Raw genomic sequence first — 55,293 nt, forward strand, 5'->3', positions numbered from 1 at the left:
GGATCGCCCGGTGTCTGCAGGCGGTGCTGCCCGGGACGTGGCTGGCCTTCTCGGTCGACGACCTGGTCGAAGCGATGCCCGCCGCCATGCGAGCGTCGGAGGAAGGGATCGACTTCGCTCCTGACGGCGGGGTGGTCGTGGGGCCGGAGTTCCAGGCGGTGGACGCGGCGTGGGCGGCGGGGATCGCCGCCATGGCCAGGGCGGGCGGCCGGGTCGTCGTGGACGACGTGTTCCTGGGCGGGGCGGCCTCCCAGCGGCGGTGGCGGGAGGCTCTCGCCGGGCTGGACGTGCTGTGGGTGGGCGTACGGTGCGACAGCGCGGTCGCCGCCGGTCGCGAGATCGCCCGGGGTGACCGCGTCGGCGGGATGGCTGCCCTCCAGGCGGAGGTGGTGCACGAGGGCGTGGTCTACGACCTGGTGGTGGACACCACGCACACCGAGTCGCTGGCGTGTGCGCGGGTCATCGCCGAGCACGTGCGCCGCTAGGCCGCCGTCACGACTCGTCGTCCGTCTCGGGCTGCTGGGCGCCCAGGGCGTACGAGAGGGCGACGCCCAGGCAGATGGCCAGCGACGTGCCGAGGAGGAGGTTGTGGAGGGTGACGCCGAGGCCCATGCCGATCGCGACGCCGGTGGCCAGGCCGAGCTTCCAGTTGGGGGTGTGCTGCTTGTCCGTCATGGCTCAATCTTCTGGCAGGAGGGCCGGGGCGGCGTAGAGGCGACAGTCATCGGTGTCATGTGACAGATGTCAACGGCCGGGACGTGGTGGATGTCAGCGCAGGGTGATGCGCTGGTCGGCGGAGTCGGTGTAGGCGCCGTACAGGATGAACGCGGTCGGCGGGCGGGTGCCGCCGAACTCCTTGCCGATCGACAGGGCCATGCCGGTGGGGACGTTGACCAGGCGGGGGACGCCGTCGCTGAAGCCGGGCCGGCTCCAGCGCTGGGCGGGGGCGGTCGAGCACGGTCTGAGCAGGACCGTGCGGATGCCGCCGCCGTTGAAGGAGGTCGTGTCGTACCGGTCGCCCGCTGTCAGGCAGTGGCCGGTGGCGACGTGGACGAGCTGGAACCGGTGGGTTTCGCCCTTGGTGCGCCAGGCGGTCCGCGGGTCGGTGCAGCGCAGGGCCGTGACCCGGCTGCCTGACGCGCCGACGCACCGGCCCGCGTGGGCGATGCGGGTGCCGGCGATCGTCGTGGGAGTGGGTTCACGGGTCTTCGTGGGCGTGGGAGTGGGTTCACGGGTCTTCGTGGGGGTGGGAGTGGGTTCACGGGTCTTCGTGGGCGTGGGGGTGGGTTCACGGGTCTTCGTGGGGGTGGGCGAAGGCGTCCGGGTGCGGGTGGGCGAGGGTGAGAGGGAGGTGGGGGCGGCGGCCTGAGGGGATGGCGGTGGGGGTGTGGGGGCCGGGGGGAGGGTGAGGACGATCGCGGCGGTGGCGGCGATCACGGTTCCGGCCGTCGCCGGGATCGCCCAGGTGAGGAGCCCGGCGGAGGCGCTCTTCGACGCGGCGGCCTTGCCCAGTCCGTCCAGGGCGAACGGCAGGAGCGCGATCGGCAGCGCAGCCCGCAGGGTCGCGTTCAGGTCGAGCAGCTGACCGTGGGCGCGGGCGCAGTTCGGGCAGGAGTCGAGGTGCGCGCGCAGGGCCCTGGGCAGGCGGTGGCTCTTCTTGCGTACGGCGGCCGCGAGCGGCTCGGCGTACTCGCGGCAGTCGGGCGAGGCGCCCGCGACGTGCGCGGCCAAGTACGCCTTGCGCAGTCCTTCGCGGGCGCGGAAGGCGAGCACGCCCACGTTGCCGGGGGTGGTGCCGAGGATCTCCGCGACCTGTTCCGGCTTGTCGTCCTCGATCACGGTGTGCCACAGCACGGTCTGCCAGCGCGGCGGCAGCGAGCGGTACGCGCGGGTCACCAGGTCGTCGGGCGGCTCGGGTCCGGCGACCGTCAGCTCGTCGTCGCGGAACTCGGCGGTGAGCACCCGCCGGTGCTCGGTCCGCGCCCACTCGGCCGCCGTGTTGCGGGCGACCGCGTACAGGTAGGGGCGCCAGCCGCCGGAGGGGCCCGCGCCCGCGCGGACGGTGCGCAGCGTGCGCGCGAACGCCTCGCTGGCCAGGTCCTCGGCGGTGTGCGGGTCCGCGCACAGGCGGCGGGCGAAGGCGAGGACGGCGGCGTGGTGCCGCTCGTACAGCTCGGCCACGGCACGGCTGTCCCCGGCCCTGACCAGGCTGGTCAGGGCCGCGTCCTCGCGTGTCGAATGTTCCACTTACCTGATCATGAACGTGAGCGACCTGCCGGGCTGCGCGGCCTTGGCGTGGACGGCGGCGCGGTGGCCGACGAGCCGGGTGGTCCGCGTGGTGGCGAGCCTCAGGGTAACGGTGCCGTCCCGCCGCGGTTCGGCCAGCCACTGCTGCTTGGCACTCGTCCTGGCGCAGCGGGTGAGGACGACCGTGCGGGACGGGCCGAGGGTCATGCAGCGGCCCTGGCTGCGCACCTGCACCGCCGCGCCGGTGGTGGGGACCAGCCGCCAGTTCGCCGCCCGGCAGGAGCCCAGGCGCACCCGGCCGCGGGTGGAGGTCAGGCAGGTGCCGTACGTGCTCTTGATGCGGACATTTCGTGAGACGGGAAGCGTGGGGGTCTCAGCCGGGACCGGGGTGCTCGTCCGCGTGGGCGTGGGCGTGGGCGTCGCCGTCCTGGTGGGAGCAGGGGTGGGGGCAGGGGTCGAGCCGGTGACGTACTCGGCCACCATCGCGGTGCCGCCGCCGCGCACGACCTTCGCGCCGGCGCCGTCCTTCACCCCCGGGACGGTGAGCTTCGCGCCCGTCTTGCCGCCGGACCGGTTGAAGAAGTTCGTCTTGTCCTGGTCGGCGTCCGGCACCCACTGCTGCGACTTCTGCTTCGCCACGCACGGCGCGGTGATCACCGGGACGGCTTCCTTGTCCTTGGCGGTCAGCTGGAGGCACCGGCCGGTGCCGACGTTGCGGATCGTCACGTAGCCCTGGCTGTCGATGCTCCGCCGCCAGACCTGCGCGTCACCGCCGGAGCACGCCGCCTGCGTCACCTGCTCGGATCCGCCGTCGAGGCACTGCTTGCTCTCGACCACGCGCAGCCGGAAGTCCGCTGCCGGGGAGGGCTGATCGGTGATCAGGTACGGGCTGAACGCGACGTTCCTGTTCTTGGCCAGCGCCTCGCCGGCCGGCTGTGACGCCTTGGTCGGCTCGAAGTAGCGGAACTTGTCCGTACGGCACGAGTCCAGGTGGTAGTTGGACGCGGTGTCGGCGGTGCATTCGGGCTTGCCGCCCATGTTGCGGCAGACGGGGTCGTCGCCGTTCCCCTCGGACGTGCCGCCCACCGTGCAGTGGCCGAGCCCGAAGCCGTGGATCATCTCGTGCGTGAACCCGGCCTCGCTCCAGCACCAGCGCGGCAGGATGACGCCGCCGTTGCTGAGGCCGGCGTCCGCCCCGCCGCCGGTGCACGAGTCGGTGATCTCGTTGTCCCGGACGAAGAACATCAGCTTCACCCGGTTGGTCGCCACGAGCTCGCGGACCCGCGCCGGCTGGGCGGCCATGTTCTCCTGGAGCGCCTTGCCCATCTCGGCCCGGTTGCGGCCCTTGGTGAACGCCAGCTTCGCGACCACCGGACGGCACTGGTCGTCCTGCACGAACCTGATCCGCCGGGACTCCCCGAACCGCCGGGCGCTCGCCTCGAACGTCTGGTCCGTCTCCCACGCCGTCCGCGTGACCGAGTCCACCTCGGTGGCGGACGAATCCTGGCCGGGCTGGTGCACGTAGACCGGCAGCACCCAGCCCTTCTCCGGGGTGTCGGTCTTGTCGCAGGCGAACGCCGGCGTGCTCGGCGCCGCCGCCACGGCAGCGGCCGGCGCCGGTCCGGCCAGCAGGCTCGCGGCCACTGTCACCATGAGTGACAGCGCGAGCGTCATCTTCCCCTTGCTCATGCGAGCTCCTCTCGTTCACTAGAGAGGAGTGGGCACGCTTCCGGGGATTACGCGGGTCTGAGAACTTTCTCGCCCGCGGCGGGGTCAGCCGTCGCCCAGGCGTTGGCAGAGCCACGACAGCGCGAGCGGGTAACGGTACTCGATGGCCATGTGACCGGCGTCGAACAGCTCGAAGTAGACCCGCTCGTCCGGCACCTTCGCCGCCGTCACCGCCTCGCGGAAGGCCGTCGCGCCCAGGTCGAGATGCCACTCGTCGCGGGTGCCGGCGTCGATCCAGACGGCCCGCATCGAGCGCAGCGCCTCGGCGTGTTCGGGGCGGCGGGCCATCCGGACCGGGTCCCAGGCCAGCCAGCGCTCCCACACCTCGGGGATCAGCTCGCCGTTGGCGTCGAACGGGAGGCGGACGGTGCCGTCGGCGTCGGCCGAGTACGCGCTCGCGTACGCGTAGGTCTCCATGAGGGACATGTCGTTGTCGCGGGTGCCGGCGACCCGGCCGCGGATGTCGGCGAGGAAACGGTCGTACGAGCCCTCGTACCGGTCGCGCAGGTCACGGGCGCGGGCCGGGAACTCCGGCTGGTAGCAGGCCTCGAACAGGGCGTCGCCCGCGTGGGTGGCGATCGCGCCGAACACGTCGGGCCGCAGCATGGCGTTGACCATGGCGCCGTAGCCGCCGCTCGACTTGCCGGTGAGGGCCCGCGCGTCGCGGTCGGGGACGGTGCGGTAGCGGGCGTCGACCCAGGCGACCACCTCCTCGCACAGGTAGGTGTGGTAGCGGCCGGTGCCGGGCGAGTCGAGGAACTGGCTGCCGCCGACGGCCGTCCACGCGTCCACGTACACGACGATCGCGGGCGGCGCCTCGCCGCGCGCGAACATGGCGTCGGCCAGCTCGGGGAACGGCTGGCGGAACGGCGTGCGGTTGGCCCACATCGCGAGGTGCCCGGTGAAGCCCTGGATCACGTAGACGGCGGGGTAGCGCCGGGCGATGTCCTCGTCGTATCCAGGCGGGAGGTAGACCCAGATCGGCCGTTCGTGCGGGTCGCCCAGCGGGTTGCCGCGCAGCGCCGCGCTGTCGATGACGTGGTGGTCCATCCGACCGGCGAAATCGGCCGACCAAGGCAGCATGGGGGTCCTTCCGTCGTTCCGTCAGATCCGCGGCGCGGCTCCGGCCGTGCTGGAGCGGGTGAGAAGGGTGGTGGGCAGCTCGACCAGGGCGGGGGAGCCGCCCGACAGCAGCGTCGTCAGGGCGGTGGCGCCCAGGTCGGGCCAGGGCTGGCGGACGGTGGTGAGGGCGGGGGTGACGCCGGCGGCCACCGGCGCGTCGTCGAAGCCGACCACGCTCACGTCGCCGGGGATGCTCAGCCCGCGCTCCGCCAGCGCCTCGTAGACCCCGACCGCCATCGCGTCGGAGCAGGCGAAGATCGCCGTCGGCGGCTCGGGCAGGCGGTTGAGCAGGTCGAGCGTGGCCCGGCGGGCGAGGCCGGTCTGGAAGTAGCCGCAGGCCGACCAGGTGGGCAGCCCGGCCTCGGCCATGGCGTCGCGGTATCCGGCCAGCCGGTCGACCCCGCAGGGCACGCCGGGGCGGCCGGTGATGACGGCGACGCGCTCGTGGCCGAGCCCGATCAGGTGGGCGACGGCGGCCTTGGCGCCCGCGCGGTTGGCGGAGACGACGACGGGGACCTCGGGCGGCGGTTTGCGGCGCGGGTCGACGAACACGGCGGGGATGCCGCGTCCGGCCAGCCAGGCCCACGCGTCGGCGGTGGGCGAGGTGCGCAGGAGCAGCACGCCGGCGGTGTCGTGGCCGCCGACGCGGTCGAGCCAGCCGTGGCCGGCCCGGTCGCCGGCGGCGGACAGGACGAGGTCGACGCCGAGCCGCCAGGCGGCGTCCTCGACCCCGCCCAGGATGGCCAGCGCGTACGGGGAGACCGGGCCTTGCATGACCACGTCCACCAGCGCGTTGCGGCGGGGTTTGCGGGAGCCGCGGCGCTCGGCCAGGTCGGCGACGAGGCCCCGGTCGCGGGTGGGCCCACCGGTGAGGACGGACGCGATCGGCCCGCCGGCGATCACCGGCTGCGGCAGCGGTGGCCGGGGATGGTCGGGCGTCACCCTCTCACTTTCTCCCGATGAACGCCGGGGAAACCGCTCGCGCCGCAGATTCTTCGCGATCGGCCGGGGAGGCGGGCCTCCGCAGGCGCGACGGCCTGGTGGTCAAGACTGCATAAGTCGGGAAATGTGCCTCTGGCCTGCGATTTCTTTGGGAGTACCAGGACGCGAACCCCGCTCGCGGAGCCCTGTGACGTGCCAGAATGTCGGCACTGTGATCTCCTCCCCGTCATTCCCCGTCGAGATCGTCGGCCTCTCCAATGGCGACGTGCTGATGCTGCCCGCGGTCTGGCCCGTGCGCCTCACCCCGGACCAGCAGCGTCAGCTCGTCACGCGCCTCCAGGAGACCGCCGACGACGCCGGTGTGCCCCGTGTCGAGGCCTGAAACACCGGTCGCCCCCTACTCCAGCTCCCCGGGAGAAGACACCGGGGAGCTGGAGCCCGTTCATGCGGCGGCTAGCCGTAATGCCCTTTTGACGCCTCTCATCCCATAAAGGTTCACAGGCCACAGAAGAATCGGCCGGAATTCAGGCCACGCCGGTGAGACCGGCGTGCCGGTCTGCCTCCATTTGCGCCTGCAGGATCTCCTGGCGCTCTGCGCTGATGCGCCGGCAAAGGATCATGTACGCGTTGAGCACCTGGCAGTAGGAGCGCCGGGCCTGCTCCAGTTGCGCGGTCAGCTCCGGCACCCGCTCGGCGTCGCCGTCGCGCTCCGCCTCGGCGAGCAGCGTGCGCGCCTCGTCCACGATCTCTTCGGCCCGCTGCCGGGTGTGGCGGAGCAGCGCCGAACATTCGTGGAGCTCCGCCAGTCGTGCTGAGGAGACGATGAACTCAGCTGTGTGCACGATCGACCCCTTGCCTGCCATCCGCCTGCGCAGATCCGATCCCATCCCCGCCACCTCCACGTCAAGATTGCCTCACTGTAGACGCGCGCTCGGGCCTCGCCGATCAACGGCGAAGACCTGGGGGTACGGCACTGCTCCCCTGGGGAGGTTCTCTCCTCCTGCGGGGGATAACTGCGTCCCTGAAGCCGATTCGGTGTGGGTTAAATGCCGTAATCGGTGACCTTACCTGCACAATTCTCAGAATGTGGCGTAATGAACGCACGCTGCAAAAGGAAGGCATGAAAGACCTCCGATCCAGCCACCCGCGCCGCGCACTCGTCACATACTGAGGTCGGTCGTAAGCGCAGAGTGGCGATGGGTGGAGGGTTGGCATGGTGGCCGACGACGGAGATCCGGTCGACGTCAGCATCGTGATCCCCGCCCACGACTGCCGGCCCTATCTCGACCGGTGCCTCACCTCGGCGCTCGTGCAACGGGTCGCCAAGGAGATCGTGGTCGTCGACGACGGCTCCACCGACGGCACCGCCGAACTCCTCGGCCTCTACGCCGCCCATCACCGGGGCGTGGTCAAGGTGCTCCGGGTGGAGGGCTCCGGCGGCGCCGGCCGGCCGCGCAACGTCGGCCTCGACCACGCGACCGGCCGCTACGTGTTCTTCTGCGACGCCGACGACTATCTCGGGCCCGATGCGCTGGAGCACATGCTGGCCGCGGCCGACAGGAACGACGCCGACATCGTGCTCGGCAAGATCGTCGGGCACGGCAGGCGGGCCCCCGAGTCGATGTTCCACCGCAACGCCGACCGGGCGGAGCTGGGCGACAGCGCCGTCTACAACAGCCTGAGCTGCTTCAAGCTGTTCCGCCGCGACATGCTGGAGCGGCACCGCGTCCGGTTCCGCGAGGGCGTGCTCGTGGGGGAGGACATCTACTTCACCGTGCACGCCTACTGCCACGCCCGGACGATCTCGGTCGTCGCCGACCGCGACTGCTACCACCTGGTCGCCAGGCCCGACGGCAGCAGTGTCATGCAGCGGCCCGAGAGCCGCGACCCGCTCGCCTGGCTCACCATGATCCGCGAGCCGATCCGGCTCATGACCGAGCACGTCCCGCCCGGGCAGCTCCGCGACCACCTGCTGGTCCGCCACTTCAAGCTCGACGTCCTCGCCCAGCTCGGCGCGCCTTTCCTGGCGGCCGACGAGGTGCGGCGCAAGGACGTCGCCCAGGCGGTGGCCGCCCTGTGCGACCGGTGGCTCACGCCCGGCGTCCGCGACCGGCTCGGCAGCGCCGACCGGCAGCGGCTGGCCGCGCTCGGCGACGTGGACCGGCTGGCGACGCTGGCCGTGATCGAGGCGGCGCCCGTGGAGCGCCGGCTGACCGGGCTGTGCTGGGACGGCCGGACGCTGGTCGTGGCGGGCGAGGCCGCGCTGGCGGGCTGCGCCGAGCCCGACCGGGTCGCGGTGGTGCTGCGCACCCGCCACGAACCCCGGCGGGAGCTGGTCGTGCCGGCCGGGCGGTCCGGCGGCCGGTTCGTCGCCAGGATCGATCCCGGGCTGCTGGCCTCGGGCATCTGGGACCTGCGGGTGTCGGTGGAGCTGGCCGGGGTGACCCGCTCGGCCAGGCTGGGCGCCGACCGCGACACCGCCCTGGCCCGCCCGCCGGCCCGGCTGGTCGGCGAGGTGGCCGTGCTGCCGTACTTCACCCGCGACAACGGCAATCTCAGCCTCGACGTCGGCGGGCACGCGGTCGGCGTGCCCGGCAGCGCGCGCCTAGTCGGGACCCGCTGGTCGGCCGGGCGGCGGCTGGTGCTCGACGGCGAGGTCGTGGTCGCGGGGGCCGCGCCGCCGCCGGAGGCCGTGCGGCGGCTGGTGTGGCGCGAGCGCGGCAGCGGGAGCGAGCGGGCCGACCGGGTGGTCGGGCTGGCCGGGGGCGGCTTCGTGGCCAGGCCCGCGGTGGGGCGGTTCGGCCCCGGGGTGTGGGACGCCTATCTGGAGCTCGACCTGGGCGGCCCGCCCGCGCGGTTCAGGGTCGAGGCGGGCGCCGACCCGGTCGCCGGGCCGCGCCGCTGGCTGCTCGGCACCGGGCCGTGCGTCGCGCGCCCGTACGCGACCTCGAACCGGGGGCGGCTCAGCGCGGTGGTCCGGCGGCTTTCCGCGCGGGCCTTCTTCCAAAGAATCATGCGCTAATGCCATCTATGTGCAACTGCATAGCGATGCTCTACAGTAGGGACGATTTGTCGTACTTTTGGAGGATCGTCGTGCACGTCCCCGATGGCTTCTTCACCGCGGCAGTGTCCGTCTCCGCCGGCGCCGTCGCCGCTGCCGGAGTGGCGGTCTGCCTGCGGGGGGCCCGCCGCGAACTGGACGACCGGACCGCGCCGATGGCCGGGCTGGTCGCCGCCTTCGTGTTCGCCGTCCAGATGCTGAACTTCCCCGTCGCCGCCGGGACCAGCGGGCACCTGCTGGGCGGGGCCTTGGCGGCCATACTCGTGGGGCCCTATACAGGGGTGCTGGCCATAGCCGTGGTCTTGGTGGTGCAGGCGCTGTTCTTCGCCGACGGCGGGCTGACCGCGCTGGGCGTGAACGTCACGCTGATGGCTCTGGTCACGGTGCTGGCAGGGTGGGCCGTGTTCCGGCTGATCACCCGGGTGGTGCCGGGCCGGGGCGGCGTGACGGCCGCGTCGTTCGTGGCCGCCCTGGTGTCGGTGCCCGCCTCCGCGCTGGTGTTCACGCTGCTGTTCTGGCTCGGCGGCACCGCGCCCGTCGAGATCGGGACCGTGGCCGCCGCGATGACCGGCGTGCACGTGCTGATCGGCATCGGCGAGGGCCTGATCACCGCGCTGACCGTGAGCGCGGTGCTGGCCGTCCGCCCCGACCTGGTGTACGGGGCGCGCGAGCTGGCCAGGCCGCTGATTCTGCGCGGCGCCGACGGGACCACCACGGTCACCCAGGAGGCGCCCGAGCGCGCCCCCGCCCGGACCGGCCGGCCGTTCGTGCTCGGCGGGATCGCGGTGTCGCTCCTGCTGGCCGGGATCGTGTCGTTCTTCGCCTCGCCGGACCCGGACGGGCTGGAGTCGGTCGCCGAGGAGCAGGGCTTCCTGAGCCAGGCGACCGACCACCTGTTCGGCGGCTCGCCGCTGGGCGACTACGGCGAGGTCGGCGGCATCCCCGTGGGGATCGCCGGGATCATCGGCGTCGCGCTGACCCTGCTCGCCACCGCCGCCATCGCCCACGCCGCACGCGGGCGCGGGCGGACCAAGGTCTGAGCGGACGCCGATGAGCTCGGGGGATCGGCTCTATCGGCCCGGCGGCTCGCCGGTCCACCGGCTGCCGGCGCAGTGCAAGCTGCTCGCCGTGCTGGCGTTCGCCGTCGTGGTGGTGGCCACGCCGCGCGAGTGGTTCTGGGCCTTCGGGCTGTACGCGGTCATGCTGGCGGCCGTCGCGGCCGTGGCGCGGATCGGGCCGGGCCACATCCTGCGGCGCATGGTGATCGAGGTGCCGTTCGTGCTGTTCGCGATCCTCATCCCGGTCATCGGGACGGGGGAGCGGACGGAGGTGCTCGGTCTGTCGCTGAGCGTCCCCGGCCTCTGGGCGGCCTGGAACATCCTGGCCAAGGCGACGCTCGGCGTCACGGCCTCGATCCTGCTGGCCTCCACCACCGAGCCGCGTGACGTGCTGGTCGGGGCGCAGCGGCTGCGGGTGCCCGACCTGCTGGTGCAGATCGCCATGTTCATGCTCCGCTACCTCGACGTGATCATGGACGAGATGCGGCGGATGCGCGTCGCCCGGGAGTCGCGGGGCTTCCAGGCGCGTGACGTCCGGCACATCCCGGTGATCGCCCGCTCGGCCGGTGCGCTGTTCATCCGCTCGTACGAGCGCGGCGAGCGGGTGCACCTGGCGATGCTCAGCCGCGGCTACGCGGGCCGGATGCCGATGGTCCACGCGGGGGCGGCGACGGCGGGACAATGGGGGACAGCGCTCGCGCTGCCGCTCGCGGCCCTGGCCGTGCTCCTGTTGGGGGTCACCGCATGACAGAGAACTCGCTCGAGGTCAGCAGCCTCGCCTACGCCTACCCTGACGGCACGCAGGCGTTGTTCGGCGTCGACCTGACCATCCGGCGCGGCGAGCGGGTGGCCCTGCTCGGCCCCAACGGCGCGGGTAAGACCACGCTCGTCATGCACCTCAACGGCATTCTCACGGCCGGCCACGGCACCGTGAAGGTGGCCGGCACCCCGGTGCGCCGCGACACGCTCAAGGAGATCAGGCAGCGCGTCGGCCTGGTCTTCCAGGATCCCGACGACCAGCTCTTCATGCCCACGGTCCGCGACGACGTGGCGTTCGGCCCGGCCAACGCGGGCCTGCGCGGCGCGGAGCTGACGGCCGTGGTCGAGAGCGCGCTGGAGCGGGTCGGCATGCTCGACGCCGCCGACCGCCCGCCGCACCATCTGTCGTTCGGCCAGCGCCGCCGGGTGGCCGTGGCGACCGTGCTGGCCATGGAGCCGGAGATCCTGGTGCTCGACGAGCCCTCGTCCAACCTGGATCCGGCGGCCCGCAGGGAGCTGGCCGAGATCCTGCGCTCCCTGGACGTGACGGTGCTCATGGTCACGCACGACCTGCCGTACGCGCTGGAGCTGTGCGAGCGCTCGCTGATCCTGTCGGACGGGGTGATCGCGGCCGACGGGCCGACCCGGGAGCTGCTGGCCGACACCGCGCTGCTCGCCGGGCACCGGCTGGAGCTGCCCTACGGGTTCGCTATTCCTGCTGCCGCGGAACGTGGATGACCACCAGCGTGTCGCCCTCGCGCAGCTCGGCGGCGCGCGGGTCGGCGTAGGTGAACATGCGGCCGTCCCTGACGACCGCGACCGGCAGCTCGTCCCCCTTGATCGGCGGGCCGCCCACCTCCTCCGGACGGACGCGGCGCTCGCGCAGGTCGACGCCCCTGCCGTAGGTGAGCAGGTCCTGGATCAGGGCGCTGACGGCGGGGCTCTGCGTGGCCACGCCCATCATCCGGCCGGCCGCCTCGGCCGAGGTGATGACCACGTCGGCGCCGCTCTGGCGGACCAGCGGGTCGTTCTCCGCCTCGCGGACCGCCGCCACGATCGTGGCCCGCGGGTTGAGGCTGCGCGCGGTCAGCGTGACCAGGGCGGTGGTGTCGTCGCGCCGGGTGGCGATGATGATCTGGCCCGCCGTACGGATCCTGGCGCGGCCCAGGACGTGGCTGCGGCTGCCATCGCCGAGCACGCCCGCGAAGCCGTCGGACGCGGCCTCCTCCACCACCGCCGGGTCCGGGTCGACGACCACGACGGACTCCTTGGCGGTGCCGTTGTCGAGCAGCGTGCGGGCGGCGGCCCGGCCCTTGGTGCCGTAGCCGACGATCACGGTGTGGTCCTGCAACCTGCCCCTCCAGCGTTCGATCAGGATGGCGTCCCTGGTGCGCCGGGTGAGCACCTCCAGCGTGGTGCCCACGAGCACGACCAGGAAGGCGATGCGCAGCGGCGTGACGGCCACGATGTTGACGATCCTGGCCGCGGTGCTGACCGGCGTGATGTCGCCGTACCCGGTGGTGGAGATGGACACGGTCACGTAGTAGAGCGCGTCGAGCGGTGAGACCGTGCCGTCGGTGGTGTCGCGGTAGCCGTCGAGGTCCAGGACGACCAGCACGAACATGGCCAGCAGCATCGCGAGCGCGATCGCCATCCGGCGCAGCACCGCGCGCAGCGGGCTCAGTCGGGCGGACGGCAGGCGGATGCCCGCTGCCGTCTCGTCCTCATTCATACAGCTGATCGTAGTTTGTGGATGCCGTGTATCCGGGCAAGTCGAAGTACAGTGGCTCATCGAGGAGGGGCCCATGAAGCTGCGGCTTGCGCGACACTCCCTCGGTGACGCCGTGGTGGTGGCCGTTGCGGGAGAGCTCGATCTGTTCACCGCACCCGTCCTCCGCGACGAGGTGCGCGACGCGATCAAGCAAGACGGCGCCCGCCTCGTCCTCGACCTCCAGCAGTTGTCGTTCATGGACTCCAGCGGCCTGTCCGTGCTGATCGAGGCCTGGCGGCTGGCCACCGGCGAAGGCGGCGGGGTGTCGCTGGCGGCGCCCCAGGCCCCGGTGGCGCGCATCCTGCGGACCACCGGTCTCGACCGGCGCATCAAGGTCTATTCGGACGTCGACAGTGCCGTGGGCGGAATTTGACCCCCCTCCGAGTAGAACTTCATTCGGTTCAGAGCTAGGGTCCGTGCTATGGACGTGAACGGATCCGCAGTAATCATTTCGGGCGGTGCCAGCGGTCTCGGTGAGGCCACGGCCCGCGAGCTTGCCCGCGCCGGCGCCACCGTGGTCATCGCCGACCTCAACGAGGAGCGCGGCAAGACCGTCGCCGACGAGCTCGGCGGCGTCTTCGTCAAGACGGACGTCTCCGACGACGGCCAGGTGCAGGCCGCCGTGGACGCCGCCGTCGCCACCGGCAAGCCGCTCCGGGTGGTCGTCAACAGCGCCGGCATCGGCTGGGCCGAGCGCACCGTCAACCGCAACGGCGAGCCGCACAACCCGGCCTCCTACCGCAAGGTCATCGAGGTCAACCTGATCGGCACGTTCAACCTCATGCGCATCGGGGCGGCGGCCATCTCCAAGACCGAGCCGGTCGACGCCGACGGGCAGCGCGGCGTGGTGATCAACACCGCGTCCGTGGCCGCGCTGGAGGGCCAGACCGGTCAGCTCGCCTACAGCGCCTCCAAGGGCGGCATCGTGGGCATGACGATCCCGGCCGCCCGCGACCTGGCCGCCATCGGCGTGCGGGTCAACACCATCTGCCCGGGCATCATCGACACCCCCATCTACGGCTTCTCGGCCAACGCCGACGAGTTCAAGGCCAAGCTGGTGGCGCCGGTGGTGTTCCCCAAGCGGATGGGCCGGGCCGACGAGTTCGCCCATCTGGTGCACTCCCTGGTCCAGAACGACTACATGAACGCCGAAGTCATCCGCTTCGACGGCGGCATCCGCTTCCAGCCCAAGTAAGTGAGGTCCCGTGTCTGACGAAGTGCTCGTCGAGGAGTCCGACGGCGTCGCCGTGATCACCATCAACCGTCCCAAGGCCCGCAACGCGGTCAACGGGGCGGTGGCCAGGGGAGTCGCCGAGGCGCTGGACGCGCTCGACGCCCGGCCCGAGGTCTCCGCCTACGTGCTGACCGGCGCCGGCGGCACGTTCTGCGCGGGCATGGACCTCAAGGGGTTCCTGTCCGGCGACTTCCCGGTGGTGGAAGGACGCGGGTTCGGCGGCATGACCGAATCGCCGCCGAAGAAGCCGATCGTGGCCGCCGTCGAGGGGTACGCGCTCGCGGGCGGCTTCGAGCTGGCCCTGTCCTGCGACCTCATCGTGGCCTCGTCGGAGTCCAAGTTCGGCCTGCCGGAGCCCAAGCGGGGCCTGGTGGCCGGCGCGGGCGGGGTCATGCGGCTGCCGCGGCGCATCCCGTACCACGTGGCCATGGAGATCGCGCTGACCGGTGACCACTACCCGGCCGCACGCCTGTACGAGCTGGGGCTGGTCAACCGGGTCGCCGAGCCGGGACAGGCGCTGGAAGGAGCGATCGAGCTGGCCCGCAAGATCGCCGCCAACGCGCCGCTCGCGCTCGCCGCGACCAAGCGAGTGATCATCGAGTCGCAGGACTGGTCGCGCGAGGAGATGTTCCGCAAGCAAGGGGAGATCATCCAGCCGGTGTTCGGCTCCAAGGACGCCATGGAGGGCGCCGCGGCATTCGCCGAGAAGCGCGCCCCCCAGTGGAAGGGCGAGTAACTCCGGCTCCGCACCCCCTCCCGGACACCGGGAGGGGGTTCTTTATGCGCGCTTGCGGTAGTTCCTGCGTACGGTTGTAGGGACGACGTCACCTGGGAGAGGGCATGAGCGACTACTCGCGGCCGCGCTTCGAGTCAGCCAAGAGCGGGCTGGCCTCGCTGCTCTCGGGCGCCCTGGCATCACTGCTGACGATGCTCGCGATCCTGGCGATCATGTGGGCGGTAGAGATCTTCGACTACCTGACCCCGGGCAGCCCTGACTACGCCTACGGCATCCGGGGATGGGAGGCCGACGGGCTGGTCGGCATCTTCACCGCGCCGTTCCTGCACGGCAGCTTCGGGCACCTGATGGCCAACTCGCTGCCGCTGCTCGTGCTCGGGTTCCTGGCGGGGTTGCGCGGCATCGGCCGGTTCCTGGCGGCGAGCCTGCTGATCATCGTCATCGGTGGCGTCGGCACGTGGTTCACCAGTCCGGGCTTCTACACGGTGGGCGCCAGCGGGCTGGTGTTCGGCTACTTCGGGTATGTCGTGGCGCGCGGGTTGTTCGACCGGCGGGCGCTCGACGTCGTGCTGGGCATCGGCGTGGCCATCGCGTACTGGTCGATCCTGGCGGGCGTGCTGCCGGGCGAGCCGGGCATCTCGTGGCAGGGCCACCTGTTCGGGCTCGTCGGCGGCGTGGTGGCCGCGTGGGTGCTGCGCAGGCCCACCGGGGCCATCCGCTAGCGGACGGCCCCGGGGAGCGGGGTCAGAGGCGCTCGACCACGTGGTCGACGCAGGCGGTCAGCGCCTCGACGTCGGCCGGGTCGATGGCCGGGAACATCGCGATGCGCAGCTGGTTGCGGCCCAGCTTGCGGTAGGGCTCGGTGTCGACGATGCCGTTGGCGCGCAGCACCTTGGCCACCGCGGCCGCGTCGACGTCGTCGGAGAAGTCGATGGTGCCGACCACCTGGGAGCGGAACTCCGGCGCGGCGAACGGGGTGGCGAAGGACGACTTCTCCGCCCAGGTGTAGAGGCGCTGGGCCGAGTCGGCCGTGCGGGCGGTGGTCCAGGCCAGGCCGCCGTTGCCGTTCATCCAGTCGAGCTGGTCGGCCAGCAGGAACAGCGTGGACACCGCCGGGGTGTTGTAGGTCTGGTCCTTGGCCGAGTTGTCGATCGCCACCGGCAGGCTGAAGAACTCCGGCACGAACCGGCCGCTCGCCGCGATCTCCTCGACGCGGGCCAGGGCGCGCGGCGACATCAGCGCGATCCACAGGCCGCCGTCGGAGGCGAAGCTCTTCTGCGGGGCGAAGTAGTAGACGTCGGTCTCCGAGACGTCGACGGGCAGGCCACCGGCCCCGGACGTGGCGTCGACCAGCACCAGCGCGTCGTCGCCGCCGACCCGCTCGATCGGCATGGCCACGCCGGTCGAGGTCTCGTTGTGGGTGAGGGCGTAGACGTCGACGCCGTCCTCGGCGACCGCCTCAGGGTGGGTGCCGACCTCCGACTTGATCACCGACGGGTCGGAGAGCCACGGCGCCTTCTTGGCGACCGTCGCGAACTTCGAGGAGAACTCGCCGAACGAGAGGTGCTGGGACCGGTCGCGGATGAGCCCGAAGGCGGCGATGTCCCAGAACGCGGTGGTGCCGCCGTTGCCGAGCACGACCTGGTAGCCCTCGGGCAGCGAGAACAGGTCGGCCAGACCGGAGCGGACGCGGCCGACCAGGTTCTTGACCGGCTTCTGGCGGTGGGAGGTGCCCATGACGCTCGCGCCGGACGCGGCGAGCGCGGCCAGCTGCTCGGTGCGAACCTTCGAAGGCCCGCAGCCGAAACGGCCGTCGGCGGGCTTGATGTCTGCGGGAATCTCGATGTCAGCCACCTCACCAGGTTACTGACGTGCGACGACTGCCTCGGCACCGGTCCGGGATCTGAGACGGCGTGTCGGCCGAGGTTCACGCCGAAGGTGACCCGTTGTCATTATTTCTCTTGACGTGGCCCGTTTCGAGTACCACCCTCACGGCAGGTTCCCGTCTGCAGAGAAGCGAGATGGGCCATGGCGGAGAACGGCGTCCTTCTGACTGGCAGGGAGCTGGCGGTCCTCTCCTTGATCGCCTCTGGCCACCCGGCGCAGGAGATCGCGGCCGTGCTGCGGATCGCGCTCTGCTCGGTCGAGAACCACAAGCGGCACATCTACCGCAAGCTGGGCGTGGGCAACCAGGCGGAGGCGGTCGCCAGGGCGCACGCGCTCGGCCTGTTCGACGTCGTCGGGAGCGGCGTTCGACGGCCCGGGGAACGCCTGGCGTCGCACCTGTCCGATCTGGTGGTGGTGCACGCGCGGGCCCGCGGGCTGCTGGAGCCGGTGGTCGTGGCCCTGGTCGGCTGCGGGCGGCCGTTCGCGGTGGTGGCCAGGCCGGAAGTGGGCGACGACGACCACCTGCTCGCCTGGCACCGCGGCGGGTTCCTCGCCGTGCTGGTCGACCCGGGGGCGGGCGCCTGGCGGCTGGCGGTGCGGCTGCGCGCGCTGACCGTCGTGGTGCCGACCGCGTCGCCGGAGCGGGGCAGCGCGATGGAGGCGATCTCGCACGGCGCGCACGCGGTGGTGTGGCTGGACGACGTGCCCGAGCATCTGGGCCAGGTGCTGGCCACGCTGCCCACCGGGTATTTCGTGATGAGCTCCGCCTGCCCCGACCAGGGCAGGCCGCCCGCGCTCACCGCCCGCGAGCGCGACGTGCTGGCCGCGATCGCGGGCGGGCACACGATCCGGCAGACGGGCCGGGTGCTCGGCATCTCGGGGAAGACGGTGGAGAACACCCGGGCCCGCCTGTTCAGCAAGCTCGGCGCGCGCAACCGGTCGGAGGCGCTCACCAACGCCTACCGCTGGGGGCTGCTCACTGACCGCGACTCGCCGGATCGACCTTCGCGAACGTGAGCAGGTCCACCATGGTGAAGTTCCCGGTGGAGCCGTTCGCCCGGGGCAGGGTCGGCCGCCAGGAAGGCTGGGCGGCCAGGTAGGCGGCCGGGTCGAGCTGCAGCAGGCCGATGAAGACCTCGCCGACGATCCGGGCGCCCACCCCGGCCAGCCGCCTGCCACCGGCCAGCACCTCGGCCTCCTTGAGCACGTAGTACCAGAGCGGCGTGCTGCTCGGCAGCCCGTGCCCGAACTGCTGCAGCTCGGGGAAGTGCTGCGCGAAGAGCGGCGGGATGCCGCACACCACGGCCAGGAGCTGTCCCGACGGGATCGACCAGGTGATGTGCCGCAGCAGGTTGCGCTGCGGCAGCACCGTCGGCTGGTCGCCGGAGGAGATGGCCGACAGCGGCAGGTTGAACAGCGGCGTGGAGATCTTGGTGTCGATGCGCTTGTTGCGCCGCATCTCGCCGTCGCCGAAGTCGAAGAACGTCTGCCAGCCGATGAACCGGCGGCGGGCCCGGCGGCCTCCCCGCAGGTCCACCGGGTCCGCCTGCCTCTCGCCCGCCGGGTCGAAGACGAAGCCGAAGAAGGCCGAGCCGTCCTGGTTGCCGCGCAGGTTCGCCCGGTAGGACGGGCGCACCATGCTGTGCCCGAACCGGTAGGCCGCGCCCTGGAACTCGACCGGGATGAACTGCTGGCCGCGCGCCGGACGGTAGAAGCGCCGCCCGTTGCGTAGCAGGTCGTCGATCACACCCTGGCCGATGACCTGCGGCAGGAACTCGTGCACGATGATCCACTGGTAGTGCCAGGTGACCAGCCGCCGGGCGTTGGCGAACAGGTCGCGCGTCTGGCCCGAGGCGCGCAGGCGGTCCACGACCGCGTTGTGGAACTTCAGGAAGGCGGCGTGCAGCCCGCTGATCATGAGGTTCTCGTCGTTGCGCGGGTCGCCGAGCACGGCCGTGCCGTCCGAGCGGCGCGGCACGTCCTCGAACAGCCCGCCGCTCTCCACCCGCAGCTTCGCCCGGTCGTTGGGGTCGTAGAGCTGCGGGTCGGCCGACGGGCCGCGGCCGTAGACGGAGTCGAGGTCGAGCGCCGGGGTGCGGGCGTTCGGCGTCCTCTCGGGGTCGACCGGGCGGCCGAGCGGCGAGGTCTGGTCGAACGTCATGTCATGGTCGAGGAACTGGCCGAAGAACGTGGTGCCGGCGGTGTGGTTGTCGTTGTCGAGGTTGTTCGGGCTCAGCTCGGGGTTGGTGATGAGCCGTACCGGCCCCTCCTGCAGCGGGTCGCGCGCGTCCATGACGCCGCCGGGCCCGCCCATCGCGATCAGCGCGGCGGGCAGGGAGCTCGCGTTGAGGTCGGCGAAGGCCGGCAGGGCGAAGATGCGCCCGAACCTGTCGGGCGAGGTGGCGAACCCGCCGGACCGGGCGGTGACGACCTCGGCGAGCGCCTGGGCTGGAGTCAGCGTCAGCGCTCCGACGGTGCCTCCCAGGCCCGCGAGAAAGCCTCGCCGGCCGACGGTCAGGGGTTGTCCGCCGCTGGGCTGGTCAGTGGGCACGGCGACCTCCGGGTGCTTCCGACTGGGAAGATGTGCCGGAAGTATGCGACCCGGTCAGTAAGTGAACAATGACAACAAACCCTTAGGGGAAAACGGGCCGTACCACACGAGAACGGCCCGCCGGGAGCCGGCGGGCCGTGTCACGTGATCAGGTCAGATCGTGCCGACGACCTCGTCGGCGCCCGGGACGTCCGCCAGCGGGCGGGACGTCGGGCCGGTGTAGTTGGCGCTCGGGCGGACCAGCCTGCCGGTGCGCTTCTGCTCCAGGATGTGCGCGGCCCAGCCGGCCGTGCGCGCGCAGGTGAACATCGAGGTGAACATGTGGGACGGCACCTCGGCGAAGTCCAGCACGACCGCGGCCCAGTACTCGACGTTGGTAGCGAGCACCCGGTCGGGCTTGCGGGCGTGCAGCTCCTCCAGGGCGGCCTTCTCCAGCGCCGCCGCGACCTCGTACCGCGGCGCGTCGAGCTCCTTGGCCGTGCGGCGCAGCACCCGGGCGCGCGGGTCCTCCGCGCGGTAGACGCGGTGGCCGAAGCCCATCAGGCGCTGGCCCTTGTCGAGCTCGCTCTGCACGTACTTCTTGGCGTCGCCCATCTGCTCGACGCCCTCGATCATGTGGAGCACCCGGGCCGGGGCGCCGCCGTGCAGCGGGCCCGACATGGCGCCCACCGCGCCGGAGAGCGCGGCCGCCACGTCGGCGCCGGTGGAGGCGATGACGCGGGCGGTGAACGTGGACGCGTTCATGCCGTGCTCGGCGGCGGAGGTCCAGTAAGCGTCGATGGCCTTGACGTGCTTCGGGTCGGGCTCACCGCGCCAGCGGATCATGAACCGCTCGACGATGGTCTTGGCCTCGTCGACGCGCTTCTGCGGCACCATCGGCAGGCCGAGGCCGCGCGCCGACTGGGCCACGAAGGACAGCGCCATCACCGAGGCGCGGGCGAGCTGGTCGCGCGCCTCCTCGTCGCCGATGTCGAGCAGCGGCTTGAAGCCGTAGGCGGGGGCCAGCATGGCCAGCGCGCTCTGCACGTCGACGCGGATGTCGCCGGAGTGAACGGGAATGGGGTACGGCTCCGCCGGGGGGAGGCCCGGCTGGAACTTGTTGTCGACCAGCAGGCCCCAAACGTGCCCGAAGGGGACACGGCCGACCAGCTCCTCGATGTCGACGCCCCGGTATCGAAGGGCGCCCCCTTCTTTGTCCGGTTCCGCGATCTCGGTCTCGAAAGCTACTACGCCTTCAAGGCCGGGTTTGAAGTCGGACACGTTGGCCGCCTCCCTTTCCTGCCATGGTGTCGGCAATGGTCTGCCACTGGTCGCGGCCGCGTCGGGACACGTTGGCCTGTCCCGAGCTCCTCCGCTATGTTGATGTCGAGATACCGGCGGGTCAATTTAACCCCCTCCCTTCCCGTGCCCGGTCGCCGGACCCGCCGATAGACCGAAACCGCAGGTAGGGGGCCTAGTATGGGCTTCTCCACCGAGCGCGCAAGAATACCTTCTCGTGGATGCCACCTCGCGCCCGCCCTCGCTGGCGGGGCTTCGCCGCTCGTACGTGGGCGAACCGCTGCTCGAATCCGCCGTCGCGGCCGATCCGATCGTCCAGTTCACCACGTGGTTCCAGGAGGCGCTCGACGCGGGCCTGCCCGAGCCGAACGCCATGGTGGTGGCCACCGCCTCCGCCGGCGGCCGGCCGAGCGCCCGGACCGTCCTGCTCAAGGGGTACGACGAGCGAGGGTTCGTCTTCTACACCAACTACGACTCGCGCAAGGGCCGTGACCTGGCCGAGAACCCGCGGGCGTCGCTGCTGTTCCCCTGGCACCCGATCCGCCGCCAGGTGCGGGTCGAGGGCACGGTGACGCGGCTGTCGCACGAGGAGTCGGCCGCCTACTTCGCCTCCAGGCCGTACGGGTCGCGCATCGGGGCGTGGGCCTCGCGCCAGTCCGCGGTCGTGCGGTCGCGGGAGGACCTGGAGGCGCGCTACCAGGAGCTCGCCGAACGCTGGCCGGAGGAGCCGCCGGTGCCCGACTTCTGGGGCGGTTTCCTGGTGGCGCCGCGCGAGATGGAGTTCTGGCAGGGGCGGATGGACCGGATGCACGACCGGCTCCGGTACCGCCTGGGCCGGGGCGGATGGGTTCTAGACAGGCTTGCCCCCTAATCTGACCGTTTGTGTCATTCGGGGAGTTCGTCAAGCGTCATCTGGTCGACACGCGGCCGCTGGCGGTGCCCGCCTACCGGCGGCTCTGGGTCGGGCAGGCGGTGTCGCACGTCGGGCTCGCCGTCACCGTCGTCGCGGTCAGCCAGCAGGTCTACGAGCTGACGGGCTCGTCGTTCTGGGTCGGCATGCTCGGCCTGGCCAACCTCATCCCGCTGGTGGTGTTCGGCCTGTGGGGCGGGGCCGTGGCCGACGCGATGGACCGGCGCAAGCTGCTCGTCGCCGGGTCGCTGGTGGCCTGGGCGGGCACGGTGCTCATCCTGGTGCAGTCGATCGTCGGCGTGCCCAGCGTCCAGCTGCTGCTCGCCACCGTGGGGCTGAGCGCGGCCGGGTTCGCGGTCAGCTCCTCCACCCGGGGCGCGATCATCCCCAGGCTGCTGCCCCCCGAACTGGTGCCCTCGGCCAACGCGCTCAACTCGCTCGTCTACAGCCTGGGCGCGGTCGGCGGGCCCATGGTCGGCGGCGTGGTGCTGCAGCAGGGCGGGTTCGCGGCCGCGTACGCGGTGGACGCCGTGCTCTTCACGGCCAGCCTGTACGCGGCCTTCCGGCTGCCCGCGCTGGCCCCGCTCGGCGAGGTGTCCCGGCCGGGCTGGCGGTCGGTGGCGGAAGGGCTGCGGTTCATCGTCACCAGCCCGATCCTGTGGATGTCGTTCGCCGTGGACATCATCGCCATGGTGTTCGCGCTGCCCAGGGCGCTCTTCCCGGAGATGGCCGACCAGCGCTTCGGCGGATCGCTGATCGCGCTGGCGTGGCTCAACTCCTCGATGGCCATCGGGGCGGTGCTCGGCGGGCTGTTCTCCGGCTGGGTCACCCGGGTCAGGCGGCAGGGGCTGGCGCTGGTCTTCGTCATCGCGCTGTGGGGGCTGGCCGTGGCGGCGGCGGGGCTGGCCGACCAGCTCTGGCTGGTGATCGTGTTCATGGCCGTCGGGGGAGCGGCCGACGTGGTCTCGTCGGTGTGGCGGCAGTCGATCCTGCAGCTCTACGCGCCCGACGAGATGCGCGGGCGGCTGCAGGGCGTGTTCATGGTGGTGGTCGCGGGCGGACCGCGCCTGGGCGACGTGCGCGCCGGCGTCACCGCGACCACGTTCGGGCTGACGACGGCGTGGGTCGGCGGCGGGCTCGCGTGCGCGATCGCCGTCCTGGCCGTGGGCCTGTCGGTGGCGAGCTTCAGGAACTACCGGGCGCGCTGAGCGGAGTCACTCGGCGGGGCGGGTGTCCGCCGCGACCCGCAGGTCCGCGAGGAATCCCGCGTACGCGGCGTCCCGGTCGGGGGCGCGCAGCACGGCCGACGGGTGGATGGTGGCCACCGCGAGCGCGTCGCCCATCGGCACCGGCTCGCCACGCTGCTTGGTGACCCGGAACTCCCGCCCCAGCAGCGCACGCGCGGCCGTGGCGCCCATCACCACGACGATCTCGGGCCGCACCGCCGCCAGCTCCGCGCTCAGCCACGGCCGGCAGGCGTCGATCTCGGCCGCCGTCGGCTTCTGGTGGATCCGGCGCTTGCCCTTGTTGGTGAAGGAGAAGTGCTTGACCGCGTTCGTGACGTACACCTCGTCGCGGTCGATCCCGGCCTCCTCCAGGCCCTGGTCCAGGATGCGCCCGGCGGGGCCGACGAACGGATGGCCCTGCCGGTCCTCCTGGTCGCCCGGCTGCTCGCCGACGAGCATGTAGCGGGCCCGCTCCGGGCCCTCGCCGAACACCGTCTGGGTGGCGTCCCGGTAAAGATCACACCCCTCGCAGCAGGCCGCGGCGTTACGCAAAGAGCTCAGATCGTGACGGTCGGGAAGGAAAGGAGACGCAGAGTTGTTGCCGTTCTTTGTCATCGCCGGTCGTTCTCCCCATAGGCTTTGACCTGATCCTGTGCCCGCAGCGGAAGGGCTCAGTCCCGAGACGACCGGCTAGCATGGCATGAGGGAGGAGCCTTGACCGCACACGGCCTGATCGACACCACGGAGATGTATCTCCGGACGATTTACGAGCTCGAGGAGGAGGGCATCGTCCCCCTCCGCGCCCGCATCGCCGAGCGCCTGCAGCAGAGCGGTCCGACCGTCAGCCAGACCGTCGGCCGGATGGAGCGTGACGGCCTGGTCCGCGTCGAGGGCGACCGCCACCTGGCCATGACCGACCTCGGCCGCGCCCTGGCCACCCGGGTGATGCGCAAGCACCGCCTCGCCGAGTGCCTGCTGATCGACGTGATCGGCATGCCCTGGGAGGAGGTGCACATCGAGGCCTGCCGCTGGGAGCACGTGATGTCCGAGTCGGTGGAGCAGCGCCTGGTCAAGCTGCTGGGCAACCCCACGTCCTGCCCCCACGGCAACCCCATCCCCGGCCTGGCCGAACTGGGCGCCGAGGAGGCCGCCGAGGTGGCGGAGTCCCAGCTCACCCCCATGGCCGACCTCGCCGGTTCCCACGCGGTGCCCGTGACCGTGCGCCGAATTAGCGAACAAGTGCAAAGCGATCCCGCTCTGATGCTTAAACTCAAGCAAGTTGGGATACAACCCGGACGCGAGGTGACGCTCGCGGCGAGCGACGACGGTGTGCGGGTGACAGGTGACGGTGACGCAAACGACTCTCTCGCGGAGATCCCGCGCGACGTCGCGGCACACGTCTTCGTGTCCAGGCGCTGATCCCATCCGGGAGACCCTCCACTCCCCCCCGGCCAAGACTGTTGCAGGAGCGCCCGTGGTCCTTTCCCGCACGCTTCCCCGAGGAGTGGTCTACGGATGACGCGCTGGGGGGATCTGTCCCACGACGCGGCTGATCATCTGGCCGCCGCGTCCGTCCTCGACCATGCCGAGATGGCCGTGGTGGTGACGGACCGGTTCAGCAATCTCCTCTACTGGAACCCGTTCGCCGAGAAGCTCTTCGGCCGGCCGGGCAAGTCGGCGCGCGACTCGTCGGTGCTCTCGTTCGGCATCATGGAGAAGGACCAGCCGCAGGCCATCGAGCTGGCCAAACACGTGCTCAAGGGCAACGTCTGGGAGGGCACGTTCGACGTCCGGCGCAGCGACGGCGCCATCGTCTACGTCCGCGTCCAGGCGGTGCCGCTGCGCCATCCGTCCGGCTCGGTGACCGGCATCGTCATCACCGCCCGCGAGGCGCTGCGCAGCAACGAGCGCGAGAAGGACCGGTTCGGCCTGCTGGAGCGCATCGGCGAGCGGCTGGCCGGCTCGCTGTACGTGGAGGAGACGCTCAAGCGGGTGGCCGAGATGCTCGTCCCGCAGTTCGCCGACCACTGCTTCATCGAGCTGATGGAGGGCGACCGGCTGGTGCGCCGGGTCTCCCAGCACGTGCACGGGTGGGAGCCGCCGGTCGGCACCTGGAAACCCGTGGGCGCGGAGATCCGTTATCCCGCCGGCCACTACGCCGACGCCGCGCTGCGCCGCCAGGAGACCATCCTGGTCGACGACTTCGCCGGCAACAACTTCCCCGCGCCCAGCGAGGACAGCGCGCGGCTGTGCGGCGAGGTCGGCATGAACTCGGCGATCGTCGCGCCGCTCACCGTGCGCGGCGAGACGCTGGGCCTGATGTACCTCGGCCTGTCCGACCTCACCCAGCGCCGCAGCCCTCACTACGACGCCTTCGACCGCGACTTCGTCGGCGCCATCGCCACCCGCGTCGCGGTCGCCATCGACAACGCGCTGCTGTTCGAGGAGGAGCGCCACACCGCCGAGTCGTTCCAGAAGCACCTGCTGCCGCGGGCGCTCCCGCAGCTCGACGGGCTCCACATCGCGGTCCGCTACTATCCCGCCGCCCCGCTAGCCTCCCACGGCCAGGGCATCCAGACCCAGGTCGGCGGCGACTGGTACGACGTGATCCCGCTGTCGGCCGGCCGGGTCGGCATCGTGATCGGCGACGTCGAGGGCCGGGGCGCCAAGGCCGCGGCCATCATGGGCCAGCTTCGGGCCGCGCTGCGCGCCTTCGCGCAGGACGACAAGTCGCCGGCCGACATCCTGGCCAGGCTCGACGAGTGGACCCGCATCATCGCCACGCCCGAGAAGGACGACTCCGGCGCCGACATCAGCGTCCCGCCCATCGTCACCTGCCAGTACCTCGTCTACGACGCCTGGTCGCGGCAGCTGTCGTTCGCCAACGCCGGCCACGCCCCGCCCCTGCTGCTGAGCGACGGCGAGTGCGTGGAGCTCGACATCGAGGAGGTCGGCCAGCCGCTGGGCGTGCGCGCCAAGGGCATGCACGCCGACCTGGTCTACAAGGAGGAGACCCGCACGCTCCCGCCGGGCGCCGCGCTGCTCCTCTACACCGACGGCCTGGTCGACCGCCGCCCCACTCGCACCGGCCCGGCGCAGACCGAGCAGGAGACGCTCGCCGTCCTCTGCGAGAAGCTCGCCTTGATGACCAAGGCCGAGGTGGAGCGCATCGCCGACGCCGCCACGGTGGCCGTGCCCGGTGAGATCGACGACGACATGGCGATCCTGGTCATCCGCTCCAGCGACGAGGACCTCGACGTCGAGGAGCGTACGTTCCCGGCTCAGCCGATCATGGTGGGGGAGGCGCGGCGGATGGCCTCCGACGCCTTCGCCGACTGGAACGTCCCCGAGGAGCGGGCCGAGCTGGCCTGCCTGCTGGTCTCCGAGGTCGTCACCAACGTGGTGCTGCACGCCTCGACCGCGAGCGTGCCGCGCCGGGAGCTGGTGGTCGACGGGCCGCCGCTGCCCTTCGAGGAGTCGTGGGACGTCCCCGGCTTCGACAGCTTCGACGACGAGGTGGTCGGCGACAAGGAGTTCACGCTCCGGCTGCGCCGCGGCGAGGAGTCCGTCTGGGTCGAGGTCTTCGACCAGGACCTGCGGCTGCCGCGCATCCGCAGCGCGGGCGAGAACGACGAGGGCGGCCGCGGCCTCTACCTCGTCGACCAGTTGGCCAAGCGCTGGGGCTCGCGTCCCACCAGGGAAGGCAAAGCGGTCTGGTTCGAGATTCCCACCAGGGGCCGGTGAGTGGTTCACTGCCTGCATGGAGCTGGCCTTTGAACGCCGGGGCACCGGCGAGCCGCTGATCCTCGTGCACGGCATCGGTCACCACTGGCAGGGATGGCTGCCGGTGATGGATCGGCTGGCCGCCTCGCGCGACGTGATCGCCATCGACCTGCCGGGGTTCGGGCGTTCGCCCGGGCTGCCCGACGGCGTCCCCTACACCCCGGAGTCGCTGGCCGACGCGATCGAGTCGTTCTGCGCGCTGCTGGGCGTGCGCGAGCCGCATGTCGCGGGCAACTCGCTCGGCGGCTACCTGGCGCTGGAGCTGGCCTCGCGCGGCACCGTGCGCACGGCGACGGCGCTCTCGCCCGCCGGGTTCTGGTCCCGCTCGGAGCTGCTCTACTGCCAGGCGGTGCTGCGGGCGAGCCGCAAGTCGGCGCGTTCGCTGCCGCCCGAGCAGGCCGCCGAGCTGGCGGAGCACCCGATCGGCCGGGCGTTGTCGGTCGGCCTGATGGTCGCGCACCCGTCCCGCATGGCGCCGACCGCGCTGATCGCCGCCACCCAGGCGCTCGGCTCGGCCAGCGGGTTCGACGAGACGCTGGAGTCGTTCACGAACGTGATGCCGCCGGCGCCGCCCAAGGCGCCGATCACCATCGCCTGGGGCGAGCACGACCGGCTGCTGCCGCGCCGCCAGGCGGTGCGCGCCGCCAAGTGGTCGGGGCAGCGGGTCAAGCTGCTCAAGGGCTGCGGCCATCTGCCGATGACCGACGACCCGGCACTGGTGACGCGGGTGCTGCTGGAGGGCAGCGGGGGCTAGCGCATCGTCTGGCCCCACAGCAGGAGCATGACGATGATGAAGACGATCATGATCCCGACATAGCCGACGGGTCCGAGCCGGATCGCCCGGCGGACCCGGTTGAGGCCCCAGGCGAACAACAGGGCCAGGAAGACCAGGAGGATCAGGCCGCTGTCCATGCTGTCCAGTATGCGCCAGCGGCCCCGATCCCGCGCGGGTCCGTCAGAAGCCGAAGGACCGGCCGATGATCTCCTTCATGATCTCGGTCGTGCCGCCGTAGATGGTCTGCACCCGGCTGTCCAGCCAGGCCTTGGCCACCGGATACTCCATCATGTAGCCGTAGCCGCCGTGCAGCTGGAGGCATCGGTCGATGACCTTGGTCTGCAGCTCGGTCGTCCACCATTTGGCCTTGGCGGCGTCGACCGCGGTGAGCGTGCCGGCGTTGAGCGCCAGGATGCACTTGTCCACGTAGTGGCGGGCGATCTCCGTCTCGGTGGCCAGTTCGGCCAGCACGAACCGGGTGTTCTGGAACGAGCCGATGGTGCGGCCGAACGCCTGGCGGTTCTTGCAGTACTCGATCGTCTCGGCCAGCACCGTCTCCGCCGCCGCCACGGCCGCGACGGCGATGGACATCCGCTCCTGCGGCAGGTTGTGCATCAGCTGGAAGAAGCCCTGGCCGTCCTCGGCGCCCAGGCGGTTGGCGACCGGCACCCGCACGTTCTCGAAGAACAGCTCGGCGGTGTCCTGCGCCTTCATGCCGATCTTGTCGAGGTTGCGGCCCCGGCCGAAGCCCTCCATGCCCCGCTCGACCACCAGCAGGGTGATGCCCCTGGCGCCGGCCGACGGGTCGGTCTTGGCGACCACCACCACGAGGTCGGCGTTGATGCCGTTGGTGATGAACGTCTTCTGCCCGCTGACCACGTAATGGTCGCCCTCGCGAACGGCGGTCGTCCTGATGCCCTGCAGGTCGCTGCCCGCGCCGGGCTCGGTCATCGCGATCGCGGTGATCAGCTCGCCGCTGACGAACCCGGGCAGCCAGCGCTGCTTCTGCTCGGCGTCCGTCAGGTCCACCAGGTACGGGGCCATGACGTCGTTGTGCAGCGAGAAGCCCAGGCCGGAGGCGCCCCTGCCGATGAGTTCCTCGACGATGACCGCGTTGTAGCGGAAGTCCTTGATGCCCGCGCCGCCGTACTCCTCGGGCACCGAGAACCCGAACATGCCGACCTCTCCGGCCTTCTTCCAGACGTCCCGCGGCACGATGCCGTCCTTTTCCCACTGGTCGTGGTGGGGGGCGACCTCGCGGGTCATGAACTCGCGCACGGTCTCCCGGAAGAGCAGGTGTTCCTCGTCGAAGAGGTCTCGCTCCATGACGCCTCCAAAGTGGGGTTCGATGCTCACCAGAATACGATTCTGTCGGCCGGACACGGCTTTATCACAAGTGCCGGAAGATGTGCATGTTGTCTGGGTTGCCGACCCTAAGATCTACCTTCGGTTCCGTGTGTGCAGGATCGGAGAACTGCCGTGAGTCGGTGGCGTAAGGCGTGGACCGCCGCATCGGTCGGCTTGGTGGCTTCGGCCGGGCTGCTGACCATGCCCGCTGAGGCCCAGACCTTCAATCTGGTCGTCGACTACAGATGTACCGACGGGATCGCCGGCAGCGCGCCGGTGACTCTGACCGCCAGGGTGCAGATCCCGACCAGCGTGCAGACGGGCAGCATGCTCTCGCTCGGGTGGACGGTCGAGTACACCGGCACCCGCCGGTTCATGTCGCCCGACTACTTCCCGGCCGGCGCCCAGGTCTCGCTCGTCGGCAACGTCAAGCTGGAAGGCGCCTGGAACGGCGTCCTGCAGCCGCGCGGGGTCGAGGAGCAGGGCGCGCTCCAGCCCAACCAGCGGCTGGAGGCCCCCACGGGCATGTCCTCCGAGGCGCACATGACCGAGGAAGGCGTGATCAGGCTCACGCCGCAGAACCTCACCGTCGACTTCGTCCCGCCCGCGGGCGAGGCGATCGTGAACAACGACGCGCTGGACCGGATCACGTACAAGGGTCCCGGCTGGGCCTACCAGGGCTCGCTGCCGATGCAGTACGGCGACTACGGCCGGGACGTGCACACCACCAGCAACCGCACCGACGAGGCGGTCATCAAGTTCTACGGCACCGGGTTCGAGGTCCTCGGCCGCCGGATGCCCGACGTCGGCCGGATCCGCGTGATCATCGACGACGACACCTCCGCCGTGGTGGACACCTCGAAGACCGAGAGCGGCGAGCCCACGAACGTCATCCAGGGCAACTCCACCCTCTGGCGGCGCGACGATCTCCCGTACGGCTTCCACCGGCTGGCGGTGCGGGCCCTGGACGACGCCAAGAACGTGCACCTGGACGCGTTCAAGCTGCTCACGGCGGAGATGATCAACCCGCCGACGCTGCACCGGGCCACCTGCACGATCACCAACAACCCCGGCACGGTCGAGATCAACGTCGGCGGGGCGAGCCCGGACCCGACGGACACCGGCACGAGCTCCCCGGACCCCACGGACACCGGCGGGCCGACCGACGACCCCACGGACACCACGTCGCCCACCACGAGCGGCTCGCCGACCAACACCGCCACCACTCCCGGCCACCACGCCTGGCCCAGCGGGAACGGGCACGTGAGCGTGGTGGTGCCGGGAAGCACCAGCACGGCCACGGTGACGACATCCGTCAACCCCACCGTCACGAACTACAAGGCTCAGGTCGCCTCGACACCCAAGGGCGGCGTCGACACCGGTGAGGCGCCGGAGGGGGCCGCGGGCTCACCCGGGCTGCTGCTCGGCGGGAGCCTGTTGCTGATGGGCAGTGTCACCGGCGGCCTGCTGATGCGGCGCCGCCGAGCCGAGCACGCCGGAGGAATGGACCGATGACCCAGCCGCAGAAGTCCCCGACGAGCCGGGCCATGCCGGCGCTGCTGATCGCCGGCTCGCTCGGCGGCATCGGCGCCATCATGGTCGGCCTGCTGTCGTTCATCCCGCCGGTGGACGACGGGTCGGGCCCGGTCCCGCTGGCGCAGGGCGAGCCGACGCCGGTCCAGTTCCAGAACGCGGGCGCCTTCCAGCTCGCGCCCACCGTCGGCCCCGGCGGCAAGGACGTGCCGCTCACCCCGGCCCGCCTGGACGCCCCGCCGCCGCTGGCCGCCGTGCCGACCGTGGCCGCGATCCCGCCGGTCAAGTCCAAGGTCGCCAAGGCCAAGACCAGGCCGACCCGGATCCGCATCCCGAAGATCAAGGTCAACTCCAGGATCAACCCGGTCAAGCTGACCAAGACCGGCGTCCTCGGCACCCCGCCGCTCAGCAAGCCCAACCTGACGGGCTGGTTCAACAAGAGCCCGCTCCCGGGCGAGCTGGGGCCGTCGATCATCAACGGCCACGTCAGCACCAGGAAGGGCGCGGCCGTCTTCAAGCGGCTCAACGAGCTGACCAAGGGCGACCACATCTACGTGTACCGCTCGGACGGCAAGGTCGCCCGCTACACGGTGAGCGGGATCGAGCAGGTCAGCAAGAAGACCTTCCCCACCAACCGGGTGTACGGCAACACCAACGACGCCCAGCTCCGGCTGATCACCTGCGGAGGCGTCTTCAACAACAAGGCGCACAGCTACACCGACAACATCGTGGTGTACGCGACGCTGTCGAAGAAGAAGGGCTGACGGACGGGTTTTGGTTGTTTACAGAAGCCTGACAGGATGAGTCCGTATGCTCTTGCCCAATCGTGACCAATGAGACTGCGCTGAATTGGAGAAGGACAGTGCTGACGTCCCAGGCGCGGCGCCGCCTCGCCCAGAAGACCTCCTCGGCCTTAGGACTGGTGGGCACATGCGTCCTTCTCGCTGGTTCGCTGCTGGTCGGCTCGGCCCCCGCCAGTGCGGCGGTCCTCGTGGTCGAGAAGACCTTCGCCTACACGTGCAGCGGCGGGCCCTTCAGCAACACCTCGATCTCGGTCAAGCTGAGCGCGCCTGACTCGGCGACCGCCGGATCGCCCTTCAACCTGACGGTCGGCCTTCCGGCTCTCACCCTGACCACCGCGGCGACAGGCGCGACCAAGGTGTCCGCCAACCTCACCGCCACGGTGACGGGCGGCACGATCACCCCGGGCGCGAAGGAAGGCGCCTCCGTCACGCAGGGCCAGACGGCGATCCCGGCCGGTGACGTGATCTATCCCGTCGCGGTGACCGCGGGCGCGACCGGCAAGGTGAGCGTCAATCCCGAAGGCCTCACGCTGGCCCTCGCCTCGGCCGCCACCGCCGTGACGACCTGCACCACCAACTCGACCGAGGTGCTCGACGTCCCGATCGGCACCGGCGGCGGGGGTGACCAGGTCGTCTCCTACCAGTGCACGCTCGCCACCACCAGCGGCACCGACCCCGCCTACCCGGCCACCGTCGACGTCAAGTTCACGCCGACCATGCCGACCGGCGCCAAGACCAACCAGGACGCCTCCATCACCTGGGCGGGAGCCGTCCAGACCACCGGTGACGAGCTGAAGGTGCCGACGGGCGGGTTCCCGGCCGGCAGCAAGTACTTCGCCACCATCAAGGCCAGCGGCGCGGGCGCGCCCGCCACGGCGACGGGCGAGGCGGCGGCCACCGGCACGGCGGGGCAGAGCCTGACGACCCTGCCCACGGTCACCATCAAGGTGAAGCCCACCACCGCGGGCACCGTCACCGTCTCGCCTGGCGACCTGGCCTTCGGCACGAGCGCGACCGCGCCGGCCGTCAAGTGCACGGCGCCCACGACCGGCCTGCCGACCTACACGTTCCAGGTCACCGCGGGCAGCGCGTCGCCGAGCGCCAGCCCCACCCCCAGCAACACGAGCCCGACGCCCACCAAGACCACCACGGTGATCGTCACCGAGACGCCGCGTGACGACACCAGCACCACTCCGACGAGACGGTCCTCGCAGACCCCCAAGGACGGGGTCGCCACCGGAGCCGGTGGTGACGCCGGGCCCGACGGCCGGCTGTTCATCGTCGCCGGGTCGATGCTGGTGCTGGCCGCCGGGGGTGGCGGGCTGCTGATGCGCCGCCGCGCCGCCGGAGGGTGATCGGCCGTGGTCAGCCAGTATCCGTACGGCTCGCCCGTACCGCCGTCTGCCCCGCCGCCGGACGACGGCGGGAAGGTGCTGCGGACGACGCTGCTGGTCGCGGCGATCGCCGGAGTGGTGACCGTGGTCGCCGGGATGCTGATCGTGCTCGGCTCGCCGGAGGAGTACGGGCTGGCGAGCGACCGTGACTCGCTGGGCCTGACCGCCCAGCCCGACGGCAAGGCGGAGCAGGCGTTGTTCCAGGGCGACCCGGACGCGCCGCCGCCGCTGCCGCAGATCCAGGCCGCGCCGCCGATGCTGCCGTCGAGCCCGAAGCGGCTGCGGATCAAGCGGCTCGGCGTCGACGCGCCGGTCAGGTCCGTCGGTCTGGCGAGGGACGGCACGATCCAGGTGCCGCCGTCCGACAACCCCAACCTGGTGGGCTGGTACCGCAACATGTCCACCCCGGGCGAGGCCGGCCCGGCGGTGCTGCTCGGCCACAAGGACACCCGGACGCGGAGCGCGGTGTTCAGCCGCCTGCCCGAGATCCGCAACGGCGACACGATCGAGGTCGTGCGTCAGGACGGGGTCACGGCCGTGTTCACGGTCGGCGGCGTCGAGCAGGCGGACAAGAAGACGTTCCCGACCGAGCGGGTGTACGGGCCGCAGCAGAACGCGCAGCTCCACCTGATCACCTGCGGTGGCGTCTACAACCGCAGCACCGGCCACTACACCGACAACGTCATCGTGTACGCGACGATGACGAGCTCCTATCGAAGCTGATCGCGGAGGCGCGCAATGGGCTGGATGGCGAAGCGGAGACTGCGTACTGGCCCCACGGCGGCACTGCCCGCCAGGCCGGACCGGGCGGAGTTGCTGCGGCTGGTACGCCTGGCAGACCCGGGAGCCCGCGAGGACGGCGACGACATCGTCGCCACGGACGTGCGGGTGCACGCGCCCGTCGAGGCCGATCCCGACCTGGTCGGCGGCGAGCTGGAGAAGGTGTGGGCGTGCCGGGTGACGGCGGAGGGCCCGCTGCCCGTCGACTACTTCGACCGTTTCCTGGCGGAAGGGTTGGCGTTCCGCCTGGGCGGGCTGGCGGTGTGCCGGGGCGAGGTGGACGATCCCGCCGACGAGAGCCGGCCGGGCGGCCCCGCGGTCATCCTGCCGGCGCCGCCCGCGGCCGAGGAGCTGATGGAGCTGCTGGAGGGCGAGGTCGAGCAGGAGGAGGAGTTCGTCTTCGTGGCCGGCGGCGTCCGCGTCCTGGTGGTGCCGCAGAAGGGCCGTCCGCCCGCGGCCGAGGAGCTGCTGCCGTTCGCGACCGAGCTGACCGCCGTCGAGCTGCGCGGCGACGACCAGGCGAAGCTGGCCACGCTGGCGCTGGAGCTCTCGGAGGCGCTGAACGGGCTGGTGGTGGACCGGTGGCGGTTCCGCGTCGACCGTCCGGAGGATCTTCTGCCGCCTTCGCGATAGGCAACCGATCATAGTTCTGCTGTACTCTCGGGGAGAGAACCGAATATTGCTCGGTTTACAGGAGGCACAGTGGCAGAGGCGTACATCGTCGGGGCTGTCCGGACCCCGGTCGGCAAGAAGAAGGGCGGGCTGTCCACCGTCCACCCCACCGATCTGGCGGCGCATACGCTCAAGGCGCTGATCGACCGCACCGGGGTCGATCCCGCGGCGGTGGAAGACGTGATCATGGGCTGCGTCATGCAGTTCGGCCCCCAGAGCATGGACATCGCCCGCAATGCCTGGCTGTCGGCCGGGCTGCCGGAGACGACCCCCGGCGTGACCATCGACCGCCAGTGCGGCTCCTCCCAGCAGTCGATCCACTTCGCGGCCCAGGGTGTCCTGTCGGGCACGCAGGACCTGGTGGTGGCGGCCGGCGTGGAGTCGATGAGCATCGTGCCGATGGGCTCGTCGATCTCCGCCGCCCTGGAGAAGGGCATGCCGTTCCCGTTCGGCGAGACCTGGGTCGCCCGGTACGGCAAGCAGGAGATCTCCCAGTTCCGCGGCGCGGAGCTGATGTGCGAGAAGTGGGGGCTCAAGCGCGAGGAACTGGAGCGTTTCGCGCTGGAGTCGCACCAGCGGGCCGCCAAGGCCATCGCCAACGGCTACTTCAAGGAGCAGATCGCCCCGATCAACGACGTCGAGGACGACGAGGGTCCGCGGGCCGACACCACGCTGGAGAAGATGGCGTCGCTGAAGACGCTGAAGGAGGGCGGACAGATCACCGCCGCCACCTCCTCGCAGATCTCCGACGGCTCCGGTGCCGTGCTCATCGCCTCCGAGCAGGCGGTCAGGGACCACAACCTGACGCCGCGGGCGCGCATCACCCAGCTCACGGTCGTGGGCGACGACCCGGTCTACATGCTGACCGCGCCGATCCCCGCCACCCAGAAGGCCCTGCAGAAGGCCGGGCTGTCGATCGACCAGATCGACGTGGTGGAGATCAACGAGGCGTTCGCGCCGGTGCCGCTGGCCTGGATCAAGGAGCTCGGCGCCGACCCGGCCCGGGTCAACTCCAACGGCGGCGCCATCGCGCTGGGCCACCCGCTGGGCGCGACGGGCACGATCCTCATGACGAAGCTGCTGAACGAGCTGGAGCGCACCGGCGGCCGGTACGGTCTGCAGACGATGTGCGAGGGCGGCGGCCAGGCCAACGTCACCATCATCGAGCGCCTCTGAGGCTCGTCGGGATCGGCGGCGGGGACCTTGGCGGGCGACCCCGCCCCCGGGCCTGACGCGAACGGCGCCCCGCTCCCCGCGATGGGGGCGGGGCGCCGTTCGCGTCAGAGGAGGCCGCCCCCGTCGTCCGGCCGGGGTGAGTAGTACACCGTGACGTAGGGCCAGGGGTCGCCGTCGTCGTCGGTGTCGTTGTGCAGGATCAGGTCGCGGATCTCGATCTCGCCCATCTCCTCCAGCGTGCTGGCCAGCCGCCGCAGCAGCATGGGGACGTCGTCCTGGTCCTCGCCCCTGGGGTTGTTCAGCGAGAAGTGCTGCGACTCGAAGCCGACTCGGTCTGCCATCGCTATTTCTTCCGCCCTCTCTTCTGCGCGTTCCTGTCACCGGCGAACTTCTCGGCCTTGCGTTCCTTGGCCGCCGCCCTGTTGAAGACGCTCCGGTCGTAGGGCTGCCCGCTCTCCTTGGCCGCGATCGCCTCCAGCTCCTCTTTGCTGAGGTTGGCCTGGGCTTCCGTACGACCTCGCCCGCCGCCGCGCCCGCCCTTGGCCATCTGCATGAGGCCGGGCGTGTCGTTCATGCGGTCGGGGAACCTGGAGATCGGGATCCGGCCGGGCCCGCCGGCGCCGGCCAGAGCCGTGCCGCCGGGGCCGCCGGGACGGCGCAGGTTCTCCAGGATGCGCCGCATCGGGTCGGTGACCCGACGCGCCATGCCGGGCGCGAGATGCCTGGCGGACCCCTCGAACGCCTCGCGGTAGATCTTCGTGCCGGCTCGCCGGGTGGCGAGCAGGGTCATGAGGGACATGAGGCTGCCGTGCGGCGGCGGAGTGAGCCTGGACATCGCCAGCCGCACGGTCGCGGCGGCCGCGACCGTGCCGACGGCGACCTTGGTGGCGGTCACGAGCGTCGCCATGCCGTCCAGCGCCACGGGCGCCACCCGCATCGCCGTCGCGGCCTGCGCCAGGTGCCCGGAGTCCGCGCCGTTCGCCTGCCAGAAGCCCTGCAGCTCGGTGGCGCTGTCGCCCTTGTAGACGGTGGAGGCGCCGACGACGTTCGCGTCGGCCTCGACGCCCGCCACCGCCGTGCCGCGCTGGACGGTGCGGACGGCGTCGGCGTCGAGGCGGATCTCGTCCTCGTCGATGTTCGGGAACGGGACTCCGGCCAGGTTGAGCGCCATGTGGAGCTCCGTGGGCAGGACTACACCCATCGGCCGGCGTCCTCGACCGCGGTGACGTTGGCGGACGCCACCACCATGCCGTCGCCCACCCCGTTGATCGCACCGGACAGGCCGGGCACCGCCGTCAGAATCATCTCGCGGCACTCGGTCCAGACCCCTTGGAGGGGTGCGAACAGCCCGTCGTCGCCCCAGTAGCCACCCCGCTCCTGCAGCCGCCGCACCGCGGCGCCGTACTCGTCCCCGTGCTCGTGCACTCGCGAGGCCTGCAGCCGCAGGGTTTCCCTCGCCATTTCGAACCCCGTACTCATAGATGTGACGATAGCGAGGCTTTGTGACTCTTGTGGTTGTTGTTGGTTATTGCGGTTGTCAGCCGAGAGCGTTCAGCCGTGCCGTCAGGGCGGCCAGGTCGACGCCGGGCAGCGCCTCCTCCACGGCCGTACGGAGCAACTCCTCGGCCTGGCGCTGGGCGTCCTCGTGCGCGCGCCGCACGGCAAGCAGGATCTCCTCGCTGAGGACGTGGCTGCCGTCGCGGGTGGCCTGGGGCCCCAGCGTGACGTGCAGGACGCGGCCGTCGGCCGCCGCACCGGCGCGCACCTGGCCCCGGTCGCCCGCACCGGCGCCGACGATCTCGGCCACCCGCGCCTCCTGCTCGGCGAGCAGCGCCTCCAGCCGCTCGGCCTGCTCGGCGGACCTGAGGACGTCCTGCTCGCGGATGTCGCCGAGATCGAGATCGAAGCCGAACATCACAGCCCTCCCGCGTAGAGGTCGCGGGTGGCGGACTCCATCCGATGGCGGACGAACGTCTCATCGAGCGGCTCAGGAAGGGCCCCGACGCGGGCGGTCGCCTCGGCGACGATCTCGCCGGTCCGCTCCACGGCGGCCTCCTGCGCCAGCCGGATCGCCTCGGTGACCTCGGCGCCCAGCACGCGCGGGTCGAGCCGGAGCGCCCGGGGGTCGAGGTGCAGGCCGCGCAGCACGCCGTGCCCGCCGGCCCGGGCCCTGATCAGGCCGTCGGCCGCCTCGCCGACGCCGTCGACCTCGGCGATCCGGCGCTCGGCCTGGCGCAGGTCGCGCACCGCGGCGCGGGTCCGCTCGATGACCTCGTCCAGATAGTGACTGTCTTCACGTGGGTCGGATGGCCAAGACATGGAGCGGATCCTAACGTCCGTGAACGGCGCGTGCCCCGCCCCTCTCGGAAGGGGCGGGGCACGCGTGGGTCGCGGCGAAGCCGCGAACTACCACCATCCTGGTAGTGGTCCTGGTGGTCAGCGGCCCTTGGGCGGGATGCGGCGGGGCGGCGCGATGGGGCGCTGCGGCAACCGCGGCAGCTGCTTGGGGGCCGGCTGGCGCTTTCCTGACTTCTGGGAAACGCGGGCACGCATAAGAGAGCTCCTTCACGTAATGGCAGGGATCGGCTTCATGGACGGGCCGCTCGACGGCCCCGGCTCATTACTGGAAAAGGCGCATGCCCTAGACGGTAGGTGTCCCGTAGGGTGCGGCACAACCGAATTACCCGGGGGTGTCCCATGGACGAGCGCAGGCTCGTACGCGTGTCGAAATACGTCGCCAAGCACTTACGTCATCAGCCGGAACGCATCGGCATCACGCTCGACGAGCAGGGCTGGGTGGAGGTGGAGACGTTCCTGCGGGCGGCCGCCGAGCACGGGTTCCCCATCGGCCGCGACGAGCTGGAGCGGGTGGTACGCGACAACGACAAGCAGCGCTACGCCCTCGACGGCGGCCGGATCCGCGCCAACCAGGGCCACTCCGTCACCGTCGACCTCGACCTTCCGGTGACGGAGCCGCCGGCGTACCTCTATCACGGCACGGTCGCGCGCAACCTGGACGCCATCAGGGAGCGGGGGCTCCTGCCGATGGGCCGCCACCACGTGCACCTGTCGCCCGACCGCGAGACCGCGACCCGGGTGGGCGCCCGCCGCGGCCGCCCCGTGGTGCTGACGGTTGACGCGGGGGCGATGCAGGAGGCCGGTCACGCGTTCCGGGTCAGCGCCAACGGGGTGTGGCTGGCCGAACGGGTGCCGCCCGAGTATCTCGGGTGGCCGTCAGGAACCCCCTGACGCCGGGTCCGGCAGGCGGGCCGGGGCCGGGTCGCGTACCTGCTGGAACACCACGGAGGTGCGGAAGCCGGTGATCTCGCGCCGCTTGCTCAGCCGGTCGAGCAGGAAGTTGTGCAGGTGGTCGAGGTCCTGGACCGCCACGTGCAGCAGGAAGTCGTCGCCGCCCGCGAGCACGAACACGCTCAGCACCTCCGGCAGCTCCGCGGTCGAGCGTTTGAAGGAGTCGATCACCTCCCGGCTCAGCGGGCGGACCTGGACCATGACCATCGCCTGCACGCCGCGGTTGAGCGCCGCAGGGTCGATGTCGGCGTGGTAGCCGCGGATCACGCCGCGGCGGGTGAGCGCGCGTACCCGCTCCAGGCATGTGGAGGGGGCGACGCCGAGGCGGCGGGCGAGCTCTCGGTTGGACAGCCGCGCATCCGACTGGAGCAGCCCCACGATCGCCGTGTCAAGTTCGTCCATGACCCGATTCTGGCCCCAGGATCGAACGAATGGCCGATCGAACGCGTTCAACTCCGATCGGATGCGTAGCGTCTTGCGGCATGACTGCACGAATGGGTGCCGGGCAGGGCACCGCGATGCTTCTCGGAGGCGTGCTGGGGCCGGGCATGCTCGTGCTGCCCCAGCTCGCCGCCGCGGCCGCCGGCCCCGCGTCGGTCCTGGCCTGGGCGGGGCTGCTGGCGCTGAGCGTGCCGGTGGCGCTGACGTTCGCCGCGCTCGGCGGTCGCCACCCGGACGGCGGCGGCGTGGCCGCGTTCGCCGCCCGCGCGTTCGGCCCGCGCCTGGCCGCGATGGCCGGGTGGTGGTTCTACGGCTCGGTCCCGCTCGGCACGGTGGCGGCGGCGCTGGTCGGCGGCGGGTACGTGGCCGACGCCTTCGGCCTGGACCGCACGGCCGCGGCGGCGGCGCTGCTGGCCGCCGCGTTCCTGGCCAACGCGGCCGGGCTGCGCACCTCCGGGTGGCTGCAGCTCGCCCTGCTCGGCGGGCTGGTCGCGCTGCTCGCCGCCGCCGTCGTCACCGCCGCGCCGCACGCCGCCGCGTCCTCCTTCACCCCGTTCGCCCCGTACGGAGCGGCGGGCGTGGCGAGCGCGGCCGGGGTGCTGCTGTTCGCCTTCGTCGGCTGGGAGGCCGCGAGCCACCTGTCGGCCGAGTTCGCCGACCGGCGCGGCCTGGTCCGGGCCACCGTCGTGACGCTGGCCGTGATCACCGCGCTCTACCTCGGCGTCTGCCTGACCACGATCGGGGTGCTCGGCGACCGGGCCGGCGCCACGCCGGTGCCGCTCGCCGCGCTGCTGGAGATCGGCCTCGGCGCGGCGGCCCGGCCGGTGACCGGCGTCGTGGCGGTGCTCCTCACCTTCGGCGCGGTCAACACCTACATCGCGGGCGCGTCCCGGCTCGGCGCCGCCATGGCCAGGACCGGCGCGCTGCCCGGCTGGTTCGCCCGGGGAGGCGAGCCCGGCCGGACGCCGCTGCGCAGCCTGGGGCTGCTGGCCGCGCTCAGCCTGCCGGTCCTGTTCGTGTCGGGTGATCTGGACGTGCTCATGAGGGCCACCGCCGCCTGCCTCGCCGCCGTCACCACCGTCGGCGTGGCCGCCGCCGTGCGGCTGCTCCCGGCCGGGCGGCCGCGCGCCACCGCGCTCGCCGCCACCGTCCTGTCGGCGGTCGCGCTCGCCTGCTGCGGCCTCTACCTGCTGGTCCCCGTCACGCTCGGCCTCCTCGCGACCGTCCTGATCGCGGTGCTGCCCCGCAGGCTGCTTCCTGACTGAGGGGATCAGGCGTACTGTCGGCGGGAGGATGCTATGAGCGAGTACGCCAAGGCAAGGGAGCTCGGCGAGCAGGCCCGTGAGCAAGAGTGGACCCGCCCGAGCTTCGCCAAGCAACTGTTCCTCGGAGATCTCCGGCTGGGCCTGGTGCATCCCGCGCCGGCCCTGCCCGAGGAGGCCACCAAACGCGGCGAGGAGTTCGTCCGGGCCGTCCGGCGCTACCTCGACGCGCACGTCGACCCCGCCAGGATCGAGCGCGAGGGGGTCATCCCGGACGACGTCGTCAAGGGCCTGGCCGGGCTGGGCGCCTTCGGGATCACCATCGGCGAGGAGTACGGCGGGCTCGGCCTGCCCTACCTGTACTACTGCCGCGCTCTCATGCTGATCGGCTCGTACTGCCCGGCGCTGGCCACGCTGCTGTCGGCGCACCAGTCGATCGGCGTGCCGCAGCCGCTGAAGCTGTTCGGCAGCGAGGAGCAGAAACGCGAGTTCCTGCCCAGGTGCGCGCGCGGCGAGATCTCCGCGTTCCTGCTCACCGAGCCCGACGTGGGCTCCGACCCGGCCCGGCTGTCCACGACCGCGGTGCGCGACGGCGACGCGTACGTGCTCGACGGGGTGAAGTTGTGGACCACCAACGGGGTGGTCGCCGACCTGCTCGTGGTGATGGCCCGTACCGGGAAGAAGATCAGCGCCTTCGTGGTCGAGGGCGACTCTCCGGGCATCACGGTCAAGCGGCGCAACGCGTTCATGGGGCTGCGCGGCATCGAGAACGGGGTGACCGAGTTCTCCCAGGTCAGAGTCCCGGCCAGGAACCTGATCGGGCGTGAGGGCGAAGGGCTGAAGATCGCGCTGACCACGCTCAACACCGGCCGGCTGTCGCTGCCCGCCTCCTGCGCCGGACACGCCAAGTGGGCGGTGAAGATCGCCCGCGAGTGGGGCAACGCCCGCGTCCAGTGGGGGCGCAAGGTCGGCGAGCACGAGGCCGTCGCCACCAAGATCGCTTTCATCGCCGCGACCGCGTACGCCCTGGAGGCCGTCTCCGATCTGACCGCGAGGCTGGCCGACGGCGAGGGCAGCGACATCCGCATCGAGGCGGCGCTGGCCAAGCTCTACTCGACCGAGATGTCCTACCAGGTGCTCGACGAACTGGTCCAGATCAGGGGAGGGCGGGGCTACGAGACCGCCGAGTCGCTGGCGGCGCGCGGCGAGCGCGGGGTCCCGGCCGAGCAGATGCTGCGCGACACCCGGATCAACCGCATCTTCGAGGGCTCGTCCGAGATCATGCGGCTGCTCATCACCCGCGAGGCCGTCGACGCCCACCTGACCGTGGCGGGCGAGCTGATCAACCCGGACGCCTCCCGGCAGGAACGCACCCAGGCGCTCAAGCGGGCCGGCCGCTTCTACGCCCGCTGGCTGCCGTCCCTGGTCACCGGCGCCGGTCAGCTGCCGACCGCGTACGCCGGGTTCGGCCCGCTGGCGACCCACCTGCGTTTCGTGGAGCGGACCAGCCGCAAAGTCGCCAGGTCCACCTTCTACGGGATGTCGCGCTGGCAGGGCGGGCTGGAACACAAGCAGGCGTTCCTCGGCCGGATCGTCGACATCGGCGCCGAGCTGTTCGCCATGACCGCGGTCTGCGTCAAGGCCGACGAGGACTCCGGCGACCTCGGCCGCCGTCCCCAGGAACTGGCCGACACGTTCTGCCGGCAGGCCAGGCGACGGGTGGACACGCTGCTCTCCAGGCTCTGGGACAACAGCGACGACCACGACGTGCGGCTGGCCCGGTACGTCCTCGACGGCCGCTACACCTTCCTGGAGGAGGGCATCCTCGACCCGTCCATCGAAGGACCGTGGATCGGTGCGCCGGAAGGCGGGGAGAACGTGCGGAGGAAGATCCTCTGACATCTGGTCTAGACCAACTGTGCGGACCGGTTGGGCGGAATGTTGCGGATCCGCAACCATCCGGTATAGACCAGCTGGCGAATCCCCGCTTACGCTTGCGCAAACGCATGGTGCCGCGGCGGTCGCTGCACCATACACCTGGGCAGGGTCTGGCAGCTGGTACGGACCAGCATGACCTGTCCGATGAGAAGGCGGTACTTACGGTGAGAATGAGACTTGTGGGCGGCGCCGCTCTCGGCCTGGCTACCGTGCTGGTCCTGTCCAGCTGTGGCTCCAGCACGCCCGACGGCGGTGGCGGCGGCGGTGACCAGGCCGAAGGCGGCCAGGTCACGCTGAAGATGGTCGCCGCCGACTACGGCGACGGCCCCGGCAAGCCCAACTCCGGCGAGACGTTCTGGAAGGGCGTCGTCGACGAGTTCCAGGCGGCCAACCCGAACATCAAGGTCGACGTCCAGGTCATCAACTGGAACGACATCGACAAGCAGGTCGCCACCATGATCCAGAACGGTCAGGTGCCCGACATCCTGCAGACCGGCGACTACTCCGGATTCGTCGCCGACGACCTGCTCCACAAGGTCGACGAAGTCCTGTCCCCGAACGTGTCCGGCGACATGCTCCAGAAGTTCGCCGACTTCGGCAAGGTCGACGGCACCGCCTACGGCATCCCGTTCGTGTCCTCCGCCCGCGCCCTCTTCTACAACAAGGACCTGTTCGAGAAGGCCGGCATCGCCGAGGCGCCCAAGACCTGGGACGAGCTCAAGGCCGCGGCCGAGAAGCTCAAGGCGGCCGGCGTCAGCCAGCCGTTCGGCCTCCCCCTCGGCCAGGAAGAGGCGCAGGCCGAGTCGTTCCTGTGGATGCTCGGCAACGGAGGCGGCTACAAGGACGACACCGGCAAGTGGGCGATCAACTCGCCGCAGAACGTCGAGACCTTCACCTACGTGAAGAGCCTCGTCGACGCCGGCCTGACCACCCCCAACCCCGGCACCAAGGACCGCAAGACGGTCTGGGAGGACTTCGGCGCCGGCAAGGTCGGCATGGTCAACGGCGGCCCCATGTCCATCCCGATCTTCGACGCGGCCGGCCTGAAGAACTACGGCGTCGCGCCCATCCCCGGCAAGACCGGCCCGCTCGACACCACTCTCGGCGTCATGGACTGGATCATGGCGTTCAACAAGAACGGCCACCCCGAGGAGATCAAGAAGTTCTTCGACTTCTTCTACACCGGCTCCGCCGCGCAGAAGATCAGTGACACCTACAAGCTGCTGCCCGTCACCAACGGCGGCATCGAGAAGCTGTCGGGCGACGAGAAGCTCAAGCCGTTCCTGGACGCGCTGCCCAACGCCAGCTTCTACCCGTTCCAGGACCCGAAGTGGGCCGAGCTGAACCCGGCGATCAAGCAGACCATCGGCGGCGCCGTCAAGGATGACCCCGCCGCGGTCCTCGGCGAACTGCAGAAGACCGCCGAAGCCGGCTGAGCGACGGTGGCCCGTACGGCCGGCGCCTCACCCCGAGGCGCCGGCCGTACCTCCACGGAGGAGCTTTATGAGGAAGTTGCGCGCCCTGGAGCCGCTGGCCTGGATCGGGCCCGCGGTGGTGCTGATCGCGGTCGTGGTGCTCTGGCCGGTCGTCGAGATGATCCGGTCCTCGTTCCTGAAGATCAGCAGGGTCGGCGTGGTCCGCGGCTGGACCGGCTTCGACAACTACGACAAGTTGTTCGCCGAGAAGGACTTCGCCGACATCATGGTCCGCAGCGTGATCTGGGTGGTGGCGGTCGTCGTCCTCACCGTGGTGATCTCGCTCGCCCTCGCCCAGCTGTTCAACCAGCGCTTCCCCGGCCGCAAGGTCGCCCGGTGGGCGCTGATCGCGCCCTGGGCCGCGTCCGTGCTGATGACCGCCATCGTCTTCCGATGGATGCTCGACCCCGAAGTCGGCGTCATCAACCAGATCAGGCTGAAGCTCGGGCTCATCGACGCGCTCGGCGGCGCCTCCGCCGACCAGCTCGGCGACGCCTCCACCGCCATGCCGTGGCTGGTGTTCGTCGCGGTGTTCGTGTCGATCCCCTTCACCACGTACGCGCTGCTCGCCGGACTCGCCACCATCCCCGCCGACGTGTACGAGGCGGCCAAGATGGACGGCGCCTCCAGGATCCGCACCTACTGGTCGATCACGCTGCCGCTGCTGCGCCCCGCGCTGACCGTCGCGGCGCTCATCAACGTGATGAACGTCTTCAACAGCTTCCCGATCATCTGGGCGATGACACACGGCCAGCCCGGCTACTCGACGGCGACCTCCACCATCTTCATGTTCATCCTCAAGGGCTCCGACATCGGAGAGTCCGCCGCCATGTCGGTGGTCAACTTCGCCATGGTGCTCGTGATCACTGCGGTCTTCCTCAAGATCTCGCGCTGGAACAAGGCGGTGGCCTGATGGCAGTCGAAACGGCCCCCAAGGCGCCCGCCCGCCCCTCCCACAGCCGGCCCACGCCGGTCGGGCACCGCGCCATGCCCAAGCTCAAGACCACCGTGACCGCGGCCGTCGCCTACGTGATCGCGTTCATCTTCCTGTTCCCGTATCTGGTGATGCTGCTCACCTCGCTGCGCCCCCAGGAAACGCTCCGCGACGCCACCATCCTGCCCACCCAGTGGGAATGGTCCAACCTGGTCAACTTCTGGAGCAGCGGCCTGGCCGGCAACCTCGTCGTCACCCTCCAGGTCGCCGCAGGCTCGACCGTCCTGGTGCTGCTCGTGGCGCTGCCTGCCGCCTACTACTCCGCCCGGCACAACTTCCGGGGCCGGACCCTGTTCCTGATCCTCGTGCTGATCACCCAGATGTTCCAGCCGACCGCCATGCTGGTGGGCATCTACCGCGAGTTCTCCCAGCTCGGACTGGTCGACTCCATCTGGTCGCTGATCCTCGTCAACGGCGGCTTCAACCTGGCGTTCGCGGTCTGGATCCTCAACGCGTACTTCGCCTCCATCCCGCGCGAACTGGAAGAAGCCGCGTTCATCGACGGCAACGGCCGCTTCGGCGCGCTGTTCCGCATCACGCTCCCGCTGGCCATGCCCGGGGTGATCACCGCGCTGATCTTCACGTTCATCGCGGCCTGGAACGAGTTCGTCGTCGCCCTGACCCTGACCACCAGCCCGGAGAACCAGCCGCTGACCGTGGCGCTCAACTCCTTCATCGGCCAGTACCAGGTCGACTGGCAGAACCTCTTCGCCGGCTCGGTCATCGCCACCATCCCGGTGATCATCCTCTTCGCGCTGATCGAGCGGAAGGTGGTCGGCGGGTTGACGGCGGGCTCCATCAAGTAAGGCCCGGGGGCCGCCTTTCGGGGGCTTGGGCCTCGCGCGAGGCGCGCTTCACGCGATCCGGCTCGGGCTGTGTTGTGCGGGGGCAGGCCCGCGTGGCCTTGCGCCTTGAGGCGCTGCGCGCCAGTCAGCTCAGACGTGTTGTGGGGGGGCAAGCCCCCGCACCCCCGGGCGAGGGGCTACCGCCCCCTCGCGCTCCCCGGTCCCTGCCCCACGCCGGTTCCCAGTCGGATGGGCGTCAGCCAGCGGGCGAGCAACGGGGACTCGGTACTCGCACTCCCGCACGCGAGACCAGCCTGTAGATCGCGGCGAAGGCGTTCTATCGCAACGACCCTGACGAACGGTTTCCCGGATGCTGTGATCGCGGACTACGGCACCCGCGTCCACTTCCACGGGCGTGGTCCGTATTGCCCGCGCAGACACGCGTAGCTCTCGCGGAGAACTCTCAGGCGCTCCCACATCAAGACAGACCGGGCTCGGACAAAGTGAGCGCCTCATCGATGCGCCTATTCAGGCGGACGAACAGATCGAGTCGGCCGATGTCGAACGTGCGTACCACGCGCCCTGGCCGACATGCTCGCCGGGCGGCGATGGCGGGAGCTACGTGCTGGGATACCCCGGCGGCGCACCGCCACGGCGTGCAACCCTGACAGCGACGGCAACGACTGCGCGCCCGCCGAAACGATCTACGATCCGGACAAGGCCACAAGCTCTGTATGAGCCGGCCGCCGAAAGGGCTCCGACTGTCATATGGACTGGCAAGCACGCGCCGAAGCACTGGCCGCCACCGCGACGCCGCCCGGGTCGCGATGGCGGGCGCCCGTCGCCGGCACACCTCGGCACACGTACGTGCCTCGTTGGTGGGAATCCGTGGACGGCGGATGGGAGCTGCGGGACGGCCCCTCGGATCCCGAGAAGTGGCTGACCGCCGCCTACGCGGACGTCACGCTGGTCACCCGGGTCGGGTCGCTGCACGCCGATCACGCTGAACCGGGCACCCGCGCGTCAGGTCGCCCCACGTCGTCGTCCACCTTGCCCGGCCTGGTCGTCCAGATGTTCCGGCACGCCTCGATCGACGACTCGTGCACCGTCCTGGACGTGGGTGCCGGCAGCGGATACGGCACCGCTGTCCTGTGCGCCAGGCTCGGGGACGAGCGGGTGACGGCGGTCGACGTGGACCCGTACCTGGTGGAAGCGGCGTGCCAGAGGCTCGGAGAGGCTGGGCATGAGCCTCGGCTGCTCGTCGGGGACGCCACCGGGCCGTTGGACGGTCAGTGGGATCGGATCGTCGCCACGGTGTCGGTACGGCCGATCCCGCCGTCCTGGCTGGCGGCGCTGAATGCGGGCGGGCGGCTGGCCACCACGATCTCCGGGATGGGCGTCATCCTCACAGCGGAGAAACGTCCGGACGGCACCGCCACCGGCCGGATCGAGCGTGACCAGGCCATGTTCATGCGCACGAGAACAGGCGCGGACTACCCGCCCGACGAGCAGGCGCTGCTCGACCGGGCCCGCGTCGAAGAGGGGGACCAGGTCGAGCGGGGCCGCTATCCGATGGTGCTGGACGTGGTCGAGGCGTGGGACGTGCGGACCATGCTGGAGATCATCGCGCCCGGCATCTCGCACCATCACACGCGCGAGAACGGTGTCCGGATCGCGGTGATGGCGCATCCGGACGGCTCGTGGGCGCGGGGCGAGGAACGCGACGGGATGGTCACCGTGCACCAGAGCGGGCCGCGTCGCCTGTGGGATCACCTGGACGAGGTCCGCGACCATTGGATCCGGCACGGGATGTTGCCGTTTCACGGCGCGAAAGCGGTGATACGCCCGGACGGGGGGATCGAGCTGCGACGCGGGCGTTGGACGGCGACCATCGACCCGTGATCTTCGTGCCGGAGCCCCGGCGTGACCATGTGGCTTTCCGGCAATGTCTGGGAGCGTCCCTGTCGAGATCATTGGCAGGCGTGGTCCGACGAGAGGTCTGAACACCGCCAGCGGAGACCGCCCCGGCCGACGATGCTGGGGCCATGGGTACCACGAATTCGGCAAAGGATCAGGCCGGCGGACCGAGCGCAGACGAGCAGGCGCCGGCTGACGCTTGGACGGTGATGCGGAAGTTCTACGAGGCCGAGGCCGCGTATGTGGCCGCAGGCGGATTCGGCAAGGCCAGCTACGCCCATGTCGCCGCTTACCTGGATCCAGAGGTGGTCTTGCATCAAGCTCCCGGGCTGCCCTTCACCGGCTCCGGAACCTGGCGCGGCCACGACGGCATGGAGCGGTTCCTGGCTCGGTTCAGTGAGGTCTGGGAGTCGATGGAGTTCTTGGAGCAGGAGCATTGGGGTGACGGGAACACCGTGGTCGTGCGGAACCGGGTGCGCTTTCGCGCCCGTGTCACCGGTCAGGAAGTCGACACCTTGATCGTGCAACTGATCACCGTCAAGAACGGACGCATGCTCGAATGCCGCCCCTTCTACTGGGATCCCGCGGCGATCGCCGACGCCTGCCGACCACGTGACGCCGAGGCCACGGCCTCGTGAACCAGGGGCACTCTCAGGCGGCCCGACCTCCGGCATCAGATCGGCGCCCAGGGTTCTGCCTCGCCTCACGGGCAGGGACGGGGGGAGCCCCTCGCCCGGGGGTGCGGGGGCTCGCCCCCGCACGAAACGTCTGAGCTGATCGGCGCGAAGCGCCTTCACCGCGCAAGGCCAACCAGACCCAAGACCAGCCGTGGCACTCCGAATGATCAGCCCGGGACGCGGGCGACGCAGAAGACCGTCTGCCCGAACGGCGGACGGATGAAGCGCTCGATGAGCCGGGTCATCGGCACCACCGTGCGGTCGTAGATCTTGACGAGGCGCGGGTCCGGGTAGCCCACGCCGCCCCGGCGCACGGCCGCCCACCAGGCGATGCCGCCCAGGAAGTTGATCGGCTTGAGCACTTCGATGTCGAGCCCGGCCCGGCCGACGGTGGCGGCGAGCGTCTTGGGGGTGTAGCGCTGCACGTGGCCGACCTTGCGGTCGAAGTCTCCGTACAGCTGCATGTAGCCCGGCACCCAGATGACGATCCGTCCGCCGGGGAGCGTGACGCGCGCCAGCGAGCGGAGCGCTTCGGCGTCGTCCTCGATGTGTTCGAGGACGTTCATCATCACGACGGTGTCGACCTTGTCCTGGAGCGGGATCTCGGTCGGCAGGCCGAACTGGAGCACGTCGATGTCGTCGCGGCCGGCGAAGCGCTTCTTGAGCTGTTCGACGCAGTAGGGGTCGAAGTCGCTGACGACCAGCCGGTCGAGCCGGGGCAGGAACTGCTCGGCGAAGTGGCCCAGCCCCGAGCCGATCTCCAGGAGGGAGCGGCCGACGTGCGGGGCGACCATGTCGAACTCGTACTTCCGGTAGTTCTTGGCCTCGTCACCACCGAGGTGGTTCTCCAGGGCCTCGTCACCGGCCGCCGGTTGGACTACACGGTCATAACCAGAAGACATAGTCGCCGATCCTTACGGGGTCGCGGGGAATGGCCAGAGTCTAGTGCCCGCCTGGCGGCGAAGGTCACCTGAACGCCCTTCCGTCCTGGCCGCCGATGCGGTGGAATCGGTCACGCCCATGGATGACGACGAGGCCATCGCCCGCTCGCTGGAGGGCGACCTGAGCGCCTACGAGGTGCTGGTCGCCCGCTACAGCGCGCTCGCGCATCGTACGGCGGTGCTGTTCGGCGCCCGTGACGAGGCAGAGGACGTGGTGCAGGAGGCGTTCGTCAAGGCGTTCCGGCATCTGACGTCGTTCCGCCGCGATGCGGATTTCCGGCCGTGGCTGCTGCGGATCGTGGCGAACGAGACCCACAACCTGACGCGGGCGCGCGGCCGCAGGTCGGAGCTGACGGTACGGCTGAGCGCGACGGCCGACGCGAAGGCGCCTGACGACCCTGAGGGCGCGGCCGTGGCCACCGATCGGCGGGCCCGGCTGCTGGAGGCGGTCCGGGCGTTGCCTGAGCGGGAACGCCGGGCCGTGGTCTGCCGGTACTTCTTACAGCTGTCGGAGGCCGAGACCGCTCAGGTGCTCGGCTGGCCGGTGGGGACCGTCAAGTCCAGGACGCATCGCGGCCTGGCCAGGCTCAGGGAGGAGGCGGGGCATGAGCTCGGATGAGCGTTTCGACGATCTCGAAGCTGAATTGCGTGCGCTGGCCGGCTCCCTCGACGTGCCCGGCCCGCCGCCTGAGCAGGTGGCGGCGTCGGTGCGGGCCAGGCTGGAGGCTCCGCTGCCGGTCCGGCGGCGGCGGGTGCGGTGGCGGGTCGTGGTGGCGGTGGTGCTCGCCGTGGCGGCGGTCACGGCCGCCACTCCGCAGGGCAGGGAGGCGGTCACCGCGATTCTCCGGTACGCCGGGATCGAGCTGCGGCTCGGCGGCGAGGCGCCGCCCCCGGTAGGCACCCCGGCGCCGCTGCCGGGGGAGCGGGAGGTGGCCCCGGGCGAGGTCGCCGGGCTGGTCGCGTTCCCTGTCAGGACTCCCGGCGCGCTGGGCGAGCCGGACCGCGTGACGGTGAGCGACGGCGGCCGGGTGGTGTCGATGTTCTGGCCGGAGGGCATCCGGCTGGACCAGTTCGACGGCCGGATGGAGCCGTACTTCTTCAAGCGGCTCGGCCCGCCGTATCCGGAGGACACGCGCGTCGACGGGGTCACGGGCTTCTGGCTGGCGGGCTCGCACCCGCTCGGCTACATCACCCGCGACGACGGCGAGCCGGTGCCGCTGCGCCAGGCCGGGCCCACGCTCATCTGGCAGTCGGGGAACGTCGGCCACCGACTGGAGGGCGCCCCCTCGATGGCGCGGGCGGTGGAGCTGGGCGACTCACTCCGGTGAGGCCAGCCAGTCGTCGACGCCCTTGAGCAGGTCCTTGCGCACCGGCTCCGGCGCGGCCGACGACTTGATCGACTGGCGCGCCAGCTCGGCGATCTCCGCGTCGGCGAACCCGTACACCTCGCGGGCCAGCTCGTACTGGCGCAGCAGCCGCGCCCCGAACAGCAGCGGGTCGTCGGAGCCGAGCGCGATCGGCACCCCCGCCTCGAACAGCCTGCGCAGCGGCACGTCCGCCGCCCGCTCGGCCACGCCGAGTCCGACGTTGGAGGTGGGACAGACCTCGCAGCAGATCTCCCGCGCGGCCAGCCGCTCCATCAGCGACGGGTCCTCGGCGGCGCGCACCCCGTGGCCGACCCGGTCGGCGCCGAGGTCGTCCACGCACTGCGCCACGCTTCGCGGCCCCAGCAGCTCCCCGCCGTGCGGCACCGCGAGCAGCCCGGCCCGCTTGGCGATGCGGAACGCCCGGTCGAAGTCGCGCGCCTGGCCGCGCCGTTCGTCGTTGGACAGGCCGAACCCGACCACGCCCTTGCCGGCGAACTGGGTGGCCAGCCGGGCGAGCGTGTTGGCGTCGAGCGGGTGGCGGGTCCGGTTGGCCGCCACCACGACCCCGATGCCGGCGCCGGTGGCCCGCGAGGCCTGCTCGACCGCGTCCAGCACCAGCTCCAGCGTGGCCGTCAGGCCGCCGAACATCTGCTGGTAGCCGGACGGGTCCACCTGAATCTCCAGCCACCGCGACCCGGCCGCCATCTCGTCCTCGGCGGTCTCGCGCAGCAGCCGGTAGACGTGCTCCGGCCGCCGCAGCACCGACCGGGCGATGTCGTACAGGCGCTGGAACCGGAACCAGCCCCGTTCGTCGGTGGCCCGCAGTCTCGGCGGCCAGTCTTCCTCCAGCGCGTCGGGCAGGTGAAGACCCTGCTCCCTGGCCAGGTCGATCAGCGTCGAGTGGCGCATGGAGCCGGTGAAGTGGAGGTGCAGGTGGGCTTTGGGAAGCGCGAGCAGGGACCGTGCCATCGCCATATTTTGCCACCGGACCCGGCTGCGACTTGCCGAGATGACTCTGCTGCTGTAGGAGACTAGGGACCTTTCCGCGTACAGGTCATGGAGTGGTGATGCGGCGCTTGGCCACGGTGTTTCTCACACTGAGCCTTGCCGCGTGCGGCGCGTCGGATCCCGCGCCGCGGATCGACCGGCCCAGCCCGGTCGCCGCCGTGGCGGGCCCGGAGTTCTCGTGCGGCTCCTCCTCCGTCCAGGTCGCGGCCATGCCCCTGGGCACGACGAAGTCCGGTACGTTCCGGCGGATCAAGTCGCTCACCCGCGACCTGAAGGTCAGGGGCGAGACCTGGAGCCGGGGCGGCGAGCGGCTGCACGTCGGCGTCGTCTGCGGGATCAGGACCGCCGAGGAGTTCGCCGCGCTCGTGGATCGGGCCACGCTCGGCATGCACCGCGGCAATCCCGCGCTGAGCTGGGAGACCCGGGGCGGCATGCACAACTTCATGTGGCTGGAGCGCCCCGGCACCGCCGTCTACGTCGCCGCCACGCCCGGCCTGTCGACCGAGATCGACCGCATCGCCGACGCCGTGCGTTAGCCGGGTAATCCTCTGATTACGCTGTGTACTGCAGCGTACGGTTCGCGGAGGTCTCGGGGGAGCGTCATGGCCTGTGGTGGCCAGCACAACGCCAGTGGGCTGTCCTTCGACGTGCTGGAGTTCGCGCCGGTGGGCGTGGCCGTGACGCGCGGTCCCGAGCAGGTGCTGGTGTACACCAACAGGGCCTATCGCTCCCTCTTCGGCGACGTCACGCTGGGGGTCTCCATCAGGGAGGCGTTCTCGGCCCTCGCCAGCCAGGACCACTTCCTCCTGTTCGACGAGGTCTACGAGACCGGCGAGCCGGGCGGCCGCACCGACGTGCCGGGGGACCCGACGCTGGTGACGCCGGACGGGCGGGAGCGGTTCTTCACCTTCAGCCTCTCGCGCATCTCCTTCGACGACGGCGAGCGCGGCGTGATGGTGATGTGCCTGGAGGTCACCGACCAGATCACCACGGCGCAGCGGATCCAGGCCCTGGCCGACGAGCGCATCCGGGTCCTGCGGCGCTACGAGAGCCTGGTCCGGGTGAGCGCGCAGATCCTGTGGGTGAGCGACCCGCAGGGCCGCGTGACCGAGCACAGCCCCGGGTGGGAGCGGGTGACCGGCCAGACCTGGGAGGAGTTCCGCGACCTGGGGTGGTTGCAGCTCGTCCACCCGGACGACCGCGCGTCGGCGACGGCGTCCTGGTCACGCGCGCTCGGGCAGGTCCCCGACGTGTGGGAGAACGTCCAGCGGCTGCGCACCGTCGCCGGGGACTATCGCTACTTCCGGGTCCAGGCCGTCCCCGTCGTGGAGGGCGGCCGGGTGGTGGAGTGGGTGGGCGCGGCGACCGACATCGAGGAGGAGCGGCGGCAGCAGCGCCGCCGCCGGCTGCTCGACCGCGCCGCGGCGGCGATGGCCGGCGCGACCAGCCTGGAGGAGATGCTGGGCGCGCTCGCGGACGTCATCGTGCCCGAACTGGCCGACGGCTGCGGCGTCCACCTGGTCACCGATCTCGCCGACGGGCTGACGGACCGGCCGTCGCTCGTCGTCGACCGCGTCGCCACGGCCGCGGCGCCCGGGGTGCCGCGGGTGCCGAGCTACGGCGCGCAGCGCCTGACGTCCGAGGGCGGCTTCGTCCGCGCCGTGCAGGAGGCCAGGCCGCTGCTGGCCACGTTCCCCGCGGGCGCGCCGCCGGACGACCTCGGTCCGCCGGCCACGATGCGATGGCTGCGGGAGAGCCGGGCAAACTGCCTGGCGATCCTGCCGGTGCTGGTCGACGGCACGGTCACCGCCCTGGTCACCGTCTCCACCTGCGGTGAGCGCCCGCCCATCGAGCAGGACGACCTCGACCTGCTGCGACGCACGTTCGAGCAGGCCAACGACGCACTGCGCAACGTGATGCGCTTCCAGCGGGCGCGCCAGATCGCCTTCGCCATGCAGCACAGCCTGCTCGCCGAACCGCCCCGGGTCCCCGGCCTGATCATCACCGCCCGCTACCGTCCCGCGCAGGCCGCCGCCGAGGTGGGCGGCGACTGGTACGACTCCTTCCAGTTGCCGGGCGGCGCCACCGTGCTGGCCATCGGCGACGTGGCCGGCCACGATCTGCGCGCGGCCGTCGCCATGGGCCAGCTGCGCAACATGCTCCGCGGCCTGGCCGTCGACCGGCAGGAGCCGCCCGGCGAGATCCTGGCCCGGCTCAACACCGCGACCGGGACCCTCTACGGTGAGGACACCGCGACGTGCGTCCTGGCCCGGGTCGAACGCCAGGACGACGGCTTCGAGCTGCACTACTCGGTGGCCGGCCACCCGCCGCCGCTGGTGACCACCCCCGACGGCGAGGCGAGGTTCCTGGAGGAGGCCGTCAACCCGCTGCTGGGCATCCCCCACCAGCACGCCTTCTTGTCCGCGCGCGAACCGCTGCCGGAGCGCGGCACCCTGCTCTTCTACACCGACGGCCTGGTCGAGCTGCCGGGCGAGGACCTCGACGACGGCCTCGCCCGGCTGCGCGACCTCGCGGCCTCGCTGGCCGACGCCCCGCTGGACCAGTTCTGCGACGAACTCCTGGGCCGGATGCCCGTCTCGGAGCAGGACGACATCGCCATGATCGCCCTGCGCCTCTCCGGCGAGGAGTAGCCGCCCGGTAGCACGGGGTATAGCCCTCGACAGGGGAGAAGCATGGACGACAGCGACATCGATGTCCGAGGGTTCATCACGGAGGCACTGGAACCTGCCCCGGTGGGCGTGGCGGTCACCGTGGGCTACGACCATCGGCTGCTCTACGCCAATCAGGTCTACCGGTCCATGTTCGGGGAGCCGCCGCTCGGCGTCCCCATCAGAGAGGCGTTCTCCGGCCTGGCCCACCACCATCACTTTCTCCTGTTCGACCAGGTGATGACGACCGGCCGCGGGGCTACCGTCACCGACGCCCCGGGAGATCCGACCCTGTTGACGCCGCGGGGGCAGGAGCGGTTCTTCTCCTACAGCCTGTCTCCGGTCATCTTCGACGAGGGCGTGCACGGCCTGCTGGTGGTGTGCGTGGAAGTCACCGAGCAGATCAGCTCCGCGCAGCGGATCCAGACGGACTCCGACACGCGCGGCCGCATCCTGCGGCGCTACCAGAGCCTGGTACGGGCGAGCGCGCAGATCATCTGGACGCACGCCGTCGAAGGCGGCGTGCTGGAGCCGACCGCCGAATGGGAACGGGTCACCGGGCAGACCTGGGAGGAGTACCGCGGGTTCGGCTGGCTCAAGGCCCTCCACCCCGACGACCGCGAACCGACACGGCAAGCCTGGGAGCAGGCCATCGAAGAGGTGCCTGGCCTGTTCCAGCACGTCTACCGCCTGCGCACGGTCGACTCCGGCTACCGCCACTTCCTGGTGCGTGCGGTGCCCGTCATCGAGGACGACCAGGTGGTGGAGTGGGTGGGCACCTGCACCGACATCGAACCGCTGTGGGAGGAGAAGTACCGCCGCAGCCTCCTCGACCGGGCCGCCGCGGCCATCACGAACCAGCCCAGCCTGGAGAAGGCGCTGAGCGCGCTGGCCGGCGTGATCGTGCCTGAGCTGGCAGACGGATGCGCCGTGCACCTCGTCACGAATCTCGCCGAAGGGCTGACCGACGAGCCGTCGCTGGTCATCGAGCGCGTCGCCACGGCTTCGGCGCCGGGCCTGCCGCCCATCCCGCCCTTCCCCGCGCAGCGGTTGGCGCTGACGGGCAGCGTCGTGCGGGCGGTCCAGTCCGCCCGGCCGATCCTGAGAACCTTCCCGCGAGGCTCACCTCCGGACGACATCGGCGCCCCCGGCACCTACGAATGGCTTAAGGTGGCCGACGCCAACTGCCTGGCGATCCTGCCGGTGCTGGTCGACGGCTCGGTCGCCGCCATGATCACCGCCGCCACCTGCGGCGACCGTCCGCCCATCAAACAGAGCGGCGTCGACCTGCTGAAGGACACCTTCGAGCAGGCGCACGCGCCACTGACCGAGATGATGCGCTTCCAGCGGACCCGCCGGATGGCCTTCACCATGCAGCACAGCCTGCTCCCCGCACCGCCGCGCGTGCCCGGCCTGGAGATCGTGGCCCGTTACCGGCCCAGCCTCTTCGCCGCCGAGGTGGGCGGCGACTGGTATGACTCCTTCGTGCTGCCCGACGGCGTCACCGTGCTGGTCATCGGCGACGTGGCCGGCCATGACCTGCACGCGGCCGTCACCATGGGCCAGTTGCGCAACATGCTCAGGGCCCTGGTCGTCGATCGCCGGGAGCCGCCCGGCGAGGTCCTGGAGCGGCTCAACGTCGCGGCCGCGCTGCTCCAGCCGGGCGAGGAAACCGCGACGTGCATCCTCGCCCGGGTCGAACACCACGAGGACGGCCACGGGCCCGGCCACCACGAG

General features: G+C 71.1%; 56 protein-coding genes (2 of these 56 cut by a window edge). 35 read left to right on the top strand and 21 right to left on the bottom strand.

Annotated elements, in window-relative coordinates; translation table 11 throughout:
* Positions 1-485 carry the 3' portion of a chloramphenicol phosphotransferase CPT gene (gene cpt / locus ACGFI7_RS01715; RefSeq protein ID WP_393397953.1) on the top strand. It extends 52 nt beyond the left edge of the window, so only the last 485 of its 537 coding nucleotides appear in the window; its start codon lies off the left edge, out of view; its stop codon occupies positions 483-485.
* A gap of 7 nt (positions 486-492) precedes the next feature.
* Here cpt and ACGFI7_RS01720 read toward each other — a convergent pair whose 3' ends face one another.
* The 5 genes from ACGFI7_RS01720 to ACGFI7_RS01740 form a co-directional block, all read right to left on the bottom strand.
* Positions 493-675, bottom strand: a complete 183-nt coding sequence (locus ACGFI7_RS01720; RefSeq protein WP_393397955.1) for a hypothetical protein — start codon at positions 673-675, stop codon at positions 493-495.
* Positions 676-768: 93 nt separating this feature from the next.
* Positions 769-2,247 carry a sigma-70 family RNA polymerase sigma factor gene (locus ACGFI7_RS01725; protein WP_393397957.1) on the bottom strand — a complete coding sequence of 493 codons (1,479 nt, stop codon included), beginning with the start codon at positions 2,245-2,247 and terminating at the stop codon, positions 769-771.
* Positions 2,248-3,936, bottom strand: a complete 1,689-nt coding sequence (locus tag ACGFI7_RS01730) for an RICIN domain-containing protein (protein WP_393397959.1) — start codon at positions 3,934-3,936, stop codon at positions 2,248-2,250.
* A gap of 84 nt (positions 3,937-4,020) precedes the next feature.
* Complete coding sequence (locus ACGFI7_RS01735) at positions 4,021-5,058, bottom strand: alpha/beta hydrolase (protein ID WP_393397961.1); 1,038 nt, start codon at positions 5,056-5,058, stop codon at positions 4,021-4,023.
* Positions 5,059-5,079: 21 nt separating this feature from the next.
* Positions 5,080-6,039, bottom strand: coding sequence for a substrate-binding domain-containing protein (locus tag ACGFI7_RS01740; RefSeq protein ID WP_393397963.1), 960 nt, complete (start codon positions 6,037-6,039; stop codon positions 5,080-5,082).
* Positions 6,040-6,250: 211 nt separating this feature from the next.
* Between ACGFI7_RS01740 and ACGFI7_RS01745 the strand changes: the two genes are divergently transcribed.
* Entirely contained in the window at positions 6,251-6,421 is a 171-nt protein-coding gene (locus ACGFI7_RS01745; RefSeq protein WP_393397965.1) for a hypothetical protein, read from the top strand.
* A gap of 142 nt (positions 6,422-6,563) precedes the next feature.
* Here ACGFI7_RS01745 and ACGFI7_RS01750 read toward each other — a convergent pair whose 3' ends face one another.
* Positions 6,564-6,881 carry a hypothetical protein gene (locus tag ACGFI7_RS01750; protein ID WP_393397967.1) on the bottom strand — a complete coding sequence of 106 codons (318 nt, stop codon included), beginning with the start codon at positions 6,879-6,881 and terminating at the stop codon, positions 6,564-6,566.
* Positions 6,882-7,252: 371 nt separating this feature from the next.
* On the opposite strand from ACGFI7_RS01750, the gene ACGFI7_RS01755 reads away from it, so the two are divergent.
* From ACGFI7_RS01755 to ACGFI7_RS01770, 4 genes are all read left to right on the top strand, one after another.
* A complete protein-coding gene (locus ACGFI7_RS01755; protein ID WP_393397969.1) occupies positions 7,253-9,061 on the top strand; it encodes a glycosyltransferase in 1,809 nt (602 codons plus the stop codon).
* Between the two features lie 71 nt (positions 9,062-9,132).
* Positions 9,133-10,140, top strand: a complete 1,008-nt coding sequence (locus ACGFI7_RS01760; protein WP_393397971.1) for an energy-coupling factor ABC transporter permease — start codon at positions 9,133-9,135, stop codon at positions 10,138-10,140.
* Positions 10,141-10,150: 10 nt separating this feature from the next.
* Positions 10,151-10,906 (top strand): cobalt ECF transporter T component CbiQ, encoded by a 756-nt coding sequence (cbiQ, locus tag ACGFI7_RS01765; RefSeq protein WP_393397973.1) that lies wholly within the window; start codon positions 10,151-10,153, stop codon positions 10,904-10,906.
* Positions 10,903-11,655, top strand: coding sequence for an energy-coupling factor ABC transporter ATP-binding protein (locus tag ACGFI7_RS01770; RefSeq protein ID WP_393397975.1), 753 nt, complete (start codon positions 10,903-10,905; stop codon positions 11,653-11,655). The genes cbiQ and ACGFI7_RS01770 overlap by 4 nt, the downstream gene beginning before the upstream one ends.
* Here the strand turns inward: ACGFI7_RS01770 and ACGFI7_RS01775 are convergent.
* Positions 11,627-12,649 carry a potassium channel family protein gene (locus ACGFI7_RS01775; RefSeq protein WP_393397977.1) on the bottom strand — a complete coding sequence of 341 codons (1,023 nt, stop codon included), beginning with the start codon at positions 12,647-12,649 and terminating at the stop codon, positions 11,627-11,629. The two genes, ACGFI7_RS01770 and ACGFI7_RS01775, sit on opposite strands and share 29 nt — an antisense overlap.
* 73 nt (positions 12,650-12,722) lie before the next feature.
* Between ACGFI7_RS01775 and ACGFI7_RS01780 the strand changes: the two genes are divergently transcribed.
* The 4 genes from ACGFI7_RS01780 (at position 12,723) to ACGFI7_RS01795 (ending at position 15,380) form a co-directional block, all read left to right on the top strand.
* Entirely contained in the window at positions 12,723-13,061 is a 339-nt protein-coding gene (locus tag ACGFI7_RS01780; protein ID WP_148036724.1) for an STAS domain-containing protein, read from the top strand.
* Between the two features lie 48 nt (positions 13,062-13,109).
* Complete coding sequence (locus ACGFI7_RS01785; RefSeq protein ID WP_393397979.1) at positions 13,110-13,883, top strand: SDR family NAD(P)-dependent oxidoreductase; 774 nt, start codon at positions 13,110-13,112, stop codon at positions 13,881-13,883.
* 10 nt (positions 13,884-13,893) lie between these two features.
* The gene (locus ACGFI7_RS01790; RefSeq protein ID WP_393397981.1) at positions 13,894-14,658 is read left to right on the top strand and encodes a crotonase/enoyl-CoA hydratase family protein; all 765 of its coding nucleotides are present in this window, start codon (positions 13,894-13,896) and stop codon (positions 14,656-14,658) included.
* Between the two features lie 104 nt (positions 14,659-14,762).
* Positions 14,763-15,380, top strand: coding sequence for a rhomboid family intramembrane serine protease (locus ACGFI7_RS01795; protein WP_393397983.1), 618 nt, complete (start codon positions 14,763-14,765; stop codon positions 15,378-15,380).
* A gap of 22 nt (positions 15,381-15,402) precedes the next feature.
* Here ACGFI7_RS01795 and serC read toward each other — a convergent pair whose 3' ends face one another.
* On the bottom strand, positions 15,403-16,512 hold the full coding sequence (gene serC / locus ACGFI7_RS01800; RefSeq protein WP_393397985.1) for a phosphoserine transaminase: 1,110 nt from the start codon (positions 16,510-16,512) through the stop codon (positions 15,403-15,405).
* A 174-nt stretch (positions 16,513-16,686) separates the two neighbouring features.
* On the opposite strand from serC, the gene ACGFI7_RS01805 reads away from it, so the two are divergent.
* Positions 16,687-17,562, top strand: coding sequence for a LuxR C-terminal-related transcriptional regulator (locus tag ACGFI7_RS01805; RefSeq protein WP_393397987.1), 876 nt, complete (start codon positions 16,687-16,689; stop codon positions 17,560-17,562).
* Here ACGFI7_RS01805 and ACGFI7_RS01810 read toward each other — a convergent pair.
* The gene (locus ACGFI7_RS01810) at positions 17,522-19,096 is read right to left on the bottom strand and encodes a heme peroxidase family protein (RefSeq protein WP_393397989.1); all 1,575 of its coding nucleotides are present in this window, start codon (positions 19,094-19,096) and stop codon (positions 17,522-17,524) included. The genes ACGFI7_RS01805 and ACGFI7_RS01810 overlap by 41 nt on opposite strands.
* A 153-nt stretch (positions 19,097-19,249) precedes the next feature.
* On the bottom strand, positions 19,250-20,356 hold the full coding sequence (locus tag ACGFI7_RS01815; RefSeq protein WP_393397991.1) for a citrate synthase 2: 1,107 nt from the start codon (positions 20,354-20,356) through the stop codon (positions 19,250-19,252).
* A gap of 235 nt (positions 20,357-20,591) precedes the next feature.
* Between ACGFI7_RS01815 and pdxH the strand changes: the two genes are divergently transcribed.
* Positions 20,592-21,245 carry a pyridoxamine 5'-phosphate oxidase gene (pdxH, locus tag ACGFI7_RS01820; protein WP_393397993.1) on the top strand — a complete coding sequence of 218 codons (654 nt, stop codon included), beginning with the start codon at positions 20,592-20,594 and terminating at the stop codon, positions 21,243-21,245.
* An 11-nt stretch (positions 21,246-21,256) separates the two neighbouring features.
* Entirely contained in the window at positions 21,257-22,492 is a 1,236-nt protein-coding gene (locus tag ACGFI7_RS01825; RefSeq protein WP_393397995.1) for an MFS transporter, read from the top strand.
* Between the two features lie 6 nt (positions 22,493-22,498).
* On the opposite strand, the gene ACGFI7_RS01830 is transcribed toward ACGFI7_RS01825, so the two are convergent.
* On the bottom strand, positions 22,499-23,125 hold the full coding sequence (locus ACGFI7_RS01830) for a UdgX family uracil-DNA binding protein (RefSeq protein ID WP_393397997.1): 627 nt from the start codon (positions 23,123-23,125) through the stop codon (positions 22,499-22,501).
* A gap of 99 nt (positions 23,126-23,224) precedes the next feature.
* On the opposite strand from ACGFI7_RS01830, the gene ACGFI7_RS01835 reads away from it, so the two are divergent.
* The 3 genes from ACGFI7_RS01835 to ACGFI7_RS01845 all read left to right on the top strand — a co-directional run bounded on the left by ACGFI7_RS01835 (position 23,225) and on the right by ACGFI7_RS01845 (position 27,047).
* Positions 23,225-23,929, top strand: coding sequence for a metal-dependent transcriptional regulator (locus ACGFI7_RS01835; protein WP_393397999.1), 705 nt, complete (start codon positions 23,225-23,227; stop codon positions 23,927-23,929).
* A 96-nt stretch (positions 23,930-24,025) separates the two neighbouring features.
* Positions 24,026-26,254, top strand: coding sequence for a SpoIIE family protein phosphatase (locus ACGFI7_RS01840; RefSeq protein WP_393398001.1), 2,229 nt, complete (start codon positions 24,026-24,028; stop codon positions 26,252-26,254).
* A 16-nt stretch (positions 26,255-26,270) separates the two neighbouring features.
* Entirely contained in the window at positions 26,271-27,047 is a 777-nt protein-coding gene (locus ACGFI7_RS01845; protein WP_393398003.1) for an alpha/beta fold hydrolase, read from the top strand.
* On the opposite strand, the gene ACGFI7_RS01850 is transcribed toward ACGFI7_RS01845, so the two are convergent.
* Positions 27,044-27,205, bottom strand: a complete 162-nt coding sequence (locus ACGFI7_RS01850) for a hypothetical protein (RefSeq protein WP_393398005.1) — start codon at positions 27,203-27,205, stop codon at positions 27,044-27,046. The two genes, ACGFI7_RS01845 and ACGFI7_RS01850, sit on opposite strands and share 4 nt — an antisense overlap.
* A gap of 43 nt (positions 27,206-27,248) precedes the next feature.
* Positions 27,249-28,394, bottom strand: a complete 1,146-nt coding sequence (locus ACGFI7_RS01855; RefSeq protein WP_393398007.1) for an acyl-CoA dehydrogenase family protein — start codon at positions 28,392-28,394, stop codon at positions 27,249-27,251.
* 153 nt (positions 28,395-28,547) lie between these two features.
* Here ACGFI7_RS01855 and ACGFI7_RS01860 point away from each other — a divergent pair, with 153 nt between their 5' ends.
* The 6 genes from ACGFI7_RS01860 (at position 28,548) to ACGFI7_RS01885 (ending at position 34,773) form a co-directional block, all read left to right on the top strand.
* Positions 28,548-29,930 (top strand): hypothetical protein, encoded by a 1,383-nt coding sequence (locus tag ACGFI7_RS01860; protein ID WP_393398009.1) that lies wholly within the window; start codon positions 28,548-28,550, stop codon positions 29,928-29,930.
* Positions 29,927-30,712, top strand: coding sequence for a class F sortase (locus ACGFI7_RS01865; protein WP_393398011.1), 786 nt, complete (start codon positions 29,927-29,929; stop codon positions 30,710-30,712). The genes ACGFI7_RS01860 and ACGFI7_RS01865 overlap by 4 nt, the downstream gene beginning before the upstream one ends.
* Before the next feature lie 158 nt (positions 30,713-30,870).
* A complete protein-coding gene (locus tag ACGFI7_RS01870; protein ID WP_393398013.1) occupies positions 30,871-32,106 on the top strand; it encodes a hypothetical protein in 1,236 nt (411 codons plus the stop codon).
* A gap of 6 nt (positions 32,107-32,112) precedes the next feature.
* Complete coding sequence (locus ACGFI7_RS01875) at positions 32,113-32,868, top strand: class F sortase (protein WP_393398015.1); 756 nt, start codon at positions 32,113-32,115, stop codon at positions 32,866-32,868.
* Between the two features lie 24 nt (positions 32,869-32,892).
* The gene (locus tag ACGFI7_RS01880; RefSeq protein ID WP_393398017.1) at positions 32,893-33,558 is read left to right on the top strand and encodes a hypothetical protein; all 666 of its coding nucleotides are present in this window, start codon (positions 32,893-32,895) and stop codon (positions 33,556-33,558) included.
* A gap of 69 nt (positions 33,559-33,627) precedes the next feature.
* Positions 33,628-34,773: an acetyl-CoA C-acetyltransferase gene (locus tag ACGFI7_RS01885; protein ID WP_393398019.1), complete on the top strand. Its 1,146-nt coding sequence runs from the start codon at positions 33,628-33,630 to the stop codon at positions 34,771-34,773.
* 104 nt (positions 34,774-34,877) lie between these two features.
* Here the strand turns inward: ACGFI7_RS01885 and ACGFI7_RS01890 are convergent, their stop codons facing one another.
* From ACGFI7_RS01890 to ACGFI7_RS01910, 5 genes are all read right to left on the bottom strand, one after another.
* The gene (locus ACGFI7_RS01890; RefSeq protein WP_393398021.1) at positions 34,878-35,114 is read right to left on the bottom strand and encodes a hypothetical protein; all 237 of its coding nucleotides are present in this window, start codon (positions 35,112-35,114) and stop codon (positions 34,878-34,880) included.
* 2 nt (positions 35,115-35,116) lie between these two features.
* Complete coding sequence (locus ACGFI7_RS01895) at positions 35,117-35,974, bottom strand: hypothetical protein (RefSeq protein WP_393398023.1); 858 nt, start codon at positions 35,972-35,974, stop codon at positions 35,117-35,119.
* Positions 35,965-36,234: a hypothetical protein gene (locus ACGFI7_RS01900; RefSeq protein WP_393398025.1), complete on the bottom strand. Its 270-nt coding sequence runs from the start codon at positions 36,232-36,234 to the stop codon at positions 35,965-35,967. Before ACGFI7_RS01900 ends, ACGFI7_RS01895 begins: the two co-directional genes overlap by 10 nt.
* 76 nt (positions 36,235-36,310) lie before the next feature.
* Positions 36,311-36,688, bottom strand: a complete 378-nt coding sequence (locus tag ACGFI7_RS01905; RefSeq protein ID WP_393398027.1) for a YbaB/EbfC family nucleoid-associated protein — start codon at positions 36,686-36,688, stop codon at positions 36,311-36,313.
* Positions 36,688-37,092: a YbaB/EbfC family nucleoid-associated protein gene (locus ACGFI7_RS01910; protein WP_393398029.1), complete on the bottom strand. Its 405-nt coding sequence runs from the start codon at positions 37,090-37,092 to the stop codon at positions 36,688-36,690. The genes ACGFI7_RS01905 and ACGFI7_RS01910 overlap by 1 nt, the downstream gene beginning before the upstream one ends.
* Positions 37,093-37,470: 378 nt before the next feature.
* On the opposite strand from ACGFI7_RS01910, the gene ACGFI7_RS01915 reads away from it, so the two are divergent.
* Positions 37,471-38,022, top strand: coding sequence for an RNA 2'-phosphotransferase (locus tag ACGFI7_RS01915; RefSeq protein ID WP_393398031.1), 552 nt, complete (start codon positions 37,471-37,473; stop codon positions 38,020-38,022).
* On the opposite strand, the gene ACGFI7_RS01920 is transcribed toward ACGFI7_RS01915, so the two are convergent.
* Positions 38,008-38,484, bottom strand: coding sequence for an Lrp/AsnC family transcriptional regulator (locus tag ACGFI7_RS01920; RefSeq protein ID WP_393398033.1), 477 nt, complete (start codon positions 38,482-38,484; stop codon positions 38,008-38,010). The two genes, ACGFI7_RS01915 and ACGFI7_RS01920, sit on opposite strands and share 15 nt — an antisense overlap.
* Before the next feature lie 80 nt (positions 38,485-38,564).
* On the opposite strand from ACGFI7_RS01920, the gene ACGFI7_RS01925 reads away from it, so the two are divergent.
* From ACGFI7_RS01925 to ACGFI7_RS01955, 7 genes are all read left to right on the top strand, one after another.
* Positions 38,565-39,788, top strand: a complete 1,224-nt coding sequence (locus ACGFI7_RS01925) for an APC family permease (RefSeq protein WP_393398035.1) — start codon at positions 38,565-38,567, stop codon at positions 39,786-39,788.
* A gap of 33 nt (positions 39,789-39,821) precedes the next feature.
* On the top strand, positions 39,822-41,684 hold the full coding sequence (locus ACGFI7_RS01930) for an acyl-CoA dehydrogenase family protein (RefSeq protein WP_393398037.1): 1,863 nt from the start codon (positions 39,822-39,824) through the stop codon (positions 41,682-41,684).
* A 209-nt stretch (positions 41,685-41,893) separates the two neighbouring features.
* Positions 41,894-43,159: an extracellular solute-binding protein gene (locus ACGFI7_RS01935; RefSeq protein WP_393398039.1), complete on the top strand. Its 1,266-nt coding sequence runs from the start codon at positions 41,894-41,896 to the stop codon at positions 43,157-43,159.
* A gap of 67 nt (positions 43,160-43,226) precedes the next feature.
* Complete coding sequence (locus tag ACGFI7_RS01940; protein ID WP_393398041.1) at positions 43,227-44,111, top strand: carbohydrate ABC transporter permease; 885 nt, start codon at positions 43,227-43,229, stop codon at positions 44,109-44,111.
* Positions 44,111-44,998 carry a carbohydrate ABC transporter permease gene (locus ACGFI7_RS01945; protein ID WP_393398043.1) on the top strand — a complete coding sequence of 296 codons (888 nt, stop codon included), beginning with the start codon at positions 44,111-44,113 and terminating at the stop codon, positions 44,996-44,998. Before ACGFI7_RS01940 ends, ACGFI7_RS01945 begins: the two co-directional genes overlap by 1 nt.
* An 867-nt stretch (positions 44,999-45,865) precedes the next feature.
* The gene (locus tag ACGFI7_RS01950) at positions 45,866-46,879 is read left to right on the top strand and encodes a methyltransferase domain-containing protein (RefSeq protein ID WP_393398045.1); all 1,014 of its coding nucleotides are present in this window, start codon (positions 45,866-45,868) and stop codon (positions 46,877-46,879) included.
* Positions 46,880-47,022: 143 nt separating this feature from the next.
* Positions 47,023-47,532, top strand: coding sequence for a nuclear transport factor 2 family protein (locus ACGFI7_RS01955; protein ID WP_393398047.1), 510 nt, complete (start codon positions 47,023-47,025; stop codon positions 47,530-47,532).
* A gap of 206 nt (positions 47,533-47,738) precedes the next feature.
* Here ACGFI7_RS01955 and ACGFI7_RS01960 read toward each other — a convergent pair whose 3' ends face one another.
* Positions 47,739-48,473, bottom strand: coding sequence for a class I SAM-dependent methyltransferase (locus ACGFI7_RS01960; protein WP_393398049.1), 735 nt, complete (start codon positions 48,471-48,473; stop codon positions 47,739-47,741).
* A gap of 118 nt (positions 48,474-48,591) precedes the next feature.
* On the opposite strand from ACGFI7_RS01960, the gene ACGFI7_RS01965 reads away from it, so the two are divergent.
* Positions 48,592-49,131, top strand: coding sequence for an RNA polymerase sigma factor (locus ACGFI7_RS01965; protein ID WP_393398051.1), 540 nt, complete (start codon positions 48,592-48,594; stop codon positions 49,129-49,131).
* Positions 49,118-49,840 (top strand): hypothetical protein, encoded by a 723-nt coding sequence (locus tag ACGFI7_RS01970; RefSeq protein WP_393398053.1) that lies wholly within the window; start codon positions 49,118-49,120, stop codon positions 49,838-49,840. Before ACGFI7_RS01965 ends, ACGFI7_RS01970 begins: the two co-directional genes overlap by 14 nt.
* Here ACGFI7_RS01970 and ACGFI7_RS01975 read toward each other — a convergent pair.
* Positions 49,829-50,854 (bottom strand): adenosine deaminase, encoded by a 1,026-nt coding sequence (locus ACGFI7_RS01975; protein ID WP_393398055.1) that lies wholly within the window; start codon positions 50,852-50,854, stop codon positions 49,829-49,831. The genes ACGFI7_RS01970 and ACGFI7_RS01975 overlap by 12 nt on opposite strands.
* Before the next feature lie 92 nt (positions 50,855-50,946).
* On the opposite strand from ACGFI7_RS01975, the gene ACGFI7_RS01980 reads away from it, so the two are divergent.
* From ACGFI7_RS01980 to ACGFI7_RS01990, 3 genes are all read left to right on the top strand, one after another.
* Entirely contained in the window at positions 50,947-51,423 is a 477-nt protein-coding gene (locus tag ACGFI7_RS01980; RefSeq protein ID WP_393398057.1) for a hypothetical protein, read from the top strand.
* A gap of 66 nt (positions 51,424-51,489) precedes the next feature.
* Positions 51,490-53,538: a SpoIIE family protein phosphatase gene (locus ACGFI7_RS01985; protein ID WP_393398059.1), complete on the top strand. Its 2,049-nt coding sequence runs from the start codon at positions 51,490-51,492 to the stop codon at positions 53,536-53,538.
* Positions 53,539-53,580: 42 nt separating this feature from the next.
* Positions 53,581-55,293, top strand: the 5' portion of a protein-coding gene (locus tag ACGFI7_RS01990; protein ID WP_393398061.1) for a SpoIIE family protein phosphatase. 363 nt of this gene lie beyond the right edge of the window; the window shows 1,713 of its 2,076 coding nt (coding positions 1-1,713); its start codon is at positions 53,581-53,583; its stop codon lies beyond the right edge, outside the window.

Source organism: Nonomuraea sp. NPDC048826 (genome assembly GCF_043198225.1).
Taxonomy (GTDB): domain Bacteria; phylum Actinomycetota; class Actinomycetes; order Streptosporangiales; family Streptosporangiaceae; genus Nonomuraea.

Excerpts from the sequence above, each read along its gene's own strand:
- ACGFI7_RS01895 (WP_393398023.1), bottom strand. The coding sequence starts at position 35,974 with ATGGGTGTAGTCCTGCCCACGGAGCTCCACATGGCGCTCAACCTGGCC.
- ACGFI7_RS01785 (WP_393397979.1), top strand. The coding sequence starts at position 13,110 with ATGGACGTGAACGGATCCGCAGTAATCATTTCGGGCGGTGCCAGCGGT.
- ACGFI7_RS01770 (WP_393397975.1), top strand. The coding sequence starts at position 10,903 with ATGACAGAGAACTCGCTCGAGGTCAGCAGCCTCGCCTACGCCTACCCT.
- ACGFI7_RS01925 (WP_393398035.1), top strand. The coding sequence starts at position 38,565 with ATGACTGCACGAATGGGTGCCGGGCAGGGCACCGCGATGCTTCTCGGA.
- ACGFI7_RS01850 (WP_393398005.1), bottom strand. The coding sequence starts at position 27,205 with ATGGACAGCGGCCTGATCCTCCTGGTCTTCCTGGCCCTGTTGTTCGCC.
- ACGFI7_RS01795 (WP_393397983.1), top strand. The coding sequence starts at position 14,763 with ATGAGCGACTACTCGCGGCCGCGCTTCGAGTCAGCCAAGAGCGGGCTG.
- ACGFI7_RS01775 (WP_393397977.1), bottom strand. The coding sequence starts at position 12,649 with ATGAATGAGGACGAGACGGCAGCGGGCATCCGCCTGCCGTCCGCCCGA.
- ACGFI7_RS01915 (WP_393398031.1), top strand. The coding sequence starts at position 37,471 with ATGGACGAGCGCAGGCTCGTACGCGTGTCGAAATACGTCGCCAAGCAC.
- ACGFI7_RS01980 (WP_393398057.1), top strand. The coding sequence starts at position 50,947 with ATGCGGCGCTTGGCCACGGTGTTTCTCACACTGAGCCTTGCCGCGTGC.
- ACGFI7_RS01890 (WP_393398021.1), bottom strand. The coding sequence starts at position 35,114 with ATGGCAGACCGAGTCGGCTTCGAGTCGCAGCACTTCTCGCTGAACAAC.
- ACGFI7_RS01865 (WP_393398011.1), top strand. The coding sequence starts at position 29,927 with ATGACCCAGCCGCAGAAGTCCCCGACGAGCCGGGCCATGCCGGCGCTG.
- ACGFI7_RS01930 (WP_393398037.1), top strand. The coding sequence starts at position 39,822 with ATGAGCGAGTACGCCAAGGCAAGGGAGCTCGGCGAGCAGGCCCGTGAG.
- ACGFI7_RS01720 (WP_393397955.1), bottom strand. The coding sequence starts at position 675 with ATGACGGACAAGCAGCACACCCCCAACTGGAAGCTCGGCCTGGCCACC.
- ACGFI7_RS01920 (WP_393398033.1), bottom strand. The coding sequence starts at position 38,484 with ATGGACGAACTTGACACGGCGATCGTGGGGCTGCTCCAGTCGGATGCG.
- ACGFI7_RS01965 (WP_393398051.1), top strand. The coding sequence starts at position 48,592 with ATGGATGACGACGAGGCCATCGCCCGCTCGCTGGAGGGCGACCTGAGC.
- ACGFI7_RS01900 (WP_393398025.1), bottom strand. The coding sequence starts at position 36,234 with ATGGCGAGGGAAACCCTGCGGCTGCAGGCCTCGCGAGTGCACGAGCAC.
- ACGFI7_RS01945 (WP_393398043.1), top strand. The coding sequence starts at position 44,111 with ATGGCAGTCGAAACGGCCCCCAAGGCGCCCGCCCGCCCCTCCCACAGC.
- ACGFI7_RS01755 (WP_393397969.1), top strand. The coding sequence starts at position 7,253 with ATGGTGGCCGACGACGGAGATCCGGTCGACGTCAGCATCGTGATCCCC.
- ACGFI7_RS01905 (WP_393398027.1), bottom strand. The coding sequence starts at position 36,688 with ATGTTCGGCTTCGATCTCGATCTCGGCGACATCCGCGAGCAGGACGTC.
- ACGFI7_RS01830 (WP_393397997.1), bottom strand. The coding sequence starts at position 23,125 with ATGACAAAGAACGGCAACAACTCTGCGTCTCCTTTCCTTCCCGACCGT.
- ACGFI7_RS01735 (WP_393397961.1), bottom strand. The coding sequence starts at position 5,058 with ATGCTGCCTTGGTCGGCCGATTTCGCCGGTCGGATGGACCACCACGTC.
- ACGFI7_RS01940 (WP_393398041.1), top strand. The coding sequence starts at position 43,227 with ATGAGGAAGTTGCGCGCCCTGGAGCCGCTGGCCTGGATCGGGCCCGCG.
- ACGFI7_RS01805 (WP_393397987.1), top strand. The coding sequence starts at position 16,687 with ATGGCGGAGAACGGCGTCCTTCTGACTGGCAGGGAGCTGGCGGTCCTC.
- ACGFI7_RS01845 (WP_393398003.1), top strand. The coding sequence starts at position 26,271 with ATGGAGCTGGCCTTTGAACGCCGGGGCACCGGCGAGCCGCTGATCCTC.
- ACGFI7_RS01935 (WP_393398039.1), top strand. The coding sequence starts at position 41,894 with ATGAGACTTGTGGGCGGCGCCGCTCTCGGCCTGGCTACCGTGCTGGTC.
- ACGFI7_RS01970 (WP_393398053.1), top strand. The coding sequence starts at position 49,118 with ATGAGCTCGGATGAGCGTTTCGACGATCTCGAAGCTGAATTGCGTGCG.
- ACGFI7_RS01975 (WP_393398055.1), bottom strand. The coding sequence starts at position 50,854 with ATGGCGATGGCACGGTCCCTGCTCGCGCTTCCCAAAGCCCACCTGCAC.
- ACGFI7_RS01780 (WP_148036724.1), top strand. The coding sequence starts at position 12,723 with ATGAAGCTGCGGCTTGCGCGACACTCCCTCGGTGACGCCGTGGTGGTG.
- ACGFI7_RS01955 (WP_393398047.1), top strand. The coding sequence starts at position 47,023 with ATGGGTACCACGAATTCGGCAAAGGATCAGGCCGGCGGACCGAGCGCA.
- ACGFI7_RS01960 (WP_393398049.1), bottom strand. The coding sequence starts at position 48,473 with ATGTCTTCTGGTTATGACCGTGTAGTCCAACCGGCGGCCGGTGACGAG.
- ACGFI7_RS01840 (WP_393398001.1), top strand. The coding sequence starts at position 24,026 with ATGACGCGCTGGGGGGATCTGTCCCACGACGCGGCTGATCATCTGGCC.
- ACGFI7_RS01985 (WP_393398059.1), top strand. The coding sequence starts at position 51,490 with ATGGCCTGTGGTGGCCAGCACAACGCCAGTGGGCTGTCCTTCGACGTG.
- cbiQ (WP_393397973.1), top strand. The coding sequence starts at position 10,151 with ATGAGCTCGGGGGATCGGCTCTATCGGCCCGGCGGCTCGCCGGTCCAC.
- ACGFI7_RS01730 (WP_393397959.1), bottom strand. The coding sequence starts at position 3,936 with ATGAGCAAGGGGAAGATGACGCTCGCGCTGTCACTCATGGTGACAGTG.
- ACGFI7_RS01855 (WP_393398007.1), bottom strand. The coding sequence starts at position 28,394 with ATGGAGCGAGACCTCTTCGACGAGGAACACCTGCTCTTCCGGGAGACC.
- ACGFI7_RS01910 (WP_393398029.1), bottom strand. The coding sequence starts at position 37,092 with ATGTCTTGGCCATCCGACCCACGTGAAGACAGTCACTATCTGGACGAG.
- ACGFI7_RS01880 (WP_393398017.1), top strand. The coding sequence starts at position 32,893 with ATGGCGAAGCGGAGACTGCGTACTGGCCCCACGGCGGCACTGCCCGCC.